This window comes from Natrarchaeobius versutus, assembly GCF_041205745.1.
GTDB lineage: Archaea > Halobacteriota > Halobacteria > Halobacteriales > Natrialbaceae > Natrarchaeobius > Natrarchaeobius versutus.
In genome coordinates this window covers 56,393-114,063 of record NZ_JBGFCC010000013.1, presented here as the reverse complement: position 1 = coordinate 114,063, position 57,671 = coordinate 56,393, and the positions used below count along the sequence as shown (strand labels likewise).

Annotated in this window: 52 protein-coding genes and 1 pseudogene (1 of these 53 cut by a window edge); 22 read left to right on the top strand and 31 right to left on the bottom strand. The window is 63.6% G+C overall.

Features of this window, described 5'->3' with window-relative positions; translation table 11 throughout:
* Positions 1-72: 72 nt before the first annotated feature.
* Complete coding sequence (locus AB7C87_RS23010) at positions 73-1,056, bottom strand: class I SAM-dependent methyltransferase (RefSeq protein WP_369731867.1); 984 nt, start codon at positions 1,054-1,056, stop codon at positions 73-75.
* Positions 1,057-1,199: 143 nt separating this feature from the next.
* On the opposite strand from AB7C87_RS23010, the gene AB7C87_RS23005 reads away from it, so the two are divergent.
* Positions 1,200-1,619: a Rieske (2Fe-2S) protein gene (locus tag AB7C87_RS23005; protein WP_369731866.1), complete on the top strand. Its 420-nt coding sequence runs from the start codon at positions 1,200-1,202 to the stop codon at positions 1,617-1,619.
* Positions 1,620-1,653: 34 nt separating this feature from the next.
* Positions 1,654-2,052, top strand: coding sequence for a RidA family protein (locus AB7C87_RS23000; protein ID WP_369731865.1), 399 nt, complete (start codon positions 1,654-1,656; stop codon positions 2,050-2,052).
* Between the two features lie 603 nt (positions 2,053-2,655).
* On the opposite strand, the gene AB7C87_RS22995 is transcribed toward AB7C87_RS23000, so the two are convergent.
* The 4 genes from AB7C87_RS22995 to AB7C87_RS22980 form a co-directional block, all read right to left on the bottom strand.
* Positions 2,656-3,639, bottom strand: a complete 984-nt coding sequence (locus AB7C87_RS22995; RefSeq protein WP_369731864.1) for a metal ABC transporter permease — start codon at positions 3,637-3,639, stop codon at positions 2,656-2,658.
* A gap of 2 nt (positions 3,640-3,641) precedes the next feature.
* On the bottom strand, positions 3,642-4,394 hold the full coding sequence (locus AB7C87_RS22990) for a metal ABC transporter ATP-binding protein (RefSeq protein ID WP_369731863.1): 753 nt from the start codon (positions 4,392-4,394) through the stop codon (positions 3,642-3,644).
* Between the two features lie 70 nt (positions 4,395-4,464).
* On the bottom strand, positions 4,465-5,460 hold the full coding sequence (locus tag AB7C87_RS22985) for a metal ABC transporter substrate-binding protein (RefSeq protein WP_369731883.1): 996 nt from the start codon (positions 5,458-5,460) through the stop codon (positions 4,465-4,467).
* Positions 5,461-5,523: 63 nt separating this feature from the next.
* Positions 5,524-6,210 (bottom strand): metal-dependent transcriptional regulator, encoded by a 687-nt coding sequence (locus tag AB7C87_RS22980; RefSeq protein WP_369731862.1) that lies wholly within the window; start codon positions 6,208-6,210, stop codon positions 5,524-5,526.
* 204 nt (positions 6,211-6,414) lie between these two features.
* Here AB7C87_RS22980 and dph5 point away from each other — a divergent pair, with 204 nt between their 5' ends.
* Together dph5 and AB7C87_RS22970 are read left to right on the top strand one after the other, a co-directional pair.
* Positions 6,415-7,254 (top strand): diphthine synthase, encoded by an 840-nt coding sequence (dph5, locus tag AB7C87_RS22975; protein WP_369731861.1) that lies wholly within the window; start codon positions 6,415-6,417, stop codon positions 7,252-7,254.
* 241 nt (positions 7,255-7,495) lie between these two features.
* On the top strand, positions 7,496-9,583 hold the full coding sequence (locus tag AB7C87_RS22970; RefSeq protein WP_369731860.1) for a beta-glucosidase family protein: 2,088 nt from the start codon (positions 7,496-7,498) through the stop codon (positions 9,581-9,583).
* Between the two features lie 19 nt (positions 9,584-9,602).
* Here AB7C87_RS22970 and AB7C87_RS22965 read toward each other — a convergent pair whose 3' ends face one another.
* On the bottom strand, positions 9,603-10,685 hold the full coding sequence (locus tag AB7C87_RS22965) for an alpha/beta fold hydrolase (RefSeq protein WP_369731859.1): 1,083 nt from the start codon (positions 10,683-10,685) through the stop codon (positions 9,603-9,605).
* Between the two features lie 157 nt (positions 10,686-10,842).
* Here AB7C87_RS22965 and AB7C87_RS22960 point away from each other — a divergent pair, with 157 nt between their 5' ends.
* Positions 10,843-11,316, top strand: coding sequence for a hypothetical protein (locus tag AB7C87_RS22960; protein WP_369731858.1), 474 nt, complete (start codon positions 10,843-10,845; stop codon positions 11,314-11,316).
* A gap of 54 nt (positions 11,317-11,370) precedes the next feature.
* On the opposite strand, the gene AB7C87_RS22955 is transcribed toward AB7C87_RS22960, so the two are convergent.
* Positions 11,371-11,916: a CDP-2,3-bis-(O-geranylgeranyl)-sn-glycerol synthase gene (locus AB7C87_RS22955; protein WP_369731857.1), complete on the bottom strand. Its 546-nt coding sequence runs from the start codon at positions 11,914-11,916 to the stop codon at positions 11,371-11,373.
* Between the two features lie 183 nt (positions 11,917-12,099).
* Between AB7C87_RS22955 and AB7C87_RS22950 the strand changes: the two genes are divergently transcribed.
* Positions 12,100-13,278, top strand: coding sequence for a M24 family metallopeptidase (locus AB7C87_RS22950; protein ID WP_369731856.1), 1,179 nt, complete (start codon positions 12,100-12,102; stop codon positions 13,276-13,278).
* Between the two features lie 9 nt (positions 13,279-13,287).
* Here AB7C87_RS22950 and AB7C87_RS22945 read toward each other — a convergent pair whose 3' ends face one another.
* Complete coding sequence (locus tag AB7C87_RS22945; RefSeq protein ID WP_369731855.1) at positions 13,288-14,256, bottom strand: D-2-hydroxyacid dehydrogenase; 969 nt, start codon at positions 14,254-14,256, stop codon at positions 13,288-13,290.
* Positions 14,257-14,357: 101 nt separating this feature from the next.
* Between AB7C87_RS22945 and AB7C87_RS22940 the strand changes: the two genes are divergently transcribed.
* The 8 genes from AB7C87_RS22940 (at position 14,358) to AB7C87_RS22905 (ending at position 20,791) form a co-directional block, all read left to right on the top strand.
* Positions 14,358-15,665 carry an amidohydrolase gene (locus tag AB7C87_RS22940; RefSeq protein WP_369731854.1) on the top strand — a complete coding sequence of 436 codons (1,308 nt, stop codon included), beginning with the start codon at positions 14,358-14,360 and terminating at the stop codon, positions 15,663-15,665.
* Between the two features lies 1 nt (position 15,666).
* Positions 15,667-16,911 (top strand): threonine ammonia-lyase, encoded by a 1,245-nt coding sequence (ilvA, locus tag AB7C87_RS22935; RefSeq protein WP_369731853.1) that lies wholly within the window; start codon positions 15,667-15,669, stop codon positions 16,909-16,911.
* 478 nt (positions 16,912-17,389) lie between these two features.
* Positions 17,390-17,608 carry a HalOD1 output domain-containing protein gene (locus AB7C87_RS22930; RefSeq protein ID WP_369731852.1) on the top strand — a complete coding sequence of 73 codons (219 nt, stop codon included), beginning with the start codon at positions 17,390-17,392 and terminating at the stop codon, positions 17,606-17,608.
* A gap of 201 nt (positions 17,609-17,809) precedes the next feature.
* Positions 17,810-18,109 carry a toxin-antitoxin system TumE family protein gene (locus tag AB7C87_RS22925; protein WP_369731851.1) on the top strand — a complete coding sequence of 100 codons (300 nt, stop codon included), beginning with the start codon at positions 17,810-17,812 and terminating at the stop codon, positions 18,107-18,109.
* Between the two features lie 6 nt (positions 18,110-18,115).
* Positions 18,116-18,616 (top strand): HVO_A0114 family putative DNA-binding protein, encoded by a 501-nt coding sequence (locus AB7C87_RS22920; protein WP_369731850.1) that lies wholly within the window; start codon positions 18,116-18,118, stop codon positions 18,614-18,616.
* Between the two features lie 167 nt (positions 18,617-18,783).
* Complete coding sequence (locus AB7C87_RS22915; RefSeq protein ID WP_369731849.1) at positions 18,784-19,812, top strand: LLM class flavin-dependent oxidoreductase; 1,029 nt, start codon at positions 18,784-18,786, stop codon at positions 19,810-19,812.
* Positions 19,813-19,931: 119 nt separating this feature from the next.
* A complete protein-coding gene (locus AB7C87_RS22910) occupies positions 19,932-20,114 on the top strand; it encodes a hypothetical protein (RefSeq protein ID WP_369731848.1) in 183 nt (60 codons plus the stop codon).
* Positions 20,111-20,791 carry a class I SAM-dependent methyltransferase gene (locus tag AB7C87_RS22905; RefSeq protein ID WP_369731847.1) on the top strand — a complete coding sequence of 227 codons (681 nt, stop codon included), beginning with the start codon at positions 20,111-20,113 and terminating at the stop codon, positions 20,789-20,791. Before AB7C87_RS22910 ends, AB7C87_RS22905 begins: the two co-directional genes overlap by 4 nt.
* Positions 20,792-20,936: 145 nt before the next feature.
* On the opposite strand, the gene AB7C87_RS22900 is transcribed toward AB7C87_RS22905, so the two are convergent.
* From AB7C87_RS22900 to AB7C87_RS22875, 6 genes are all read right to left on the bottom strand, one after another.
* The gene (locus tag AB7C87_RS22900) at positions 20,937-22,298 is read right to left on the bottom strand and encodes an aminotransferase class III-fold pyridoxal phosphate-dependent enzyme (RefSeq protein ID WP_369731846.1); all 1,362 of its coding nucleotides are present in this window, start codon (positions 22,296-22,298) and stop codon (positions 20,937-20,939) included.
* A gap of 88 nt (positions 22,299-22,386) precedes the next feature.
* Positions 22,387-24,057, bottom strand: coding sequence for a BCCT family transporter (locus AB7C87_RS22895; RefSeq protein ID WP_369731845.1), 1,671 nt, complete (start codon positions 24,055-24,057; stop codon positions 22,387-22,389).
* A 1,256-nt stretch (positions 24,058-25,313) separates the two neighbouring features.
* The gene (locus AB7C87_RS22890) at positions 25,314-25,961 is read right to left on the bottom strand and encodes a DUF8102 family protein (protein WP_369731844.1); all 648 of its coding nucleotides are present in this window, start codon (positions 25,959-25,961) and stop codon (positions 25,314-25,316) included.
* 156 nt (positions 25,962-26,117) lie between these two features.
* Entirely contained in the window at positions 26,118-27,395 is a 1,278-nt protein-coding gene (locus tag AB7C87_RS22885; RefSeq protein WP_369731843.1) for an amidohydrolase, read from the bottom strand.
* A gap of 143 nt (positions 27,396-27,538) precedes the next feature.
* Positions 27,539-27,928 (bottom strand): Rid family detoxifying hydrolase, encoded by a 390-nt coding sequence (locus tag AB7C87_RS22880; protein WP_369731842.1) that lies wholly within the window; start codon positions 27,926-27,928, stop codon positions 27,539-27,541.
* A gap of 9 nt (positions 27,929-27,937) precedes the next feature.
* Positions 27,938-29,320 carry an aspartate aminotransferase family protein gene (locus tag AB7C87_RS22875; protein WP_369731841.1) on the bottom strand — a complete coding sequence of 461 codons (1,383 nt, stop codon included), beginning with the start codon at positions 29,318-29,320 and terminating at the stop codon, positions 27,938-27,940.
* Between the two features lie 192 nt (positions 29,321-29,512).
* Here AB7C87_RS22875 and AB7C87_RS22870 point away from each other — a divergent pair, with 192 nt between their 5' ends.
* Both AB7C87_RS22870 and AB7C87_RS22865 read left to right on the top strand, forming a co-directional pair.
* The gene (locus AB7C87_RS22870) at positions 29,513-30,376 is read left to right on the top strand and encodes a proline dehydrogenase family protein (RefSeq protein ID WP_369731840.1); all 864 of its coding nucleotides are present in this window, start codon (positions 29,513-29,515) and stop codon (positions 30,374-30,376) included.
* Positions 30,377-30,415: 39 nt separating this feature from the next.
* Positions 30,416-31,126, top strand: coding sequence for a DUF502 domain-containing protein (locus AB7C87_RS22865; protein WP_369731839.1), 711 nt, complete (start codon positions 30,416-30,418; stop codon positions 31,124-31,126).
* Positions 31,127-31,389: 263 nt separating this feature from the next.
* Here the strand turns inward: AB7C87_RS22865 and AB7C87_RS22860 are convergent, their stop codons facing one another.
* Positions 31,390-32,319: a branched-chain amino acid transaminase gene (locus AB7C87_RS22860; RefSeq protein WP_369731838.1), complete on the bottom strand. Its 930-nt coding sequence runs from the start codon at positions 32,317-32,319 to the stop codon at positions 31,390-31,392.
* Positions 32,320-32,659: 340 nt separating this feature from the next.
* On the opposite strand from AB7C87_RS22860, the gene AB7C87_RS22855 reads away from it, so the two are divergent.
* The 4 genes from AB7C87_RS22855 (at position 32,660) to AB7C87_RS22840 (ending at position 38,204) form a co-directional block, all read left to right on the top strand.
* Positions 32,660-33,934 (top strand): beta-propeller fold lactonase family protein, encoded by a 1,275-nt coding sequence (locus AB7C87_RS22855; protein ID WP_369731837.1) that lies wholly within the window; start codon positions 32,660-32,662, stop codon positions 33,932-33,934.
* 99 nt (positions 33,935-34,033) lie between these two features.
* A complete protein-coding gene (locus tag AB7C87_RS22850; RefSeq protein WP_369731836.1) occupies positions 34,034-35,245 on the top strand; it encodes a YncE family protein in 1,212 nt (403 codons plus the stop codon).
* Between the two features lie 19 nt (positions 35,246-35,264).
* Complete coding sequence (locus AB7C87_RS22845) at positions 35,265-37,322, top strand: copper resistance CopC/CopD family protein (protein WP_369731835.1); 2,058 nt, start codon at positions 35,265-35,267, stop codon at positions 37,320-37,322.
* Positions 37,323-37,751: 429 nt separating this feature from the next.
* Positions 37,752-38,204 (top strand): hypothetical protein, encoded by a 453-nt coding sequence (locus AB7C87_RS22840; RefSeq protein WP_369731834.1) that lies wholly within the window; start codon positions 37,752-37,754, stop codon positions 38,202-38,204.
* Between the two features lie 111 nt (positions 38,205-38,315).
* Here AB7C87_RS22840 and AB7C87_RS22835 read toward each other — a convergent pair.
* Positions 38,316-38,743: pseudogene (locus AB7C87_RS22835) on the bottom strand (transposase); the annotation flags it as partial.
* Between the two features lie 93 nt (positions 38,744-38,836).
* The gene (locus tag AB7C87_RS22830) at positions 38,837-39,364 is read right to left on the bottom strand and encodes a winged helix-turn-helix transcriptional regulator (protein ID WP_369731833.1); all 528 of its coding nucleotides are present in this window, start codon (positions 39,362-39,364) and stop codon (positions 38,837-38,839) included.
* A 212-nt stretch (positions 39,365-39,576) separates the two neighbouring features.
* On the opposite strand from AB7C87_RS22830, the gene AB7C87_RS22825 reads away from it, so the two are divergent.
* Entirely contained in the window at positions 39,577-39,924 is a 348-nt protein-coding gene (locus AB7C87_RS22825) for a DUF7471 family protein (RefSeq protein WP_369731832.1), read from the top strand.
* Between the two features lie 176 nt (positions 39,925-40,100).
* Here AB7C87_RS22825 and ribB read toward each other — a convergent pair whose 3' ends face one another.
* The 5 genes from ribB to AB7C87_RS22800 all read right to left on the bottom strand — a co-directional run bounded on the left by ribB (position 40,101) and on the right by AB7C87_RS22800 (position 44,017).
* Entirely contained in the window at positions 40,101-40,814 is a 714-nt protein-coding gene (gene ribB / locus AB7C87_RS22820) for a 3,4-dihydroxy-2-butanone-4-phosphate synthase (RefSeq protein WP_369731831.1), read from the bottom strand.
* A complete protein-coding gene (locus tag AB7C87_RS22815) occupies positions 40,814-41,518 on the bottom strand; it encodes a DUF120 domain-containing protein (RefSeq protein ID WP_369731830.1) in 705 nt (234 codons plus the stop codon). Before AB7C87_RS22815 ends, ribB begins: the two co-directional genes overlap by 1 nt.
* 131 nt (positions 41,519-41,649) lie before the next feature.
* Positions 41,650-42,492, bottom strand: coding sequence for a histidine kinase (locus tag AB7C87_RS22810; RefSeq protein WP_369731829.1), 843 nt, complete (start codon positions 42,490-42,492; stop codon positions 41,650-41,652).
* Between the two features lie 83 nt (positions 42,493-42,575).
* Entirely contained in the window at positions 42,576-43,610 is a 1,035-nt protein-coding gene (gene twy1 / locus AB7C87_RS22805; RefSeq protein WP_369731828.1) for a 4-demethylwyosine synthase TYW1, read from the bottom strand.
* A 77-nt stretch (positions 43,611-43,687) separates the two neighbouring features.
* Positions 43,688-44,017, bottom strand: coding sequence for a hypothetical protein (locus AB7C87_RS22800; RefSeq protein ID WP_369731827.1), 330 nt, complete (start codon positions 44,015-44,017; stop codon positions 43,688-43,690).
* 218 nt (positions 44,018-44,235) lie between these two features.
* Between AB7C87_RS22800 and AB7C87_RS22795 the strand changes: the two genes are divergently transcribed.
* Positions 44,236-45,432 (top strand): iron-containing alcohol dehydrogenase, encoded by a 1,197-nt coding sequence (locus AB7C87_RS22795; protein WP_369731826.1) that lies wholly within the window; start codon positions 44,236-44,238, stop codon positions 45,430-45,432.
* A gap of 6 nt (positions 45,433-45,438) precedes the next feature.
* On the opposite strand, the gene AB7C87_RS22790 is transcribed toward AB7C87_RS22795, so the two are convergent.
* From AB7C87_RS22790 to AB7C87_RS22750, 9 genes are all read right to left on the bottom strand, one after another.
* The gene (locus AB7C87_RS22790; protein WP_369731825.1) at positions 45,439-46,653 is read right to left on the bottom strand and encodes an ArsB/NhaD family transporter; all 1,215 of its coding nucleotides are present in this window, start codon (positions 46,651-46,653) and stop codon (positions 45,439-45,441) included.
* Positions 46,654-46,876: 223 nt separating this feature from the next.
* The gene (locus tag AB7C87_RS22785) at positions 46,877-47,560 is read right to left on the bottom strand and encodes an HAD-IIB family hydrolase (RefSeq protein ID WP_369731824.1); all 684 of its coding nucleotides are present in this window, start codon (positions 47,558-47,560) and stop codon (positions 46,877-46,879) included.
* Between the two features lie 105 nt (positions 47,561-47,665).
* Positions 47,666-48,499 (bottom strand): ABC transporter permease subunit, encoded by an 834-nt coding sequence (locus tag AB7C87_RS22780; protein ID WP_369731823.1) that lies wholly within the window; start codon positions 48,497-48,499, stop codon positions 47,666-47,668.
* 220 nt (positions 48,500-48,719) lie between these two features.
* A complete protein-coding gene (locus AB7C87_RS22775; protein WP_369731822.1) occupies positions 48,720-49,472 on the bottom strand; it encodes a TrmB family transcriptional regulator in 753 nt (250 codons plus the stop codon).
* Positions 49,469-53,011, bottom strand: a complete 3,543-nt coding sequence (locus tag AB7C87_RS22770; protein WP_369731821.1) for an efflux RND transporter permease subunit — start codon at positions 53,009-53,011, stop codon at positions 49,469-49,471. Before AB7C87_RS22770 ends, AB7C87_RS22775 begins: the two co-directional genes overlap by 4 nt.
* 408 nt (positions 53,012-53,419) lie before the next feature.
* Positions 53,420-54,412: an ABC transporter ATP-binding protein gene (locus AB7C87_RS22765; RefSeq protein ID WP_369731820.1), complete on the bottom strand. Its 993-nt coding sequence runs from the start codon at positions 54,410-54,412 to the stop codon at positions 53,420-53,422.
* The gene (locus AB7C87_RS22760; protein WP_369731882.1) at positions 54,409-55,482 is read right to left on the bottom strand and encodes a FecCD family ABC transporter permease; all 1,074 of its coding nucleotides are present in this window, start codon (positions 55,480-55,482) and stop codon (positions 54,409-54,411) included. The genes AB7C87_RS22765 and AB7C87_RS22760 overlap by 4 nt, the downstream gene beginning before the upstream one ends.
* Before the next feature lie 130 nt (positions 55,483-55,612).
* Positions 55,613-56,803 carry an ABC transporter substrate-binding protein gene (locus AB7C87_RS22755; protein WP_369731819.1) on the bottom strand — a complete coding sequence of 397 codons (1,191 nt, stop codon included), beginning with the start codon at positions 56,801-56,803 and terminating at the stop codon, positions 55,613-55,615.
* A gap of 486 nt (positions 56,804-57,289) precedes the next feature.
* Positions 57,290-57,671 carry the 3' end of a threonine synthase gene (locus AB7C87_RS22750; RefSeq protein ID WP_369731818.1) on the bottom strand. It continues 809 nt past the right edge of the window, so the window shows 382 of its 1,191 coding nt (coding positions 810-1,191); its start codon lies beyond the right edge, outside the window; it ends in the stop codon at positions 57,290-57,292.

Below are 57,671 nucleotides of genomic sequence, written 5' to 3'. Positions count from 1 at the left end.
CGATACCGGGCATAAGGGTTGCGAATCGTTCCGGTTGTGAGAGGGAATTGCGCAGCCCGGATAGACAACTGGTCACGTCCGCTCGAGTCGGACATCGAGACAGACGTTGAGTTCGTGAGGAGCGTACGATCGGACCGTTCGTCGGGTCTCGACGGTGACGGCGTACTCCGGTTCGGCCGCTTCGCGGATCGCGCGTTCGCCCGGCCCGAACGGATCGTCTTCGTGCTGGATGTCGTAGTAGTGGACGACGCAGTCGTCGCCCGCGATCGTCACGGCCGACTCGAGAAACTCGTCGGCGCTGTGGGGAAGGTTCATCACGACGCGGTCGGCCCACCCTTCGTACTCGGGTGCAATCGCTCGCACGTCGTCGTGGACCGCGGTCACCCGGTCGGCAACCCCGTTACGGCTCGCGTTCTCGCGGAGGTACTCGATGGCGTCGCCGTTGACGTCGACCCCGACGCAGGTCGCGCCGCGTTTCGCGAACGGAATCACGAACGGGCCGACGCCGGCGAACATGTCGAACGCCCGTTCGTCTTCTCGAACCTGTCCGGCGACGCGGTGGCGCTCCGTCGCGAGTCGCGGGGAGAAATAGACGGCGGCGAGGTCGAGGCCGAACTCACAGCCGTACTCACGGTGGACCACCTCGGTGTTCTCGCCGGCGAGCAGTTCCCAGTCGCGCACACGCGTTTCGCCTTTGATCTTCGAGGCCTTGTTCAACACCGTCTCGACGGGGAGATCCGACTCGAGGACCGCCGCGGCGATCTCGGCCGCACGTTCCTCGTCGTCTTCGTCGACGAGCACCGCCCGGCCCAGCCGTTCGTAGGAGGGATCGAACCCGAGGATGTCGGCGGGCGTCGTCTGCGTCTCGCGCTCGACGGCGCTTCGGATAACCACCTCGAGGTCGTCGGCGACGGCGTTGGGGTCGACGACCGGGATGTAGAGGTCGCCCGACTCGACCTCGATCTCGTAGCCGTCGGCGATCAGGTCCGCCTCCGCGAGCGTTCGACGCGTCGTCTCCCCGCGTTCGCGGGGAACGCGAACGAACGGAACTTCCATACCCGTACTCGCTGGTGGAGTGTCCTAACGCCTGCGTTTTCGTCGGGTCGAATCGACGGCCACCGTCGTGAGGGAAGTTCGTCGACTCGGCCGTGTCTCGAGGCGAGCGAAGCGCTTTCGGCGTTCCGGTGTGAGCCACGGATATGGGCATTCGAATGCGACTGACGGCGGTCGAGACGGTCCACGACGAGGGATCGTGGCTGTTCACGGTTCGCGACCGTCACGGCGAACTCGAGGAGATACTGCTCGTTCCCTGCGAGGACGGCGTCGAAGCGTGGGTCAACCGCTGTACGCACGAATCCCAGCGCTTCGACACCGGCAACGGCGCCGCGATCCGGGAAGGGCGAATCATCTGTCCGAAACACGGCTCGCTGTTCGACTCCTGTACCGGCTACTGTGACAACGGCGACGCGGCGGAGACGACGCTTCCGTCCATCGACGTCACGGTCGACGGCGAGGCAGTCTATCTGACCGACGACGACGTCACGTATCTCCACGACGGGGGCATCGACGAGGACGACGAGGACGACGGTCCCGCCTCCACGTCACACCTCTCGTTTTGAGCGCCTTTTTCTTCGCCCGCTAACTGGTAGCCACATGGAACGACGAACCGTCTCGAGCGGGACCGAGTGGGAACCAAAAGTCGGCTACTCGCGGGCCGTCCGCGCTGGATCGCAAGTCCACGTCGCCGGAACGACCGCGACCGACGACGAGGGGAACGTGGTCGGCGTCGGCGATCCGTACCGCCAGACCGAGCGCGCACTCGAGATCGTTCGCGAGGCACTCGAGGAAGCGGGAGCCACGATCGAAGACGTCGTCAGAACCCGACTCTACGTGACGGATATCGACAATTGGGAGGAGATCGGGCGGGCACACGGGGAGGTCTTCGGGGAGGTACGCCCGGCGGCGAGTATGGTCGAGGTCGAGCGTCTGATCGATCCCGATCATCTGGTCGAACTCGAGGCGGTGGCGATCGTCGACGACGGCAGTGAGTAACGGAGTCGTTCGATTCGTTTGCAACGAGCGGGCGCGATCGGGTCGCGCAACGAGAAGATGACAGCGGACTGCGTTCCTCACACGCCGATTCGTCTCGATGGCTGCGAGTGTCGAAGCCGGCGGGCGTCTGTGGTTGCGCGCCGTCGATGGTGGGGGTCCGATCGACGGTCGTCGCATCCACACTTCGGGATCGACGCCCGACGGCCGGCTCGGTGTGTGTGGACGATCGGTGCTCGCAGTTACCTGGCATGACACGAGAGCGTGGACTGACCACGAACGCTCCCGTTCCGTCTCGCAGGAACTCACCTGGGCTTGCAGTGTTCCGAGGGGGAACACGAACCGATTCCACGTCCCGGTCGCCCCGGGACGCAGTCGATGCTACGACACACCGATACTTAAAATTGTCTAATCTAAACTATACTTTAGACTGATCTAAATATTGTGACCAGAGTGGCGAGAGTGAGCGCTCTCGAGAGAGGTTCAGACCTGATACGGTCTGCTGTAAGTCATTTCCGGTGCGACCGCGACCCGTCCTGCGTCCTGCGGTCGCACCGGTAAATCGTTACAGCAAACCGTATGAGACGTCTCGAGGGGCCGAACGTGTTACGTTCCCGTCAAGATGGCCGAGAGGACGAGTGCCAGGACGTAGAGGGCAATTGCGACGAGGATTATCATCGCGCCGGTCGCGATGTCCCACGAGTAAGAAAGGAAGATACCGCCGAAGACGGCCGCCTGTCCGAGCAGAACCGACAGAATGAGACCGTGATCGAAGCTGTCTGTGAGCAACATCGCGGCCGCCACGGGGATAACGAGCATCCCGGCGACGAGAATCGCCCCGAGGACCTGCATCGCCGCGACGACGACCAGCGCCGTGAGGACGATCAACAACGTATCGTAGAACGCGACGTTGATCCGTGCGAGTCGCGCGGCCTCACGATCGAACGTGATGAACAGTAACTGTTTGTGCGTGAGGGCGACTGTTCCGACAACGACGAGCGTCAGCGCGACCATCAACTGGACGTTCTCGAAGGGCACGAACAGTATGTCACCGAACAGGTAGCTCTCGACGGTCGCGTGAAACGTCACGCCGTAGGAGATGACGGCGATCCCGAGTGCGAAGCCGCCGGTAAGCATGATCGCGATCGGAATGTCGGCGTAGCCGTCGGTCTTGACGGCGACGTACTGCATCGCAAGGGCCGCGAGCGTCGCGACGATCAGGGCGAACACCAGCGGATAGTCGAACTGAGGGGCGGCCGCCCCGACGAACAATCCGATCGCGACGCCACCGAAGGCCGTGTGTGCGAGCGCCTCGCCGATCAGCGCCATCTGGCGGTTGACCAGGTACGCGCCGACGACCGGAGCGGTGATACCGATCAGAATCCCGGCGGTGAACCCTCGTTGCAGAAAGCCGCTACAGACGAGCCACGTATCGACGGCGGAACAGGCACTCCCCCAGAAGGCGTCGTAGATGACCGGAAACGCCGTGAGGATGAATGCGGCAGAGACGGACATCATCACGACGAGACCCCCGAGGACGGCGTACTCCTCGCGTCCGAGCAGACGACGGACGGCGTGCTCGACGGCCATCGTCAATCACCCGTCGCGGGCGCCCACGAACTGGCGACCCGCGCCGAGCTGTACACTTGCTCGAGTACGCCGCTCTCGAGGAACTGTTCGGTCTCGCAGTGTTCGTACAGTTCGCAGTCGAGACACGCCATCGTATCGGCGTGGTCGGCGACGACGCCGATATCGTGTTCGATCAGGACGACCGTGATTCCGTTCGCGTTGAGCTCGTCGAGCAGGTCGTAGAACCGATCGACAGAGTCGGCGTCGACGCCGACGGTCGGTTCGTCGAGCGCGAGCAGATCGGCCTCGGAGGCGAGCGCTCGAGCGATGTACGCGCGTTGTTTTTGCCCACCGGAGAGCTGGCTGATTCGTCGGTCCGCGAGGTGGTCGATATCGACTCGCGCCAGCGAGTCGTCGACGGTGGCGTGGTCGTCGTCGCTCAGCCTGCGCAATCCGGCGTGTGGATACCGCCCCATTTCGACGACCTCCCGAACGGTGATGGGCATCATCGAGTCGGCCTCCGAGGATTGCTGGGAGACGTAGCCGAGACGGGCACCGTCAGAGAACTCCGACGCCGACTCCCCGAAGAGTTCGACTGATCCAGTGTCGGGCGTCCGTAGACCGAGCATAATCTTCAGAAGCGTCGTTTTTCCCGAGCCATTCGGACCGATCAATCCGAGAAACTCCCCCTCCTCGATCGAGATGGAGACGTCACTCACGACGGGTTGGTGGTCGTACGCGAAACTCACGTCTTCGAGAGCGATTGCAGTAGTCATACGTAATCAGTATGGAAGGCACATAGTTTAATCTTTGTTTGGACTACACTCGTTATTTGACTGGGCTAAATCATTCTGTCTGAAGGGCTTCCTCGAGCGTCGGGAAGTTCACCTCGTGGTAGTGTTCGATGTAGCCCCAGTCTTGCTCGTGGTACTCCGGGAGCTGGGTCTCGACGGGCGAGATCGGCAACACCTCGGCGTCTGTTTCGGCGGCGATGGATTCGGCCAGATTGTCGGGTTCGCCGACGTCGTAGAGGACGTGCTCGAGATCGTACTCCTCCATGACGCTCTCGATTTCCTCGACGTCCCGGGCCGACGCCTCGTCGTCGGGCGAGGTGCCGACCGGTGAGTAGATATCGAGGTCGTACCGCCGGTGCCACCACTGGAACGAGTCGTGTGTCCCGATGATTAATTGGTCGACGGTCGCGCGGTCGACGATGTCCTCGAACTCCTCGTGAAGCGTCTGCAGTTCGTCGTTGAACGCCTCGGCGTTTGCCTCGTACTCGTCGGCGTTGTCCGGATCGAACGCCGCGAGTTCGTCGGCGATGTTGTCGACCATATTCTGGCACTCGACGGGATCCATCCAGACGTGCTCGTCGTTGTCCTCCGCCGGGCTATCGAAGAACTCGATTCCGTCCGCGGCCTCGATCACGTGGACGTCGTCGTCGGACTCGAGTTCCGAGGCGGCGTCGTCCTGCCAGCTTGCGAAATCGCGGAGGTAGATGAAGACGTCCGACTCCTCGATGTCCGAGACGACGCTCGGACCGGGGTCGAACTCGTGGCCGTGTTCGCCGACGGGGACGAGGTCGACGACGTCCATCTGATCGCCGGCGACGTTTCGTGTGAGATCCCAGACGGCGAGAAATCCGGTCGAGACGGAGTACGTCGTCTCACCAGTGCTCCCGTCGGTGTCGTCTGTCCCGTCGTCGGCTCCGTTGCCGTTCGAATCGTCCTGTGGATCGTCACCGAGACAGCCGGCGACGCCAGCGACGAGTCCGCTCGCACCGGCCAACGCCTTCCGCCTCGTGATTCCATACCGCTTCGTATTGCTCATTTCGTCTGTCATCATGGCTCCTTTGTCGTAGCTAAATGAAGTACCTTACGGTACAACAAATTAGATTAGATTAGTCTAACTACTTTGTTCGGAGTCAGTCACCGACGTCCCTCGAACGAGTCTGGCGACGTCCTCCGGGAGCGGAACCGACTCGTCGCGGCCGACCGGAGACACCGTCACCATTCCGAACGACGTCACCGATTCGACCGAGACCACGGTCTCGGGGAGGATTCGACGACTCGAGAGGTACTCGAGTACCTCGTCCTCGCGGTCGTCGACCTCGAGTACGACCACCGTCTCGCCTTCGTCGAACGCGGAGAGTCGATTTCCCTGCGGACGTTCGGGAACGTCGAGCGACGACGTCGGGATCGGAGCACCGTGTGGATCGGTCGCGGGGTCGCCGAGCTCTTCGGCCAGACACGCCGCGAGTCGTTCGCTGATGTGGTGTTCCAGTCGATCCGCCTCCTCGTGGACGTCGTGGAGCCGGTAGCCGAACTCGGCGGTGAGGTACGCCTCGAGCAACCGGTGATTCCGGACGAGACGGAGCGCGATCTGTTCGCCGTCCGCCGTCAACACCGCGCCGCTGTACTTCTCGTACTCGACGAACCCGTGTGATTCGAGCGTCGAAAACATACTCGTCGCCGTGGGGGCGGTGACGTCGAGGTAGTCCGCGATCTGTGAGGTGCGAACTCGAGCGCCGTTGTATTCGGTCTGTAGCTCGTAGATCGCCTTGAGATAATCCTCTACGACGGTGCTCACCATGGTATTAGATAGAGCTAATAATTTATATTGTTTTGGCTAACATACGGCTCTGTGAGATTCGGAAACGGCAACGAAACGGTGAGAGTTCCAGCATATCGCGGTACGGAAACGATTTCCGCGGTCGCCGCGGGTCCCGAACAGTGGTCGTTCGAACCGACCGAACCGACACGTAATCTTATAACCGCGCTACCGACTACGGCGAGTATGCTCACGTTCATCGGACTCGGCCTCTACGACGAGCGCTCGATCACCGTCGAAGGTCGGAACGCCCTACGAGATGCGGACCGAGCGTACGCGGAGTTTTACACTAGCAAACTGATCGGGACGTCAGTCTCGGCGCTCGAGGACGCACACGGGATCGAGATCGAAGTGCGCGACCGTGCCGGCGTCGAGCAACATCCGGAAGACGTACTCGAGGCGGCCGAAGACGAGCACGTGGCTTTCCTGACCGCGGGCGATACCATGATCTCGACGACGCACGTCGATCTGCGCCTTCGCGCCCACGACCGCGGGATCGAGACGCGGGTGATCCACGGCGTGACCGCCCAGACCGCGACGAGTTCGCTGACCGGGCTCCAGAACTACCGGTTCGGGAAGGCGACGACGCTCCCGTTTCCCTACGCCCACGGCGCGGACGGACTGCCGGCGAGCGTGACCGACACGATCGACGACAACCGCGCCGACGGCCTCCACACGGTCGTCTACCTCGACATCAAGGTGGGATACGATCCAACCAGCAGTCAGAACGCAAAGCGTTCTGGGGACAACGTGGGACGCGAACGCGCCGAGGGCGACGAGTACATGACCGCCGACGTGGGCGCGGATCTGCTCACGGCGGAGTACCCCGACCTCGTCGGCGTCGTCGTCGCACGCGCAGGTAGTCCCGACCCCCTCGTCGAAGCTGCCACGATGACCGAACTCGCCGAGAGATCGTTCGGCGATCCGCTCCACCTGCTCGTGATCCCCGGCGAGTGTCACCTCCTCGAGGCCGACGCGCTGGTCGAACTCGCCGGCGCCGATCGGGGGACACTGGACGTAGTCTGACCGCCGACATCGTCGCTTCCGATCACGTCCACTTCGTCTCAGACCAGCGACGCGACGTCTGCTGTCCGTCAGTTCCGGCACAATCGCGACCCAGAGGAGTTGTGCCAGTACATCGGGACAGCAACCCGTCTCGAGGCCGACACGAATTCCGAAACGGCAAGTCCGTCCGTCTCACAGAATGATCTATCGCTATGTCGAAGTTCGAGAGCGAACGCGCGAGCACACAGGAGGGTCGGTAGTGATGGGGGCGGACGACGGAGTCGACGAACTCACGCTCCAGGAGAAGATCGAACTCGTCCACGGCGCCGTCGATCCGGATGGCGCGGCGACGGGATACGTCCCTGGAAACGACCGCGTCGGGGTCTCGCCGCTGAAACTGGTCGACGGCCCGCTGGGAGTGCGGGCAGTGGGCGAGCAGGCGACTGCGTTCCCGTCGTCGATCTCGCTCGCCGCGTCGTGGGACTCGAACCTCGCCCGCGAGTTCGGCGTCGCACTCGGCCGTGAGACCGCCGCACACGGCCAAGACGTGTTGCTCGGTCCGGGCGTAAACGTGATCCGGACGCCCCACGGCGGCCGCAACTTCGAGTACTACAGCGAGGACCCACACCTCAACGCCCGGATCGCCGTCGGCACGATCGACGGCATCCAATCGGCGGGCGTCGCGGCGACGGTTAAACACTACGTCGCGAACAATCAAGAGACGAACCGCTATGACGTCAGCGCCGACGTCGACGAGCGGGCACTCCGGGAGATATACCTCCCCGCGTTCAGGGCCGCGGTCGAAGAAGCCGGCGTTCACTCGGTGATGACGGCTTACAATCGAGTCAACGGAACCCACGTGAGCGAACACGAACGACTCCTCACGAACGTCCTCAAAAACGAGTGGGGGTTCGACGGAGTCGTTCTCTCCGACTGGTGGGCTACATACAGCACCGTCGAGGCCGCCGAGGCCGGACTGGATCTCGAGATGCCCGGCGTCGAACTCGCGGAGTTCGTGCCCGAGGACCTCGACGAAGCGGACCTCCCGGACCCGGGTGAGGGCGAACTGCCGCCGCCGCCGGAGGTGCCGGCTTACTTCGGCGAACCGTTGCTCGAGGCCGTCGAGTCTGGGGCGGTCGACGGATCAGTGATCGACGAAAAAATCACCCGCGTGCTGTCCGTGGTGGACGAGATCGGCCGGTTCGGCGACGGCGACCGAGACGGGGAACTCGATACGGCCGAACACCGGAAGCTGGCTCGAGAGATCGCGATCGCGGGGACGGTCATGCTGAAAAACGACGACGTCCTTCCGTTCTCTGCATCAGACTCGATCGCCGTCGTCGGTCCGAACGCGGACGCCGCCAAACTCGGCGGTGGCGGCTCCTCGGAGGTCACGCCGGTTACCGAAACCAGCCCGCTCGAGGGGCTCGAGGCACGAGCCGACGTCACGTTCGAACGGGGTGTCGAACGGATCTCGGAATCGTCGTTTTTCGACCCCGGCGACGACACGGACGGCGCGGACGACACGGACGACGCGCGTATCGACGACGCCACGTCGGTCGCCGCGGACGCCGACTGCGCCGTGATCGTCGTCCAGGACGATGCGACGGAGTTTACGGACCGGGATCACCTCGCACTCCCGGGCGAGCAAAACGAGTTGATCTCGGCGGTGGCCGACGTCGCCGAGAACAGCGTCGTCGCCCTCCGCACCAGCGGTCCAGTCGAGATGCCGTGGCTCGAGTCGGTCGACGCCGTCCTCGAGACGTGGTACCCCGGTCAGGCCGACGGCGAGGCGCTTGCAAACGTCCTGTTCGGCGACGCCGATCCCGGCGGTCGGCTGCCGGTGACGTTCGGCCGGTCCGCGGCGGATTATCCGACGGCGTCCGAGGAGGCGTTCCCGGGAGTCGACGGCGTCGCCGCTTACGACGAGGGCGTCTTCGTCGGCTACCGCTACTTCGACGAGCGTGACGTCGAGGCGCTGTTCCCGTTCGGTCACGGTCTCTCGTACGCGACCGTCGAGTACGACGACGTAGCGGTCGAGGAGACAGACGACGGCGTCGAGGTCGCCGTCGACCTCCACAACGCGAGCGATCGAGCCGGAACCGAGGTCGTCCAGGTCTACGTCGAGAAATCGGCCGCGCCGGTACCCACTCCCGAACGCGAACTCGCCGGATTCGAGTCGGTGACCCTCGAGGCGGGCGAGTCGACGACCGCGACCGTCTCGCTCGAGGCCGACGACTTCGCGTACTACGACGAAGACGACGGCTGGACCGTCGCCGAGGGAACGAACGCCGTCGCCGTCGGTCGCTCGTCGCGGGACCTCGAGTACCGGACCGACGTCGAGGTTTGATCCGCGCCGTCCGATCACGTCATCCGTTCAGAACGCCCTCGAGGCGATTCCGGAACTCGCCGGGGACCTCGAGGTGTGGCGTGTGGCCCGTATTGGGGAAGACGACTTCCTCGAACTCGCCGCCGGCGTCTTCGTACTCCTCGAGGACGGCGCGAGTCTGGTCCACCATCGGCTGGGGCGGGAAGACGTCGTCACCGGGCCAGTCAGTGAGTTGGCCCATCCGGCCGAGCGTTCCGAGGTCGAACAGGGACTCGTTGGAGACGATCTGATCCGAACCCCCGCGGATCCAGGTGATCGGCGGCTTCTCGTCTGGATCGATCGACGTAACGTCGACGAGATCGCAGTACTTCGGCGAGACGGCGTTGTTCACCCCGGTTTCGCCGGGCGCGACGCCGGGCCAGTGTTCGCTTACAGCCGCGTCCCCCGGATAGTTCTCCTGGCCGGTCGCCGTATCGAGCATCCCCGTGAGGTACGACTCCTCGCGTTCCTCGTCGAAGCGGTAAGTCGGCCCGACGTAGTACGTCCGGAGGATCTTCCGCGGCGTGTTCTCGCCGCCCTCACTCCGGTCGCGGTTCGCGAGCCCGGAGACGAACGTCTCGTTCCCCAGGCCGCCGCCGGAGCCCGCGAAGTCCTCGAAACAGGGCGTTCCCTCGAGATCTTTCGTTCCGCCAAAGCCATAGGGCGAGACGGGATTGATCAACACGAGCGAGTCGACGGCCGCGGGGTGGTCGATGGCATAGCGCATCGCGACCCCGCCGCCGTTCGACCAGCCGACGAGCGTCACGGGCTCTGGGGGCTCGAGTGTTGCGAACAACGCCCGAAGATCCCATCGGAACTCGTCGAGACCCGCAGTCGCATCGACCGACTTCGTCTCGGAGTCGCCGTAGCCGCGCATGTCCGGTGCAATCGCGTAGTGATCGTCCGAGAGAGCGGCGATGGTATCCTCGAAAAAGCGCGAGGAGGAGACGTTTCCGTGCAGGAAGACAGCCGTCTCCCCCTCGCCGTTGGGGTCGCCGGATTCGAGGACGTGCGTCTCGAGGCGATCGGTTTCGATCGTTCGCGAGCTGACCCCGGCGAGCGTGTCGTCTCGAGTCTGAGCCATGGCCGGCGCTACCACGTAGTGTGTGATAACAGTCCGGGCGGTCCGGGCCGAGAGGCGCGTCAGTTGGCCCGTCGTTTCCGTGTCCTCATCGCAGATCGATCCATTCTTCGATAAAAATATGTATATAATACCGACCGAAACGGTAGAAAAAGCGATCGTGATCGAATCGTACGAATCGAACGAGGTTCTCGCCTGGACGAACGCGATCGCGACGGGGACCGTGTTACTCTCCTCGGCCGCGTACCCGGTTCCGTCGATCGTCCCGGAGACGCTCGTCGGATACGCCGCCGCCATCGGGATACTCGTCGGCTTTTTGGGATTCTTTGGCTCTTTCCCGCTGCTCGGCGTCGTCGCGATAGCGGCGGCGGTCGCCGGGATCGTCCACGTCCTCACGGACGTCGACGTGTACCGGGTGATCGTCACCTACGTCGACGTCCCCGTCGCGGCAGTGACGGCCGTCTACTACGCCGTTCTGGGCGTGGCGGCGGCGGCGATGCACTGGACGGTACACGGCCCCGAATCCGAGCCATACTTTCCGATCGTCTTCGTGATCCTCGGGTTCTGTTTCGTCGTCTGTTGCGTGATGGCGATGGTCAACGGCCTCGGGTGGCGAAGGGAGTCAAGACGGTGAGACACTCCGAACACGTCCCGGTCGTCGCTGGCGGAGAAATCGATCCGATCGCCGTCACCAGGGTTCGTTCTTCAGCCCGAGTTTGTACGCGATCACGTTCGTCGTCACGTGCAAAATTGGCGTCAGGACGACGACGACGAGGATCACGCCGAGCGTAAAGACCTCGAGGAACCACTCGGTGGCGAGCAGGGCAGTCAGCGGAAGCGAGACGACGACGAAATCCAACTGGTCGAGGCCGGGGAACATCGCACCGCGCTGGCGGCCGGTCCGGCGCTTGAGAAACGACGCGAGGATGTCGCCGAGCATCGCCCCCGCGGCGAGACCGACCGCCGCACCGGGGACGAACCCCGGAACGTCGAACCCGGTAGCGTCACTGACTGCCGGCGCGAAAAACGTCAGGACGGCCGCGAGCGCGACCCCCGCGAGAATCCCCGCCGCCGTTCCGCGCCAGGATTTCCCGTCGCCGAGGACGCGTTTGTCACCCCAGGTCCGGCCGCCGTCGATCGGACGGCCGCCGCCGGCGAGGACGGCGGCGTTGTTGGGAACGTAGGCGGGCAACATCGCCCAGAACGCGATTACGACCGTCTCGAGTACTGCCATGTTCGGCGGGACGAACCGCCGCATCTTAATCGGCGGTGGTTCGAGACGGCGATCGAATCGCCCCACTGGGCCGAGACCGATCCGAGACGTGGCGAGTAGTTCACCATCTTGTACACACAATTTGAAACCACCGTATACGAAAACGTTTTAGAACTACTCGTCGACCGCTCGAGTAGAGCTACCATGTCACGGTATGTCTTCGACGAGGCCGAGTACGATCGTCGGGTGAGCGCGACGAAACAACGGGTGCGCGAAAACGGTCTCGACGCCATCGTCGTCGCCGATCCCGCCAACATGAATTACCTCACCGGCTACGACGGCTGGTCGTTTTACGTCCACCAGGCCGTAGTCATGACGCCGGAACGCGACGAGCCGATCTGGATCGGCCGATCGATGGACGCCGACGGCGCTCGAGCGACGACCCGGCTCTCCGAGTCGAGCATCCGCGCCTACAGCGACGATCACGTCCACTCGCCGTACGACCTCCACCCGATGGACTACGTCGCGGGCGTCCTCGAAGAACTCGAGGTCGCGGACGGCCGGATCGGCCTCGAGATGGACGCGGCCTACTTCACGGCGAAATCCTACACCCGACTCCAGCGGAACCTGCCAGAAGCCGAGTTCGAGGATACGACCCTGCTGGTCAACTGGGTCCGCGTAAAGAAGTCGGAGGCGGAACTCGAGTACATGCGCCAGGCCGCCCGAATCTCGGAGAACGCCATGCAGGCTGGTCTCGAGGCGATCGAGGCGGGCGTGCCGGAGTACGAAGCCGCGGCCGCAATCTACGACGCCTTGATCACCGGCACCGACGACTTCGGCGGGGACTACCCCGCGATCGTGCCGCTGATGCCGTCGGGGGATCACACCGGGACGCCCCACCTCACCTGGACCGACCGCCCGTTCGAGGAAGGCGACCCCGTCATCATCGAACTCTCGGGCTGTCGCCACCGGTATCACTCGCCGCTGGCCCGCACGACGTTCGTCGGCGACCCGCCCGCCGAACTCGAGCGCAACGCCGAGATCGTCGTCGAAGGGATCGAAGCCGCCCTCGACGCCGTCGAACCCGGCGTCACCTGCGAGGACGTCGAGGAAGCCTGGCGGGAAACGATCGCCCAGTACGGCCTCGAAAAGGAGGATCGAATCGGCTACTCGATGGGACTTGGCTACCCGCCGGACTGGGGCGAACACACCGCGAGCATCCGCCCCGGCGACGAGACGGTCCTCGAGGAGGACATGACGTTCCACATGATTCCCGGCATCTGGACGGCGGACATCGGCGTCGAGATCAGCGAGACGTTCCACGTTACGAAAAGCGGGGCGGAGCCGCTTGCGGAGTTCCCGCGGCGGCTGTTCACGGCTTGACCGTCGATCTCACCCCGAGTCAGCCCTGAGCACGACGTTCTCGAGATCCCCGCCGGTCTCGAGCGCCTCGAGGTTGTGCGCGACGATGTCGGCCAGCCGGTCCCAGTGTTTCGGCGTGTGGCCGCCCGTGTGGGGCGTGATGAGACAGTTCTCGAGGTCCCAGAGCTCGTGGCCGGGTGGGAGGGGTTCGGGGTCGGTGACGTCGAGGGCGGCACCGAGGATTCCTTCGGTCTGGAGCGCCGCGACCAGCGCGTCGGTGTCGACGATCCCGCCGCGGGCGGCGTTGACGACGACGGCATTCGGCGGGAGCGTCGCGAGTTCGTCCTCGCTGACCAGCCCGCGGGTGAGGTCGTTCAACGGACACGCGAGCACGACGTAGTCGCTCCGGGCGAAGGCGTCGTGAACGTCGTCCTCGTCGAAGCCGAGCACCTCGTCGGTCGGCCCGCCCTTCGACGGTGTGTACCGGATGCCGATCGTCTCGACCTCGAACCCCTCGAGTCGCTGTGCGACCGCCTGGCCGATCGAGCCGAGGCCGACGATCGTCACCGTGCTGTCAGTGAACTCGAACGACTGGAAGTGACGCCACTCGTCGTTTTGCTTTCGGCGCCATCCCTCGTGGAGCCGACGGGCGAAGACGAGCATGTTGCCGATCGCCTGCTCCGCGATCCCGGGTGCGTGGATCCCGCCCGCGTTCGTCACCGCGACGCCGTGGCGCTCCAAGGCGTCCATCGGAACGTGGTCGGTCCCGGCGAAGGTGCAGGCGAACAGCTCGAGGCGGTCGGCGGACTCGACGAGGTCCTCCTCGATCGTGATCCCCGTCACGACCCGGGCCCGCGGGACGAGTTCGCGCTCGTCGGCGGGCGTGCGCGCCAGCACAACGGTGTGGTCGGGGAGACGTTCCCGGAGCGTTTTGGCGTACGATTCCATCGACAGCCCCTCCGTCCCCTCCCGGAGGACGACGACGTCTGGATCGCTCATGTCTAGGGTTCACTCGTCATCGGCCGACTTATTCTTTTTGTGTAATCAGTGTAAACAGGAATTGTGTACTATTAAGACGGATCGCCGCGTCAGTTATCCACATGCACGAGCCGATACGCGACCGTCTGGTCACGGTTCGGCGCCACCTTCACCGCCACCCGGAGCCGGCCTGGCGGGAGTTCTACACGACCGCCCGACTCGTCGAGGAGATCAGGGCGATCGGCGTCGACGAACTGGCCGTCGGCCCTGATGCGTACGATCCGGCCGACCGGATGGCCGTTCCGGACGACGAGGAGATCGAGCCCTGGCTCGAGCGAGCGCGCGAACGCGGGGCCGACGAGGCACTCTTAGAGCGGATGGCCGGCGGAAACACGGGCGCAATCGCGGTCGTCGACCGCGGCGGGGAGCCGACGATCGGACTCCGTGTGGACGTCGACGGACTGTTCGTCGAGGAGGCGAGCGACGACGATCACGTCCCCGAGGCCGAGGGCTTTCGCTCCGAAATCGAGGGGACGATGCACGCCTGCGGCCACGACGTCCACATGACCTGGGGGCTCGCCGTCCTCGAGCGAATCGTCGAGAGCGACTTCCCGGGCCGACTGGTGGTCTTCTTCCAGCCGGCCGAGGAGGCAAGCGGTGGCGGCTGTCCGATGGCGAAAAGCCGGTTCGCCGACGACCTCGATTACTTGCTCGCGGTCCACGTCGGCCTCGACCATCCAACGGGAGAGGTCGTCGCCGGCATCGAGAAACCGCTGGCGATGTGTCACGTCGACGTCGAAATCGAGGGAACCTCCGCGCACGCGGGGAAGGCACCGAACGAGGGCGACAACGCGATGCAGGCGCTGGGGACGACGATCGAGAACGCGTACGCAATCGCCCGCCACAGCGACGGGATGACCCGCGTCAATATCGGCAGGGCCGAAGCCGGGACGGCGAGCAACGTGATCGCCGAGCGAGCGCACGTCGAAGCCGAGGCCCGGGGAGAGACGACGGAACTGATGGAGTATATGAAGACGAGACTCGAGCACGTGGTCCGCTCCGCGGCGCGAATGCACGGCTGTGCGGCCGCCTTCGACGTCGTCAGCGAGTCGCCGCGGGCCGATAGCGACCCCGCGCTCGTCGACGTGATCGCGGACATCGCGGGCGACCTCCCGGCGACCGAGCGCGTCGTCCCGACCGCAGACTTCGGCGCGAGCGAGGACGCCACCTTCCTGATGGAGCGCGTCCAGAACGACGGCGGACTGGCGTCGTACCTGATCGTCGGCACGGACCACGCGACGAGCCACCACACGCCGACGTTCGACGTCGACGAGGCGAGTCTCGCCCACGGCGTCGACGTCCTCGTCGGGGCGATCCGGGAACTCGAGCATCGCCATCCCATTTCGCGGGGACAGACAGGTGGTGGGTAGGATGGACGAGGGATCGGCTCCCGTCACGCTCGAGGACGTCGAAGCGGCCCACGAGCGTATCGCCGACGTGGTCCACCGGACGCCCCTCGAGACCTCGCGGACCTTCGCCGAGATGAGCGACGCGGCCTCTGTCGGGCTGAAACTCGAGAACTGCCAGCGGACGGGCTCGTTCAAGATCCGCGGCGCGTACAACGCGATGAGTCAGCTGTCAGCCGGAGAGCGCGAGCGTGGTGTGATCGCCTCGAGTGCGGGCAACCACGCTCAGGGCGTCGCGCTGGCCGGCGGCCTGCTGGGGATCGAGACGACCATCGTCGTTCCAAAAATCACGCCTGCGGCGAAGATCGAGGCCACCCGCGGCTACGGCGCCGACGTCGTCGTCGAGGGCGACATCTACGAGCGCTCCTACGAGTACGCCCTCGAGCGAGCGGACGAGACGGGCGAGACGTTCGTCCACCCCTTCGACGACGAGGCGATCGTCGCCGGCCAGGGGACGGTCGGCCTCGAACTGCTCGAGCAGTACCCGGACCTCGACACTGTCCTCGTGGCCATCGGCGGCGGCGGGTTGATCTCGGGGATCGGAACGGCGCTGAAGGCCCACGATCCCGAGATTCGCGTCGTCGGCGTCCAGCCCGAGGGGGCGCTCCACGCGAAGCCGTCGCTCGAGGCCGGCGAGATCCGCGAACTCGCGGACGTCGACACCGTCGCGGAGGGGATCGCCGACACCCGGATGCTCGAGACCACCTTCGCGGTCGCCCGCGAGGTCGTCGACGACGTGGTAGGCGTCTCCGACCGCGAGATCGCCGCCGCCGTGGCCCTGCTCGCGGAACGTGCAAAGACGGTCGTCGAGGCCGCCGGGGCGGCGCCGCTGGCCGCGCTTCTGTCGGACGATTCCGGCCTCGAGGTCGAAGGCGAGCGCGTCGCAGTCGTGCTCTCCGGCGGCAACGTGAATCTCACCCAGCACGCGGAACTGACTCGGACCGGACTGGGCGAACTCGGCCGCTACGTCGAAGCCCGCCTGGCGCTTGCGGGGTGGCCGACGGCCGTCGGAGACGTCGTCGAGACGGTCGCGGAGGAGGGAGCCGAACTCGACGTCCTCGAGCGCGCTCGCCGACAATCGGTCGATCACCCCAACCGCGTTCCGGTGACGGTTGGTCTCGAGGGAAGCGGACCGGAGCATCTGGCAGGGGTGCTCGAAGCAGTGGACGAACTCGAGGGGGTTTCGGTTCTCGAGAGTCAGGTCGATTGACCGCGCTCGACCGATATTCGCACCACTTCCGCATCTCCAACCACCTCTCAGCGGAACACCGATACCAGTCAGTATCCTAACGTTCTTTACGTTGGTTGAATAAGCAATAGACGCGCACGTAAAGTGCGCAGCGAGCCGGAGTGTAAGCTTGCAGGCACACGCTCCGGCTCCTACGACTCCCGCGTAGCGGGAGCAACTCACCATTGACGTCGGCGAAATAAAGACCTGCCGACGTGTCGCCAAACCAGTGACTCTCGTTCGTTCCACCGAGGGTCTCGCGCGGTTCTGGGTTGCCGGCTGGGTTGTGCTCCGCTACGTTGGGCCTCGAGAACGGAGCTACGCATGACGACACAACTCACCATCCACTGCGACTGTGGTACCGACGTACGCACGGGGGGGACCGACGCCACGGTAGTCTGTCCCGACTGCAAATCCGTGTTCGAGACGACGATCATCCGCCTCGAGACCGATCAGGACGATGCATCCAGCACTCGCTACGGTACTCGCTCGTGTCGCGGCCCGTGAGGGCCGTCGCGGGATGGCGCTCCCGCCGCTGTACGAGACGGTGGATACCGACGCGCTGGTCTCGTTGCTCGAGTCGCCCGCCGACGTGACGGTCCGGTTCGAGTACGAGGGCTACCAGATCGTGATCGGCCCCGGGCCGCTCGAGGCGGAGGTGGTCGACGAAAATCGGTGACGGACGTCGGTCGATACCGGTGCAGTTGTCTTTATTTATTGTCGATCACCGATTCCGGAGCTAGCGATCGACAGTAATTGACTACAGCAGACCGTATGAAGGAGGGAGTCGACGACGTACGGACGTTCTTCGTCACCGAGATGTGGTCAACGGAAAGGCTTATCGTATGTTGGTGCGTTACACCAACATAGAGAACGGTAGATGGGATCGACGGTCATCTATAAAGACGAAGATACGTTCGACGACAGCACCCGATACGAGATGATCGCGACCAAGGTCCCAAAAAGCGACGACTATCCCGAGGGCGTCAAGTACCGGTTCCAATACATGGCCGAGGACGGTCGAACCCTCCTGCGGTTCGACAACTTCCCAGACCACCCGAACGTGGACCGACACCACTACCACACGCCTACCAGCGTCGAGGACGACGTCGAATACACCGGCCTCAAAGATCACGTTCAGAAGTTCTACCGCAAAATGGACGACTATCGTGAGAGGTGACCCACCATGCCTGATGAACCCGACACCAACACGCCCGACAACTCCGACGAGGAAATCGGAATGGACGACCACGAAGCCAAAGCGGGCTTTCTCGAGGATCGTGACCCCGAGGACTACCCCTCGGTGCTCCGAATCACGTCCGATACTGATGAGGCACACCGTCAGGATGCACTCGACCGCCTCGAACGGTGGGAAGCCGGTGAGGAGGTCCCACACGTCATCAACTTCCAGAACCCGAGTGATCTTCGCACACTCCTCACCGACCGCCGTGTCGAACTCCTCCGGAGTATTATGACCGAGCGCCCGGACAGTATCCGACAGTTGGCCGAGCGGCTCGAGCGTGACGTCAAGACCGTCCACGATGATCTTCAGGTGCTCGCCGACTACGACGTCGTCTACTTCGAACAAGCTGGTCGGGCAAAGCGACCGTTCGTTCCGTACGACTCGATCGAAGTCTGTCTCGAAATCACGACGGCCTCTCCAGCCGACGACACGGCTCCTGCCTAGACCGACCAGAAGAATCGGAACCCACAGACGCTACAGTAGCCATTGCAAATCATTCGCCTGACCTCCAGGCGGATCGACGATCAGTATGTGAACTGTTTCAGTTATTGCTATACTGAGGACGCTACCGATAGCCGAACCGTTATCCCGCACAATTCCCGAGGGAAGCTATGAAACTCTCCGCCGTCGACCTCTCGCCGGTCCCCCGCGATGGCACCGCGGCCGACGCGTACGCGAACACCGTCGAGGCCGCGAAACAGGCCGAGCGCCTCGGATTCACGCGGTTCTGGGTGGCCGAACACCACGGCATGACGGAATCGGTCGCGGGAACGACCCCCGAGGTGTTGCTCGGAAACCTCGCCGCCGAGACGGAGTCCATCCGGCTCGGCTCGGGGGCCGTGTTGCTCAACCACTACAGCCCGTTCAAGGTCGCGGAGGTCTTCGGCGCGCTGGATGCGCTCGCACCGGGGCGCATCGACGCGGGTCTCGGTCGAGCGAACGGCTCGCCGGCCGCCGACCGCGCCCTCGGAACGAGCCGCCGGGTCCAGAACCCCGACGAGGACCACACGGAGAAGATCGAGGCCGTCGTCAACCACCTCTACGACGACTTTCCGGCCGGCCATGCCTACGCCGACCTCGAGGTTCCGCGCTCGGGGGCCCAGCCCCCCGTGCCGTGGGTGCTCGGCTCGAGCCCCTCGAGTGCCGCAATCGCGGGGAAACTCGGCCTGCGCTACTGTTTCGCGGCGTTCATCCGACCGGAGTTCGCCGTTCGGTCGTTCGAGACCTATCGCGAGCAGTTCCGGGCGTCGGAACTCGCCGGCAGTGTCGAGGAGCCACGGGGGATGGTCGCGGTGAACGCGGTCTGTGCCGAGACAGACGAGGAGGCGGCCCGACAACGAGCGGTCGCCGAAGCGTCGTTCAGGCGACTGCGACGCGGCGTCGTCGGGACGACGCCCACAGTCGAAGAGGCCATCGACGAACTGGGCGGCGTTCCAGAGCCGACGCCCGCCACGCTCGAGTCCGGCACGTGGCCGCGAGCGATCTCCGGGAGTCCCGAGACGCTCACCGGCCTGCTCGAGGGACTGGCCGACCGCGTCGGCGTCGACGAGGTGATGATCCAGTACGTCCTCGCCGACCACGACGACGCGCTCCGATCCCACGAATTACTCGCCGACGGCGTCGGACTATCTCCGCGATGAGCCCTCGAGTTCGAATAGACGACGAAAGCGGGTGATTGCCGCCGATCGATCGGGGAGACGCACAGAAGCCGGTGAACGACGAGAAAAATGTAAGTATAATTAGTGGAAATTCACGAGCGATGCCCAGAATTATCCATCCCCGTTCGGTGACGATGCTCCCGATCGCCAACGTTGCCATCCCCTCCATCCTCATCTTGCTCGTCGTACTCGCGGGCGGACTGATCACCGGGGGGTTACTGTTCGGTCTCGTCTATCTCTTCCGCCGGTACAGTGGCGGATCGGCGGGGCTCACGGGACGGTGACGCGGGAACAGACGCGCCGTCACAACGCACGGAGACGGGAACAAACGCGCCACAGTAAAGCGTGGTACAACGCGCTCAGCCGATACTACGACGTCCTCGTCGATCCCGTCCAGGGTCGGCTTCGGCGACGCGGGATCGATCGCCTCGGCGCGTCACCCGACGACCGCGTTCTCGACGTCGGCTGTGGGACCGGTCGCGGGGTCGTTACGTTGCAGGACGCCGTCGGCTCCGACGGCCGAGTCGTCGGAATCGACGTCGCGGAGCGGATGTGCCGGCTCGCACGCGACCGCCTCGAGGACGAGGCTCCCTCCGAGGTCGTCTGTGGGGATGCGCTGACGTTGCCGTTCGACGCCGACAGCTTCGACGTCGTTCTCGCGAGTTTCACGCTCGAGTTGTTCGAAGCGGATCACCGGAGAGCCGTGCTCGAGGAACTCCGGCGCGTGCTCGTCCCACAGGGTCGGATATGTGTTATCGCACCCTCGACGGCGACGAGTACCACCATTCCGCCGCTCTACGTGCGACTCAACGACGCGTTTCCTCGGCTGGTCGATAGTCGTCCGTTCGACGTCAGCACTACCCTCGCCGAAGCCAATTTCGAAGTCGTCCTGACCCACTTCGAGTGGGTGCTCGTCATCCCGGTCGAACTCGTCGTTGCTCGGTGTGGGTCACGTCCCTGAGGGAGAACTCCGACATCGCCCGAACCGCCGACTCCGGCCGCGTTCGCACGCGAGAGACGCCGCGGTCGGGGAGCCGACACGAGAGACGAACTCGAGTCGACGCCGCGAAACGAGGGGCGAACGCGAGCCGAGAACCGAAAACCGATTACGCGGCTTTCGCGCTCGGGCCGACCGCCTCGATAGCCTCACAGAAGATGCCGATCCCGAGATCGATCTCGCGCTCGCTCGAGTCCAGCGGCGGAAGCAATCGAATGGTTTTCGTCCCACAGCCGAGGGTGAGCAGGCCGCGCTCGAGCGACTCTTTGACGACGGCGTCACGCCGGTCCGGCGTGTCGAACTCGACGGCGAGCATCAACCCCTTCCCGCGGACGTCGACGACGTGGTCGGGTGCGTCGTCCCGGAGCAGTTCCGTGGCCTGCTCGCCGCGGTCGGTCGCGTTGTCGAGCAGGTCGTACTCCTCGATGGCCTCGAGGGTGAACGCGCCCTGCATCGACCCCAGCAGGTCGCCACCGCCGAACGTCGACCCCAGCCGGTTCTTCTCGCTCGGGAAGATCTCCGAGCGCGAGATAGTCGCGCCGACGCGAAGCGCCTTCGCCGCCGAGATGACGTCGGGTTCGATCGGGTAGTGATCGGAAGCCCAGATCTCGCCGGTGCGGCCGATCCCCGCCTGAATCTCGTCGACGACGAGTGGGATGTCGTACTCGTCGGTGACGTCCGCAACCTCCTGCATGAAGGTCTCGCTGGGAAAGCGATAGCCACCCACTCCCTGGATCGGCTCGAGGACGACGAACGCGATCTCGTCGGGGTCGATACGCCCGCCTTCGGGCGCGAGCATCGACCGGAGCTGTGAGCCCTCGCCGGCGAAGAAGCCGCAGTCGCAAGTGCCGGGATCACACCCGCGATCGGCGCAGAACGGAACGGTTTCGATCCCGCTGATCTCGGGGTAGCGTCGGGTGTAGACGTCCTTGGATTTCGTGATGGAAAGCGTCCCGAGGGTGCGGCCGTGGAAGCTCCCCGCGAACGCGACGCCGTATTTCGCGGGCGCGCGGTAGTCGTGGCTGATCTTCATCGCGTTCTCGATCGCCTCCGCGCCGGAGTTCGAGAGGAAGACCGTGTCCATGTCGTACTGACTCGAGACCTCGACGAGTTTCTCCATGAGGTGACTCGAGCCAGGGATCGATGACTCCTCGGGAGAGGGGCCAGCGCCGTAGTACATGTCCTGGCCGGCGATCTTCATCGGCTCGACGAGGTCGAACTCGCGGAGCTTCTCGAGGATCTTCTCGTTGTTGTAGCCGAGCGGGGCGGCGCCGATGTGACACGTGAAATCGAGTAAGACGTTCCCGTCGACGTCCGTGACGAACGGGCCATCGGCCTCGCGGGTGACGTCCCAGACGAACTCGTGGGAGTACTCGCTGGGTGCCGCGTTGGTCCCGTGGAACTCGACCCACTCTCGAGCGTTTGGGCCCGGGAACGCGGTCACATCGGGTTCTACCGTGTCCCTATCCATACACAGATAATGTATACACCATACATTAAAACTTGTTATAGGTTGGCTCACCGGTCCGAACGGGTCGATCCTCGGAGGACGGCTTCGATCAGTCGTCCCCTGGATCGACGCTCGCTGTGGTTTCGTCCCGTCGATCCTTACTCGGGCCGTACAGAACAGTTTTCTCCTGGAGCAACACGCGACCGCGTTCGGTGCTGAAGTCCCTTATAAGGCCGATCATCGCGAGGAAGCAGACGAATGCGAACGGTGCGCCGGTGATAATCGCCGCCTGCTGGAGCGCGCCAACGCCGTGTTCACCGCCGAGAATCATGAGGATCGCGGCGGTCATCCCGAGGACCAGTCCCCAGAAGATTCGGTTGACGTTCGAGGGCTTGGCCTTTCCACCAGTGGTCATCATCGAGACGGCGAGCGTCGAGGAGTCGGCGGACGTGATGAAAAAGGTCGTCACGAGCACCATAAACGCGAAGATCAACACCGCTCCGATCGGAATCGAGAACTCGATGAATCCGAGGTTCGCCGAGAGTTCCAGCACCTCGAACAGGATGAATCCCGAGACCTCGGCGCCCGCATCGCCCGCGATGACCTCGCCGAAGTCCGCGATTCCGTTGTGCTGGGCCCAGACGGCGGTGCCGCCAACGAACGTAAACCACGGGATCGTCGCGGCAGACGTGGCGAAGATGCCTGTAAATGCAACCTCGCGGACCGTTCGTCCCTTCGAGATACGGGCGATGAACAGCCCGGCGAACGGTGACCACGAGAGCGCCCACGCCCAGTAGAAGACGGTCCAGGCATTCACCCATGCGGTTCCGCCTTCGTCGCCGGCGCCCGTATAGAGGCTCATCGAGACGAAATCGCTCACCATCCCGGAAGTCGCCTGCGTGCCTAGGAGGATCAGAAACAGCGTCGGACCGGCGATGAACGTCGCGAGCATGAGCGCGACGAACAGACCCATGTTGAAGTTCGAGAGACGGCGGATTCCCCGGTCGACGCCGAGTACCATCGAGATGGTAAACAACAGGGTCATCGTCGTCACGACGAGGAGGATTCCGGTGTTCCCGAGGTCGATCCCCCACTGGTAGTCCAGACCGGTGACGAACTGACTACCGATGAATCCAAGCGAGGTCGCGACCCCGCCGATCGTCGCGAAGACGGCGAGAATGTCGATCGCCTTGGCTAGCGGCCCGTCGAGATTGTCCTCGCCGATGATCGGCGTCAACGCCGAGGATACCCGCAGTGGAACGTTCTCGTAGTTGTACGCGAAGTAGCCGATCGCGATCCCCATGATCGTGAACACGGCGAGCTGGGGAAGCGCCCAGTGAAACAGCGTCTGCTGGACCGCGATCGACATCGCTCCGGCTGATCCGCCACCGACGTCGAAAAGCGGCGAGGGACTGTCGTAGTAAAACAGCGCCTCGGTCGGTCCCCAGAAGACGACGCCCGCAGCGAACCCGGCCGAGTACAACATAGCGAAAAACGAAAAGAAACTGTACTCCGGATCTTCGTCGCCCATCTTGATCTTGCCCCACGGACCGACGATCAAAAACAACAGGAAGACCACGATCAGAAACACGATGACGAGCAACGCCCAGTTCAGGTAGCCGATCACCGCGTCGTGGATAGTCGCGATCCCGTCGGCGACGAACTCGGGGTTCAAGAAGAAGGCGATGATCACGCCGACGGTCAGCAACGCCCCGAACATGAAGACGATCGGATCGAGTTCCTCGAGAAACCGATCGATCGTCCCTTCCTCGTTACTCATGGCGGTTCACCTCCGCCTTCGAGCGCCGATCTACTGCTCGAGGAGACCGATTTCGCGTCGTGCCACCGGTGATTTGTAATGGCATACCATGGACGTCGTGAGGATTCGGTATAAATATTTCCTTTTCCGTAACCAGTATACACAGATTATGTTTATAGTCCCAGATCATCCCCGTCGTGATCGGGCGGGAGAACGACGGGTATCGGTGACGAAAGGCGAAGTAACCAAACGATTGTCGATTCGATCAACGAGACGTTGACCGTCTCAGTTTTGGGATGGGAACAAACCGATCGAACGGAAATCCGTCGCTGGAAGGCAGTGCCTGTTATAATAACAACTGAAACGATGTACACACCGATCGCCGACCCGTCTGGCGATCGGGTATGCATTGACGTTCAATGGCTACTATAGCAGGTGGCGGTTGATCTGTCGACAGATGACGATCGGCCTCTTCCTCGAGGTGACGTTGTAAGTGAGAACAAGGGTAACAAAAGAGACTTATTTTACGCAGATCCTACCGGAAATATGCCCTCCCGACGAACGTTTCTCGCTACCACAGCTGGTATTTCGCTCACCACTGCTGGTTGTCTTGACCGTCTCCCATCCTCTCGGAGTCTCGTTGGACGTACCCTTCAAGAACCCATCTTTGCGGATGACGAAGAGAGATGGCAGGACTCGCCTTTCGAAGCAGCCGTGTTTTCAACACCAGAAGAAGCTAACGATGCGTTGAATACGGACATCGAACCGTATGAACATCGCCTCGAAGAGACGATCAATTTCGACCCAGATACCGAATTTCTCGCAATATGTGCGTCAACAGTAGAGTTCACGCCGCAAGGAAATCTGAAAGGATGGTGTCCTCGTCGAGAGGTTGATGGAGACACCTTTGTTTTTCGTTTTCCACTCGATGAATGGCCGAGCGAACTCGATGAGCCATACGTAAACAGGGTTATCCTGAACGTGTGGCGGCGGAGGATGACCAGTCCTCCAACTCGTGCGACAGTTGAGTTACAGTTTCTCGACGGTAATGAAGGTATCCGTACTTGTTCTGATTAATTGTTCTATTCAATGCTCTCTATTCGGCAGACAACTGTTGGCATCGTTCGGAGAGATCGATAGCCGCTTCGGTAACTGCTTTGCCTGTCCCTCCCGTTCGTCGGATACTCACAGAGAGGGTGTGCGAACTGTTCGCTGACACCCTCAATGGCGACTGGCCTGTCAGCGGTCGATAAACAGACGAGCGGCGGCGGTGCGTCTCAGTTCGTTAACTCCTCGAGTTTTCGGTCGCGAACGTCGGCGCTCTCGCGGACCCGTTTCGTGTACTCCTCGAGGTGGCCTTCGATCTCGTCGCGACTCGACTCGGGCGAGAAGTCCTCGGACATCGTCAACAGTCGGACGTACGCGCGGAGTTCCTCGTCGGTAAGCTGGGCGAACTCCTCGTTCTCGAGTTTCTCGATCACCTCGTCGACGTCGATCTGGCCGACCGGGTCGACGTTGAACTCGACGGTGACCATTCGATAATCGGAGCCGGCGAGGCGTTGTTCGGCCTTGCCGACGCCCTCCGAGAGCATGTCCTTGAACGGCGTGTGATAGCCCATCGTTCCGAGGTGGAGGAAGGCGAGCATGTCGGTGATTCCCTGCGTGTAGGCCTCACGCTCGTCGTCGTCGGGATCGAAGACGGTGTTCCGGTCTCGCTCTTCTAGGTACTCGAAGAGGATGCTGAAATCCAAGATTGCGTTCCGGACGCGGCGGCGAATCCGGTTGCGCTTTTGTTTTTTCGAGTGATCCGTGTAGTCCGTCTTTCGTCCGAGCAGAAAGTCGCGGTCGGAGGGCGTGAGAATCCCGCGCGGCCGGTCAGCGTCCGCCGCCGTTCGGAGCGACTCCGGCACGTCGTCCTGGCTCATACAGGGAACACGGGTATCCCCCGAATTAACCCTTCTGATCCCACGAATGAGATTTTGAGGCGATAGGTCTCGAGTCCGAGGTCGAAATCGCAGGGACTGGATCGCACCTCGACGCCTCGAGCGAGCGCCCGGGAATCGCTCGACGGTAAGGTGACGTTACGGCTGGCGGCGAGAGCACTCGAGGACGCCACCGACGAGCACCGAAACGCCGTGTTCGAGGCACGTTTCGTCGATATCGAACGTCGGCGTGTGGTGGTTCGTCGGGTAATCGGTGCCGACGAGGACGTAGGAGGCCAATCCGCCGTTTCGCTGGACGCCGTCCATCAGGTAGGTTACGTCCTCACTCACGCCGAGGTCTGCGGATTCGACGACGGTGTCGACACATTCGACTCCGCGAGCGACGTCGGCGATCACCGCTCTGAGATCGGGGTCGCTGTCGACGCTGGGGGATTCACTGATCACTCGCGGCGTGACGTCGCAGTCGTGCATCTCCGCGGCCGCGTATAGCACGCGCTCGAGTTCCGTCCGGGTGTACTCCATCAGTGCGGTCGTCTCGCCGCGAACCTCGCCCTCGAGGGAGATCTGCTCGGCGATGACGTTGCTCGCGGTACCGCCCTCGATGCGCCCGAAGTTGACGCGAGTCATTCCGTCGCTGTGGCGGGCGATTGCGTAGCCGTTTTGAATCGCGGTCGCGACGGCCTGCATCGCGTTCGCACCTTCGTTGGGCGCTTTCCCCGCGTGGGCGTTCGCCCCCTCGAACTCCGCCGTGACGTGGGCCATCGCGAGCGGTTTCTCGACGCCGGCGACGACCGTCCCAGTCGGATTGTCCAGCCCGATGTGGACGGCAAAGAGGTACTCGACGTCCGCGAGGTAGCCGCCCTCTGCCATCGCCTTTCCGCCCCCGGAGATCTCCTCGGCCGGCTGGAAGAAGACCGTAAACGTCCCCGAAAAGTCGCTGTCTTTGACCGCCTCGATCGTTCCCAGTCCCATCGCGACGTGGGCGTCGTGCCCGCAAGCGTGCATGTACCCTTCGTGTTCCGACCGAAATCCCTCCGCGGCGGGTCGGTGATCCGACGCGTCGGACTCGCGAAGCGAGATGCCGTCCATGTCGACGCGGAGGGCGACGTGTGGCCCCTCCCCGCGCTCGAGAACTGCGACGACGCCCGTGTGGCCGCCCGCCGTCCGCTCGAGGACGTCCGACCGCACGCCCGCCTCCCGCGCACGTTCCCGCCAGGGCTCGAGTTCCGCCTCGTCGGGGACGGCCATGCGCTCGTCGGTCGATAGCGCTTCCCGGCCGACTGCGATCTCGTCGACGCCGATCCCCTCGAGTTCCTCGACGATCCGGCCGGTCGTGCGAAACTCGCGCCAGCCGGGTTCCGGATAGCGGTGAAACTCCCGGCGGAGGTCGGCCAACCTGCGTCGTACGTCCGACATTCGACCGACACTAGGATCGGCCCTCACTTAATGGTAATCGATGATCGTATACTGGATACTCACGATCAGTGTACCTTCGTGGGAGTTCGAACGAATCGACGCCACGGCCGAACCGGACGAACGTCGATTCGACCGCCCTGAGGCTACTCGAGAAACGCGATCGCGTCCATCTCGATGCGGACGTCCTCTGGGAGCCTCGAGACCTCGACGCACACCCTCGCCGGTGGTTCGTCGCCGAACTGCGAACCGTAGGCCTCGTTGACCCGATCGTACTCCTCGAGGTCGGTGAGGTAGACCGTCACTTTTACCACGTCGGCGAGACCGTCGCCGCCGGCCTCGGAGACGACCGCTGCGATGTTCTCGAGGACGCGTTCGGTCTGGTCCTGAACGTCGCCCTCGATGGGTTCGCCAGTCTCGGGATCGACGGGGCCGTAGCCGGAGACGTAGAGCGTATCGCCGACACGGACGCCCTGGGAGTAGGGGTTGTCGCTGCTCGGCGCGTCGTCGGTTTCAATCGGTTTCGTGTCGGTCATCGTCACCACTCAGTGCGTTCGGTTGGCGTCGTCGGTTGCGTGTTCGATCGCCTCGCAGACGACGTCCATAGCCGTCTCGGCGAGGTCGTGGGTGAGCACGAGTGGCGGCAGAAACCGGAGGACGTTGCCCTCCCGACCCGCCGTCCAGACGAGCACGCCGCGTTCGAAACAGTACTGTTGAATGTCGTCGACGACATCGCCGTCCGGTACGCCCTCCTCGTCGACGAACTCGGCGCCGATGAACAGCCCCGCGCCGCGAATTTCGGCGAGACGGTCCGTCCCGTCGGCCGCCTCAGCGAGTCGGCCGCGGATGTACTCGCCGACGTCGCGGGCGTGTGCGAGCAGGTCGTGATCCTGGATGTACTCGATCGCTCGCGTGCCGGCGCGCATGCCGACGACGTGTCCGCGGTAGGTTCCGGCGTGGTCGCCCGCCCCCCACGTGTCGAGGTCCTCGTGATAGATCGTCGCCGAGAGGGGGAAGCCGACGCCACCGAGCGCCTTCGCGGAGGTCATCACGTCCGGCGTGACTCCCGCCCAGTCGCTACCCCACCACTCGCCGGTACGTCCGAGCCCGCTCTGGATCTCGTCGAAGACGAGCACGACGTCGTTGTCGTCGGCGATGTCGCGAAGTCCCTCGAGGAAGCCTGCAGGCGGCGTAACGATGCCGCCCTCGCCCTGGATCGGTTCGACGACGATCCCCGCCGGGTTGGCGAGTCCGCCGTAGGGATCCTCGACGATCGCCTGGACCTCCTCTAAGGCGTGATCGACCGCCTCCTCGGGGGACTTGCCCTGGTGGAACGGGTAGGGATAGGGCGCGTGGACGACGTCGGGGAGCAACGGCGTGTAGTGGCCCTTGAACTTCTTGTTGGAAGTAACGCTCATCGCCCCGGTCGTCGCACCGTGGTAGGCGCCACGGAAGGCAACGAGTCCGTCTCCGCCCGTGTTGTACTTCGCGAGTTTGATCGACGCCTCGATCGCATCAGAGCCGGTCGGCCCGCCGAAGACGACCCGGTTGTTGCCCCGCAGACCGTTGGGAGCGATCTCGTCGAGTTTCTCGATCAACTCGAGTCGTGCCTCGGTGGGAAAGTCGACCGTGTGAACGAGTTTGTCGGCCTGCTCGTGGACCGCCTCGAGGACGTAGGGGTTTGCGTGGCCGACGTTCAAGACGCCGATGCCGGCGAACATATCGATGTAGGTGTTGCCGTCGACGTCCCTGACGGTCGCCCCCTTGCCCGCCTCGAAGGCGATCGGAATGTCCTCGGGATAGGCGACCGCGTTGCTGTCGATCTCGCGTTGTTTCTCGAGTAGTGCCTGCGTATCCGGTCCGGGAACGTCGTCGACGTTCGGTGCGTCCTCGTAGTGGAGTTCGTCGATCGGCGGTCCTGCCGTCATACGTAGACACGAGGAGAACCGGTCGTAAATAGTTTATCAACGATATTCATGAATACGGTATACAAAAATTGAATGGTCATCGGATCGGTCCCCGCCAGTTCCGACGAACTCCCGGGTGTGCGCTACGTTGGAACAGTAACCCGTCTGCAGATCTACCAAACCTCCTTATTGTTCGCACCCGAACGTGAGCGCATGATCCCGCCGATCGCGAGCCGGTTCGTCGCGGGGGAATCCCCCGCGGAGGCGCTCGATCACGTCCATCGGGTGAACCAGCGAAACGTCAGGGCGATCATCAACTTACTCGGCGAACACTACGACGAACGACCGGCCGTTCGCTCCGACGCCGCGGAGTATCGCGCGCTCGCCGGCGACATCGCAGGCTCGAATCTCGACGCCAGTATCTCGGTCAAACCCTCACAGCTGGGACTCGACCTCGGCGAGGACGTCTTCCGCGAGGAACTCGAGTCGATCGTCGCGGCGGCGGCGGACCACGACGTCTTCGTCTGGATCGACATGGAAGATCACACGACGACCGACGCGACACTCGACGCCTACGAGGACCTCGCCCGCGAGTACGGAAGCGAGCGGTCCCCGTCGGATCACGGGTTCGGCGTCGGCGTTTGCGTCCAGGCGAATCTGAAGCGAACTCGCGACGACGTCCAACGACTCGCGGACGTCCCCGGCAAAGTTCGATTCGTCAAGGGAGCCTACGACGAGCCCGCGGAGATCGCGTACAAAGAGACGGAGCGGGTCAACCAGGAGTACGAGCACCTGCTCGAGTACGCCTTCGAGGAGTTCGAGGGCGGCATCGCCGTGGGAAGCCACGACCCGCGGATGATCGACCACGCCCGGGCGTTGTACGACGAACACGGCACCGACTTCGAGATTCAGATGCTGATGGGGGTGCGCGACGACGCCCAGTACGAACTCGCCGAGGAGTACGAGGTCTGGCAGTACGTCCCCTACGGCGGCCGGTGGAAGTCGTACTTCTATCGGCGAGCGATGGAGCGGAAAGAAAATCTACGATTCGCCCTCCGAGCGATCCTCGGACGCTAAAGGGAAGGGCTCATTAGTCCCTGGTGAGAGGGTCACAACATGGCTTCGTGGAAGCGGGACTTCGCGAGCGGGCTGATCGTCCTCGGCCCGATTCTCATCACTCTCTACGTCATCTACTGGATCTACGGCCTCGTCGCCGGCGTCACCCCCGGACTCATCCTCGAACAGGAAGCCCTCCTCCCGCTTATTCCGGGTGACAGCGACCAGGCCGTCCAGACCCGCGAACAGCTCGCCCAGTTCCTTCGTGTGATCGTGACGCTGACAGTCTTCATTATCCTCACGCTCTCGGTGGGGTATCTCATGCGAACGACCGTCGGCGGGCTGGTCGAGCGGGTCGTCGACAACGTCGCGAACCGAGTGCCCGTCATGCGCGTCGTCTACAACGCTTCGAAGATGGCCGCCGAGACCGCCTTCGGCGAGCAAGAATCGCTCCAGACGCCGGTCAAACTCGAGGTCTGGGAAGGGCTTCGCATGACCGCGTTCAAGACGGGGAAGGTCACGGAAGACGGGCGGGAAGTGCTGTTCTTGCCAACCTCGCCGAACATCACGACCGGGTTCGTCATCGAGGTGCACTCCGACCGAATCGAAGAGCTCGACGAAGACGTCGAAGACGCACTCACGCGCGTTTTGAGCGCCGGGTTCGGCGACGCCGATCGACAACGTGGCATGGACGCCGGCGTCTCGATCGACGTCGTCGACGAGGCGAAAGCGAACAAGACACCGGAACGATCCGACGCGGACGACGACTGATCCGCTTGGCTGCCGACTCTCGTATGGGTTACTGTCAGTTGTTACCGGAGAGATCCAAGACCGATCGTGGTTTTGCCGGCAAACGGTTACAGCGATGGGTCTCGAGACTCGAGAACCGTTACCGACGTGGCCGCGAGACCGTCGTGCGCTCGAGCGGGTACTGACCGACAGGAAACCGTCTCATACGGTTTGCTGTAACGATTTGCCGGTGTGATTGCAGGACAAGTCGCGGTCGCACCGGAACTGACTGACAGTAGACCGTCTCAGACGTAGGTGAACCACTCGTCGTACTCGTCGGTCTTGCGCTCGACGACGTCGAAAAAGCGCGACTGGACGTCCTCGGTAACGGGGCCCCGCGAGCCGTCGCCGATCACGACGTTGTCGACCTTTCGGATCGGCGTAACCTCGGCCGCCGAACCGGTAAAGAACAGCTCGTCGGCAGTGTTGAGCTCGCCTCGAGAGATCGAGACGTTGTCGTGGACCGTATAGCCCAGGTCCTCGGCGAGCGTGATGACGGTGTCGCGGGTGATGCCATCGAGGATCGACTCCGAGAGGCCGGGCGTGTAGATCTCGCCGTCGCGAACGAGGAAGATGTTCTCGCCGGGACCTTCGGCAACGTGACCCTCCTTGTTGAGGACGATCGCTTCCGCGTAGCCGTTACGACGGGCTTCCTCGCCCGCGAGCATGCTGTTGACGTACAGGCCCGTCGTCTTGGCGTTCGTCGGGATCTGGCTCGAGGAGTGTTTGCGCCACGAGGAGATCATCACGTCGATGCCGTTCTCTAAGGCATCTTCGCCGAGGTAGGCGCCCCACGGCCAGACCGCGATGGCGGTTCGGGTCGGACAGTCCTTGGGGCTGACGCCCAGCGAGTTGTAACCGTAGAACGCGATCGGGCGGATGTAACAGGAGGGCAGTTCCTGGCGTTGGATGAGTTCGATCGTCGCCTCGGTGAGTTCCTCGATCGAGTGGTCGATCTCCATCTCGTAGGGCTTTGCCGACTGGAAGAGCCGTTCTAAGTGTTCCTCCCAGCGGAAGATGGCCGGCCCCTGTTCGGTGTCGTAACAGCGTGCACCCTCGAAGACGCCGCTTCCGTAGTGGAGTCCGTGCGTGAGGACGTGAATCTGCGCCTCGTCCCAGTCGACGTACTCCCCGTCCATCCAGATCGTGTCGACGTCCATCTCGTCGAATCCCATGATCGTAGGTGTTGAACACCACCGTACTAAGTGTTCGCGATTTTATCGACGCGACGAGCCATCAACGGCCGAGCCACCGACGGATCCCCGGTGCTCGATACGGACTACTGTACGTCGGGACAGGCGATACCACGTCCACACGGGACTTCGCCGGTGAACAGTGACAACAATCCGTCTGGGGCATCGTGCTCGGTCGGTTCCGCGCACGTCGATCCCGCGTCGGTCGGCGAACGCTCGAGCACAGACCGGTTAGATTTCCTGAATAGTCCGCGGAAACCGTTCACACACTTTCTACTACTGAACCAGAAACCGAAATATAACGGGTTTCAAAGGGTGGCGTATGGAGACATCGATCGACCGACGACGATTCGTACAGGTTGCGACAGGGAGTTCGGTGATCGCCCTCGCCGGTTGCCTCGGCGGAAACGGCGACGGCCAGGAGGAAAACGGCGACGACGATCACGATGATGACCACGATCACAGCGACGATCACGGTCACGGCGACGACGATACCGACGATTCGAGTTCAGAAGGGAGCGAAGGGTTCGTCTACGCGTTCGCCCCAAACACGATCGCGATCATCGACCCCGAAGACGGCGAGGTCGTCGACGAGATTACCGCCGGGCTCTCCGACGAAGGCTGGGGCGATCCGCGGATTACGGCCGACTACAGCGAAATCTACGTCATCCGGGAATCCCCCTCGCAAGTACTCGTCATCGACACCGAGAGTCGCGAGATCGTCGACGAAGTCGACGTCGGCCCGGGGCCGACGCACATGTACCACCCAAACGACGATGAGATGTGGGCACACAGCGACGACGAGGGAACCTTCTACGTCATCGACACCGACTCCCACGAGGTCACCGAGATCGTCGAGTCAGGCCTCGAGAACGAAGGGCACGGCAAACTGCTCTACCACGAGGACTTCGGCTCGACCGGGTACGCGACGAACGTCAACGATCCCGGCGTGCCGGTGATCGACCTCGAGAGCTACGAGCGAAGCGACTTCATCGAATTCGACGACGTCGACGATCAGGGTACCCACTACAAGGCCTACAGCCCGGAAACGGGACTGGCGTACTTCGAGTTCGGCGACGAGACGGTCGTCGTCGATCCCGAGAACGAGGAGATCGTGGACAGACTGGATTTCGCGGGCGGCATGTACCTCTCTCCGGACGAGCAGGTCATGGGCGTCCTCGACGGCGACAGCATCCGGTTCCTCGATGCGACGAGCGAGGACAGCGACGAACTCGGCGTCGTCGACGTCGGCGAAGGCCCCGACGCCCTGCGCTATCACGAGGGCGACGACGCGCTCTTTGCGATCACCGCACACACGATGACCGACGAGGCTTCGATCATCGACGTCGACGAACTCGAGGTAGTCGAGACGGTCGATATCGGCGATATCGTCCGACCCGATGGGGCGCCGTTCCTCCACCGATCCGGCGTCGCGGGTGGTGGCTACTTCATCTCGCCTGCCGACGCCGACGGGACCGTCGCAATCGTCGACATGGGGGCCCAGGAACTCGTCGATAACGTCGACGTCGAGGAGGGCGTCGACACCGTCCAGTACGTCGGCGACTCCGGCGTCGGCTACAGCAGCAGACTCAGGTGATCGACCGCGGGCTGGCGTACTCCCGCGAGACAGAGACACGAGCGACGTTTTCGACTGGGAAAGCGAAACGGAATAAAACACAGCGCCCAAAGATCAGGTATGGATGACACCGTCAGACGACGATCGGTTATCGGGGCTGTCGGCGGACTCGCAGTCGCTTCTCTCGCTGGCTGTCTCGACGATGGGGCAGACGGGGCCGCAGACGATACTGGCGGTGCTGGAGCCGACGACAGCGACAGCGACGAACCCGAACCCGAGGCTATCGGCAGTGACGAACTCGTCTACGCGTTCTCCCCGGATCAAATCTCGATTCTCGACCCCGCCGCCGGTGACGTCGTCGACGAAATCACCGACGAGTTCGACGACGAGTCGTGGGCGGATCCACAGATCACCCACGATTACGGACTGCTATTCGTCGTCGAGCAGTCGCTCAATCAGGTCCACGTCATCGACACCGAAACGCGCACCCACGAAACCGCGATCGACGTCGGTCCGGGAAGCAACCACATCTTCCACCCGGTCGACGACGAGATCTGGGTCCACGCCGACGACGATGGGGCGTTCTACGTGATCGACGTCGACGCCCTCGAGGTGAGCGAAATCGTCGAGGCCGGCCTCGAGGGAGAAGGCCACGGGAAACTGCTCTATCACGAGGCGATGGGCGACACTGGCTACGCGACGAACGTCAACAATCCCGGGATACCAGTTATCGATCTCGAGGCGTACGAACGGACGGGGTTCGTCGAGTTCGGCGACGGCGGCAGTACCCACTACAAGGCCTACGGCCCGCAAAACGGGCTCGCGTACGTCGAGTACCGTGGCAGGACGACCGTCGTCGACACCGAAACCGATGACGTCGTCGACGAACTCGACTTTACCGGCGGCATGTTCCTCTCGCCCGAGGAGGACCGACTCGCAATCGTCGACGACGAGGTCTATATCGTAGACGTGACCAGTGATAGCAGTGACGTACTCGGTAGCCTCGCGATCGACGGCGATCCCTCGACGGTCCGCTTCGGGCCCGACGGTGAGACCGCCTTCGTCGCGAACGCCGAATCGGGCGACGTCGCCGTCATCGATCTCGCGGAACTCGAGGAAGTCGACCGGCTCGAGGCGGGTGCGTTCGACGGCCGGAATCGGATGGCTGTCTCCGGCGACGAATACTTCGTCACGCCGGCGGACGCCGACGAGTCGGTCGCCGTCGTCGACATGACCGCCCAGGAAGTCCAACTGATCGATGTCGGCGCTCCCGTCGACACCGTCCAGTACGTTGGCAATTCCGGCGTAGGGTACACAGGCCGATACCGATGACTGACAGCTACCGACACCGATGACTGACAGCTACCGACGTCCCCGTTCGAACGCGACGCTTCTCGTAGTCGTCCTCGTCGGGGCGGTACTACTGACGAGTCTCGCGACGCCGGTCGCAGCTCACGCCTACCTGAGCGAGACCGACCCGGCGAACGGCGAGCAAGTCGACTCGCTACCGGACGAAGTGACGCTTTACTTCTCTGGTGACGGCGTCGTCAACGCCGATATCACCGTCGAGGATCCCGACGGCGAGGTCGTCTCCGAAGAGCCCCAGATCGATCCCGACGACACGCAAATCGTTCGCGTGCCGATCGACGACGACGCGGCCGGTGACGATGGAATGTACGCCGTCGAGTGGGAGGTGCTCGCCGACGACGGCCACACCACCTCCGGCTCGTTCTTCTTCGCCGTCGGCGACGAACCGCTCGACCGCGACGCCGTCCTCGAGGCCTACGAGGATGACGAGGCCGACGAGTCGATCCCACCGATCGAAGCCGGAGCGAAAGCGCTGTTGCTCGTCGGCGTCGTCGGCCTACTCGGGATTCCGGCGGTCGCGACGCTCGCGGTCCGCCCGGTTTTCGCTCGAGCGGACGCCCCCGTCCGATCGCGCGTCGACGGACGGATCGGCCGGCTCCTCGTCGGAGCCGCCGGCCTTACGCTCGTGGGCGCGATCGGCCTCGGACTCGCCAGAAGTACCGCACTGGGCCCGCTCTCGCTCGAGACGATCTCCCAGTTCGTCGAGACTCCCCTCGGCGAGGCCTGGATCGTACAGGTCGCACTCGCCGTTTGCCTGACGGGACTCGCCGCGGCCGCCGCTCGAGGGGTCGTCGCGAAACGGGTCTCGTCCGTCGCCGCGTTCGGGGGTGCGCTCGCCGTCGCGGGAACGATCGCCTGGACGAGCCACTCGGCGACGGCGATCGACCGGTTCCAGGGCGCGGCGGTCGACTTCGCACACCTCCTCGGCGCCGGCCTCTGGGCGGGGGGGCTCGCCGTCCTCGCGCTGGTCGTCGTCCCCGCGATTCGAAACGCGAAACCGGACGACCGAGCGGACCTGCTCGCGCGAACGATCGGACGATTTTCCATCCTCGCATTCATCGGCGTCACGCTCGTGGTGGCGTCAGGATTCGTCCTCGCGTCGTGGCACGTCCCGACCGCCGACGGACTCACGGAGACGACCTACGGCCTCACGCTGGTCGCAAAACTCGCCCTCGCCGCCGTGGCGCTCGGGCTCGGCGGCCTGTCGCGATTCGTGCTCCTCCCACGGCTGGCGGCCGACCGGCGACCCGAATCCGCCGACGGCCCCCAGCCCGCGAGTACGGACGGCGGCGTCGAGCGCTCGAACGAAGACCGGTCGGTCTCGACGTTCGCGCGCTCGGTCCGCCTCGAGGTCGCCCTGCTGGTCGTCGTGGTGGTACTCTCGGGCGTACTTACGTCCGCGCCGACGGCCGCGGTCGCCGACGGCGACGACCTCGTCGAGTCGACTATCGAGTACGAGTACGACGACCATCTCGTCGAGGTGACGGCGTTTCCCGCCGCCGAGGAGACGGCGGGCGATACGCTCGTTCTCGAGTCCGACGAGCCGATCGTCTTCGAGGTGGCGTTTCTCGACGACGACGGCGAGACGGTGGCGTCCGACCAGCCGGTCCGTCTGCTCGCGAGTAGCGAGGACGGTACGGAGTTCGAGGTCGAACTCGAGGAGATCGACGACGGCGCGTACGCGGTCGTTCAACCGCTCTCCGACGAGGGGACGTGGGAGATTCGGATCACGGGAGCGCCCGAAGGATCGTACGTAAGCGAGTGGGTCGATGCGGTAGTGGTTCCTGCTGACGACCACGACCACGCCGAGGATCACGATCACGAAGGACACGCCGAAGACCACGACCACACCGAGGACCACGATCACGCCGACCATCCCGAAGATCACGACCACGAAGAGCACGCCGAGGACCGCACAGACGAAGCTGAGGCGACGGTATTCCAGACTCTCCTCCAGTTCGGCGCCGTCGTTACGGTGATCGGCGGAGTCATCGCGGTCGCACTCGAGTCGGTCCGGCTCCGAGACGGGCGATTCGACTGAGGACAATTCGACTGCGGACGATTCGACTGCGGGCGGCCGAAAGGCGAGGGGGATCGGAAGATGTCGGAATCCAGCACCGAGGGCGCCGAACGGGCGTCGTGCGGTCTACCGGAAGTCGTTCCCGCCACACCCGGAAGACCGGGCCGAGTCCGGCGGGAAATGGTTACAACGGATCCGGTGAATCGCCAGACAACGTCGATCGAGACGTCACGCTGGAACGATCATGGAGACCGCCTCGAGAAATTCAGCGATGGCGAACCGATTTGTCGATCCCAGGAAGACAGTGGGGCACTACAACCCGATGCAACGTGGTGATTCACCGGAGCCGTGTGAATCATTTCCGTTGTTACGATATGGAGATTCAAACGCATTGTTATCACACACGATATGGAGAAAATATTCAATCGTGTGTGTTCAACAAAACCATTCATGAATCGAAGAACTGTGTTAGCTTCAACTATAGGAATAATGGGTGGAATAGCAGGATGTCTCACCAGTCCAGAGAACAATCAAGACGGCCAAGGTGGCAGTCAGAATTCAGTTACTGATGAGAGTCACGATTGCCCAGAAATAGCATATTTCCAGGCATATCTCCACCCGGAACACCCTCACGAAAGAGAGGTATATGATGCAGAGGACGATGATTTTATGAGTTATGATAATATATCTGAGCTTCTTTCAAAAGCCGGAGAAGAGTATTCTGAAGAACCACAAGACGAGATAGATGAGAACAGCCCCACACTTCTCGCGCAAGTAAGTGATAATTCAATAAGCAGAGGAGACGAGCTCAATGAAGAACTTAATCAGAAGATTGGAGACGGAGTCTATGTCGAACATGAGGATGTAGTATATTTCATAGAATATCGTCTCGAAGTCTGCTAATATCTGACCGAAGGATCGTAGTGAATCACCATACGGCGTTGGATTTGTCTAGCTCACAGCACGCTTGATATTATAGGCGAAAAACATCGAGAAAACATCACTTAACTCTCAATGGTTGATCAGCGGTCTTACGTCCGCTTCCCGGAGTTTATCACGCAGTCGGTGCCAGGCGAGCTGCGTGTCGTGACGTTTCTCAGGTTTACAGTGAATGTCGAGGATGGCTCGTGCAGCTGTGCCGACAGGCCAACAGCACTCGACAGACTGCCATCTTGATCCGGTCAAACGCTTTTACTAGCGTCGAGTGATCTGGGAAATCGGCCTTGAGAAGGCCGATCTCCGCCAGAATTTGTGGCATTTCGCTCAGGAGGTCGAGCGCCTCGCGGTAGGATTCTCCAGGTGAATCCGCAGACAATGCAGCGAAACGACGGCGTAGTCGGCGAATCCGCCGCCATCCTGCGGGGGGACGGATTCGCCTCGACCACCAACAGCACTTTTAGCCAACGTCACGACCTTCCCTGTGAAGCGAAAATTTTGGACATAGACCATCCGCCGTTTCCCGCTTCGATTCCCTAGTTCTGACGACCAAGTCGACGCTTTCTGGCGATTCACCAGGGCCGTTCCAACAATCCGTATCAGGGAGAATCGACCGGTGGCTCGAGGAGACTATCGACGAGCCGGGTGAACCGATCGACCAGTCGGTCGGGCACCGTCGGCTCGACGGCCGACAGGAGTCGGCCGGTTCGATCGGGGTTCGCGAGCCGAAGCGAGACCCGATTTCGCGCGTCGTAGGACTTCTCGACGATCTCGCGCTCGACGAGCCGGGAGAGATGGTACTCGAGGGTGCTTCTGGCGATGCCGAGCGCGTTGGCGACCGAATCCGGGTCGGCGGGCTCGTGTTCGATCAGGTGAACGACGATTTCGCGGGCGGTCTCGCGACGGAATAACGCGAGGGCCGCTCGCTCCCACTCGTCGTACGACGGCGGGTAGTAGTGAGTTCGACCGTAGAACTCGGCTCTGACGAGGTGGTTGCCCTCGATGAGTCGTCGGACGTGATACTGGATCTGTCCCGGCGCGAACTCGGATTCGCGGACGAGTTCGTTGAAGTGGATACCGGCATTTTCCTGGACGTGCGCTTCGATCTGTCGTCGTGTCTCGTTCATTGGTATCGGTCCCGTTTCCGTCGATCGTGGTGGCCTACTCGAGTCTATAACCTAGACGATGATAACAGGTTTCGATCGTTCCAGGGAACTGAGAACCGTCATATGACCCGTCCGTTTCCGGAAATCGGGCCATTTTCGGGAAGATTCCAGAACCGCCAGCGACGATGACCGAAGCACATACGTGTCTCTCCACCCGACGTAGCGTAGCGGAGATGCACCACACGAGTCCGTTCGAAATCGGGTGGCTCGATCCACAGCTCGCCCCCGTCCTGCTCGCGGTCATCGTTCTTGCGGCCGTCGGAACGACGATCCTGTTCGGCTGTGGCGTCGTCGCCTACTCCCGTCGAGGGTCGACGCGATACCTCCTGATCACGCTCGTCCTCGGCTTGCTCGCCGCACGCTCGTTCGTCGGCCTCGGGACGGTCTTCGGCGTCGTCCCGATGACGGTCCACCACCTCGTCGAACACGGACTCGACTTCACCATCGCCGTCTTGATCCTCTATGCCGTCTACCGGAGCGGTCCCGGTGCGGAACGGAACGCGGCAGGAACCGACGACTGATACGGTCTACTGTCAGTCAGTACCGGTGCGACCACGACCCGCCCTGCGGTCACACCGGTAAATTGTTACAGCAGATCGTATGAGACCGTTTACTGTCCCGGTGTACCGGCACAACCGTCGTTCGGGTCGCAGTTGTGCTGGTGCTAGAACTGACGGACAGCAGGCCGTCTGGGCGGTCACGACAGCTTCGCGAGGACGTCCCGACCCTCCAGATAGGTAAACCCGTGACGCCGGGCGTACGCGCGGGCGTCGACCGGCGAGAGCTCCTCGCCAGTTTCGTCGTCGAGCATCTCACAGACGACGACCGCAGGTGAGAGGTCGGCCGCCCCCGCGAGCGCGATGCCCAGTTCGGTGTGGCCCTCCCGCTGGTCGAGCAGTTCGGGTGCGGCCTTCAACAGGTGGACGTGACCGGGCGCTCGAAACTCTTCGGCGAACGTGACGTCGTCGGGTGAGGCGGCGGCCGCTCCCAGCGCCTGAATCGTCCGCGAACGATCCTTGTCCGTGACGCCCGTGTACGTCTCCCGGTGGTTGACCGTCAGCGAGAACGAGGATCGTTCGTCGTAACCGAGGTCGTGGTCGCTCGCCGCGGGATGGTCGACTTCTTCCGTCAGAAACGGTAGGTCGAACGCCTCGGCCGTCTCGTGGTCGAACGCCGCACAGATGAGCCCCCCGGCGTCGTTTCGCATCCGTGTGACCGCCGCGGGCGTGACCGCGTCGGCGTGGTAGATGAGATCAGTCTCCCCCTCCCGGTCGGCGGCGTCGTGGACGAGGACGGGGTCGCCGGCGCGAAGCGCATCGAGCGCCGCCTCGAGTGGACTGTCGTCGATCGACGCCGGCCCGTCCGTTCGCCCCTCCGCGTTCGGACGTGGTTCCGTCCAGTTGCCCGTCATTAGCGATCACCCAGCGAGACCGTGACGTGATCACCGTCGTCGAGTCCGAGGACGTCGCGAAGTTTCTCCGGGGCGATAACCTCGAGTTGGTCGTCGTCGTGGTGGGTGCGCTCGGGTGCGATAACGTGTGCATTCTCGTAGCGGTCGCCAGCGGCCGTTTCGACGGCCGCAGGCCGACAGACCGCAGGACCGTACGTGCGCTCGTCGTCCTCCCAGCCGTCGATCGGGATCGGCTCGAGCGAGGTGACCGCTCCCCGCCGACGAACGCTCTCCTCGTCGAGGTCGACGTTGAGCGTGCCGGGGAACGGTTCGTACCCCAGTCGCGTCTCGAACTGGCGCTTGTATCCTGGAAGCGAGATGTAGTGGCGTCCTTCGCCCATGCCGCCGGTCACGAATCCGTCGAGATCGACGGTCGAATCGGTCTCGAACACCCGCCGATAGTCCTCGTACTCCGCGTGGAGCGTCCGCTCACCCTCGTCGGTGATCTCGACCCACTGCCCGTCGCTAACCGTATCCCGGACGACGAGATCCGCGCTTTCGAGTCGCTGGAGTCGTCGTGAGGCAGTCTGGTTCGACGCGTCGAGGCGGTCCGCGAGGTCCGAACACGAGATTTTGACGTCACCCTCGAGTCCCCCCTCGAGTGCGAGAAGTTTGAGAACGGCGAGTTCGTCGAAGCCAACGGCCGATCCCGCTGAGACTGACATACCTACTCGTTTGAGATAGGTTCTCAAAAGCGTATCGAATCTGTGGGCCGTAACGATTTTGTGACGGTGGCGGCGGCGAACGGCGGACGGCGGCGGACGATACTCGAGTGTTGGGTGACCGAGAGAAAAAATCATCGGTCTCCGGATTCGCCGAGACGATCGGTGTCAGCGTCGAACGCACGTCTAATCGCGTCGTCGATCCGGGCGACGTGATCGGGGTCGAACGTGAAAAACCCGTCCCACACCCTGGGTTCGGTCTCGACGGAGACGAGTGCGGCTCCATCCGTGGTGGTTCGATCGGGTGGGCGGTACACGACGAACCACGAGTCGCGGTAGGCTGGCCCGGTTCCGGCGTGTACCGTCGACTCGAAGGACGGATGCTCGCCGTCGTCGACGCCGTAGACGTGGACGTCGACGTCGGTTTCGGCGAGGTCCCCGTAGATCCGCTGGGTCCCGATCTCGTCGTCGATCCGCGAGAGTTGCTGGAACGCCGATCGGAGCGTCCCGGCGTTGCCCATCCATGCTAACTGTTCGATGTACCGCGAGACGAGTATCAACAGCAGTTTCTCCTTGTGTGCGAGCGGATACCCCCGCATCCGGAGGCGGCTATCCGCGAGACCGCACAACACGTTCGGAAGCTCGATTTCGCCGAGGCCGCGGGAACCGGTCGTGAACAGATCCGAGTTGATCGCCAGGATCGATTCGTAGAGTGTTTCCATCGGGGACGCGGCGACCGGTGTGCCCTCCTCGAGCAATACGGCGGCCGTCCCACCGGACTCGACGACGGTCGCGACGGCGGGGTCGAGTTCGTCTCCGTCAGCGCTCGAGTCGTCGCCGGTCGTGTCGACGGTGATCCCAGCGTCGGCAAACGCGTCGCCGAGTAGGGCCGCAAGCGCCCCCGGCACGTCATCGCCGACGACCGCGATCGTGTAATCGACGTCGCCGACCTCGTCGACGAGCGAACGCGAAATCACGTACGTCGCTAGTTCGGGACGAAGTATAATTGTTCTCGCCGCCACGTTTCACGTCGGAGAAGTCGGCGGCTCGCCGTCGTCGATCAGTCGCCGGTGACCGCGTCGCGCTCCCAGAACTCGCTGTCTTTTTTGAGCTTCGGGACCCACGTATCACTGGTCTTCGAGAGCAAGGCAACTCGAGAGGCGGGGACCTCCTTGCACTCGGTAAACGCCGGCATGTACTCCTGGATCGATTCCGCGAACTCGACGACCTCGTCGTGGTCGGGCATCGACGACCGATCCAACCGCCCGCGGGAGTGGCCGATGTGCATGTACGCTTTCAGTTCGACGAAGTCGGGGTCGGCCTGCTGGTAGAAGCCCGCATACCAGTCGGGGTGGTGCATGTTCTCGCCTTTGACGAGCGTGGTTCGCAGAACCGTTCTGGTCTCGTCTTTCTCGGCGAGAACGTCCATCGTCTCGAGCAGGCGGTCCCAGGCGTCGTCCTCCATCGCCTTGACGACCCGATCGAAGGTGTGGCGTTCGGGCGCGTCGACGCTGACGTACAACTGCGTCGGATCGCACTCGCGAAGCACTTCCGGGCGGGTGCCGTTGGAGACGAGGAACGTCGTGATGTCCCGGTCGTGGAAGGCGTCGATGAGTTCGGGCAGGTAGGGGTAAAGCGTCGGTTCGCCGTCGAGTGAGATGGCGACGTGACGCGGTTCCATCGACTCCTCGAAGACCTCGCGGGGGACCTCCTCGTTGCCGCCAAAGCCCGACAGTAGTTTCTTCTGGAGGGAGATCGAGGCGTCGACGACGGCTTCGGGGTCGTCCCACTCGACGTCGTCCATCTCGTAGGCGTGGCCGTTGTGGTCGCGCCAGCAGAAGACACAGCGCTCGTTGCACCTGACCACGGGCGTCATCTGGATACACCGATGTGACTCGATGCCGTAGTAGATGTTCTTGTAACACTTTCCCTCCCCGCGCAGGGCGTTTGCGGTCCAGCCACAGGTCTGGGCCGCCGTGTGGTTCTCGCTGTGGTAGTCCGGGCTCGAGACCTGTGCCGGGCCGCCGTCGTCGCCCTCGTCGGCGTTCGTCCCCGCCCCTGTCGGGGAATCGCCGGTGTCGGCGGAGTCGCTCATGATAGCGTCGATTCGAGTGGCGCGGACAAAAGCCGTGTGGTGTCAGTCTCGGAGCCCGGTCGCCCGGCTGGCGGTGATCACTCCTCGGAACCGTCGTCCCCTCGAGTCGATTCGGACGGGGCGTGTGGAAGCTGTCCGGGTTCGGCCGGTTCGTCGCCCTCGGTCACGACCTCGCGCTCGAACGTGTAGAGGACGAGCCCCGTGTTCGCGGTCATGATGACACCCGTCGTCGGGACTGTCGCGAACAGATACAGCGAGACGCCGACCAGAAACGGGATCGCGGCCACGGCGGCCCACAACTGCGGTCGGGCGATCTCCGAGCGGACCGCGTCCCAGCGGATGATCCAGAAGATGGCGGCCGTCGCTACGAGTCCGAGCGCAGCAACCAGTGGCGACTCCACGACCATACCGACGAATCCGGTCGACGACGGCAAAAGGGTTCCGTGAGCGAGCGATACCCTCTCGGAAGTATAGTACACGCTGAAAGTCATTGCACACCCGGTCACGAACATCGGCGGCCAGCCTCGGCTTCGTTGTCGAGGCTGGCCGCTTGGCTGTGACCGGGCGTAAATCGTTTCAACGAGTTCTATAAACACTTTTGTCCCGTATCGGGATCTATTCCAGCATGTTCGATGGCATCGGTTCGATCGGCGACGTCAACGCGGTTCGCAGTCCGAACACGATCCAGTACGGGATGGGGGCGACGGCGAAACTCGAGGACTACGTTACCGACGAGGGAATCGAGTCGGCGCTGGTCGTCACCGACGAGGGCGTACTCGAGGCCGGCGCGACCGACCCCGTCTTCGACGCGCTCGAGGCCGTCGATGTCGACGTCCACACGTACGACGGCGTCACGCCGGAACCGAAACTCGAGCTCGTCGAACACGCGGCCGACGAACTGACGCGGGTCGATGCCGACCTCGTGATCGGCGTCGGCGGCGGCTCCAGCCTCGATACGGCGAAAGCCGCGTCCGCGCTGGCCGAACACGACGTCCCCGTCCGTGAGCTACTCGGGATGGGGAACGTCCCCGGGCCCGGCAGACCGACGGTGCTGTTGCCGACCACTGCCGGAACCGGCAGCGAGGTAACGCACATCGGCGTCTTCGCCGACGGCGACGACGGCGGAAACAAGAAGGTCGTCTACTCCGATCACCTCTTCGCAGAACTGGCGATCGTCGATCCGGAACTGACGCGCTCACAGCCCCCGGGAGTCGCGGCCGCCACCGGGATGGACGCGCTCACCCACGCCGTCGAGGCGTACGTCTCGACGCTTCGAACCCCCTACACCGACGCGCTCGCACGACGGGCGATCGAGTTGGTCGGCGACACCCTCCGGGAGGCGGTCCACCAGGGCGAACACAACGACGAGGCCCGCTACGGGATGAGCCTCGCTGCGATGCTCGGCGGCCAGGCGTTCGTCAACTCCGGGCTCGGGGCCGTCCACGCGCTCACCTACCCGCTCGGCACCGAGTGCGGGCTCGGTCACGGGCTCGCCAACGCCGTCTTGCTCCCACACGTGATGGCGTACAACGTCCCCGCCGAAGCCAACCGATTCGCCGATATCGCAACGCTTCTCGGGGTCCCCGAACGCGACGGAGAAACGACCCTCGAGCACGCCTACCGCGGCGTCGAGGCCGTCGAGGACCTCAACGACGATATCGGGATTCCGAACCAGATCGGCGATCTCGAGGCGGACGTCGACCCGGACGCGTTCGACGCCTTCGCCGACATCGCACTCGAGCACTCTCGGCACAACGTCGATCGGAACCCGCGGCGGATGACGAAAGACGATATCGTGAACGTCTTCGAGACGGCGTACTGACGGCAATCAGCCGAGCGTCAGCGACAGGATCCCGACCGCAAGCGCCGAGGTGACGATCGAGAGCGGAACCCCGAGGAGCAACAGCGTCCGAATCGGGACGCGGACGTCCTCGTCGGAGGCCGCCTCGAGCGCCAGAAGCGTCGCGGCGGAGGCGATCGGCGTCGCGTTTCCTGCGAGCGTGCTCACCGCGGCCAGCAACAACCAATCGGCGGTCGCCTCGGCGGGGAGACCGGCGGCGAGCAAGACCACGGCGGGGACGTTGCTCACGAGATTCGAGAGGGCGAACGTCCCGGCGGCAAGCTGGGGTTCGCCGTCGATCGACTCGACAGCGTCCAGCAGGGCCGTCCCGTCGAGGCCGGCGACGAGTGCGAACAGCCCGGCGAACAGGACGAGTACGCTCCAGTCGACGTCCGCGAAGATCTCGTCGCCGGCGACGCGGCGAAAGCCCTGGAGCCACGCGAGGTGGACGACGGCGGTCGACGCCGCGATCGTTCCGGCGCCGATGTGGGGAAAGATGAGCAACGCGAGGAACGTCACGACGACGAAGCAGATGCTGGTTCCGGCCCAGACGCGGTCGAACTCGACGGGGTCGGCCACGGCGAGCGCACCGTCACTCGGCGTGATCGGGAGGAGAAACAGCGCGGCGACGACCAGGCAGACGGCCGCGACGGGGGTCAACGCCGTGACGAACTCGAGCGTCGTCAGGTCGCTTTCGGCCAGAATAAACGCGTTCTGTGGGTTACCAAGCGGCGTCGCGACGCTGCCGATATTCGCGCCGAAGACGACGGCGAGAACGGGGGCGACCGGGTCCGCGTCCCCTCTGTCGGCCGCGACGATGAGTATCGGCGTGAGCAACAACACCGTCGCGTCGTTGAGCGCGAATGCGCTGAGCACCGCCGAAAGCGCGAGTGCGCCGAGGGTCAGCCGCCGCGGGGTCCGGGCGATCGCGACCAGCCGAGTGGCCGTCCACTCGTAGAACCCCGAGCGGGCGAGAGCAACGACGTGGACCAGCATGCCGAACAACAAGAGCAACGTCTGGACGCTCATCGACTCGAGTGCGCGTGAGGGCGAGACGATCCCGAGTGCGAGTAAGACGACGGTCCCCGTGGCCGCAGTCACCGACCGTGAGAGGGGATAGCGCCCGATCCGCCTCACGAACAGCAAGGCGAAGGTGGCGAGAACGACGAACGTCGCGACGAGACCGCCACCGAACTCGATCACGGTGGATGTACTATCGTCGTCACCGATAGCTGTACTGACTGCTCACGGAATCGATCGCCCCGTCGGTCGACGACTCGAAGTGACGGCCGATCACGTATCCGTCGGTCGGCGACTCGAGGCGACGGCTGATTGCGTCGCCCGCGATCGGCGCTCACTCCTGGTCGCATCCCACTCGAGTCGACAGCGCGTCGGTCTCCCGGCCGCGAACCCGCTCGTGTGGCTGTCACTCCTGGCCGCGAACCCGCTCAAGGACCGCCAACGTCCCGTCCGCGTGGACGTCCTCCAGGACCTCGTCGGCGGCCGCCTTCGCATCCTCGTCGGCGTTCTCGACGGCGAAACTTCGACCGGCGACCGCGAACGTCGAGACGTCGTTGATCGAGTCGCCGACCGCGACGACGTCTGCGAGGTCGAAGCCCACGTGGTCGGCGATTCGCTCGATGCCGTCGCCCTTGTTCGGCGTCGTATCTTTGACGTGGTAGGCGTAGCCGGTGTCGATCACCTCGAGGCCGTAGTCGGCGGCGATCTCCTCGAGTGGCTCTCTGGGCTGTTCGCGGTTGACGGCGATTTCGGTCTCTCGCCAGCGATTCACGGTGTCTTCTCCGCCCCAACCCAGCGAGTAGCCCGCCTCGCGGTAGGCCTCGGCGACGGCTCGAGGGGCCTCGCGATCGGCGGTAACGAAGACGTCGTCGCCGGTGTAGACGACGCCGCCGTTCTCGGCGACGACCAGTTCCGGAATCGCGGCGAAGTGACAGAGCGCGATCGGGTACGGAAACGCCTTCCCGGTGGCGACGACCACGGGGCCATCCCACGCGCGAAGCGGTTCGAAAATACGGGAGTCGATTCCCCAGCCATCGGGGCGGGTCAACGTGCCGTCGATGTCGAGTGCGAGCGGCGGATCGGCGGTCATACACCTCCGTCGGTTACCAGTCGTCTAAAGCGGTCGGATGCCGGCGAATCCTCGAGCGGGCTCGGCGGATCAGCCGAGAGGGGCGATCCAAATCCGTTCCTCGGGTCAGTCAGCTCTCCACGAGACGACCGCAACCGGGAGGACCACCCACGCGAGAAGGACCGCGAGTCCGAAGAGGTTCGGTGCGTGCGGGTGCGTCGCGGACTCGCCGAGAACGAGCGTCTCGAGCAGTCTCGGAAGGTAGTACAACGCGCCGTCGAACGCCTCGTACGGGTTCAACCGGGTCAGATACAGGTACCAGGTCGGCTCCGCGAGACTCGCGAGCAACGCGGGTTGTTCGACGTCCACCGCGGTGTCGCCGGTGAGGGCGTAGGAGACGAACACGACGACCGTCTCCCGCCAGAGAAATGCGAACAGGACGTACAGGCCGACTGCGAGTCCGATCGCCCGTCGTCTCGTCTCGAGGAGCCTCGAGGCGCCGACCGCGATCGCCACCCAGACCAGTCCGAACAACGCCACGGCGGTCAGTCCCCCGACGAAAGAGGACACCAGCACCACGCCGGGTCGCACGGCGACGAGTGCGGCCAGCAGACAGACGACGATCGAGACCGCGACGACGACCACGACGGCTCGGCCGACGAACGACTCGAGAAACCGCTCGGTTGGTCCCGTCAGAGCGCCACAGTCGGACGAATCCGATCCGCGCTCGTCGCGGATCGAGACCCATCCCACGAAGATCGCAAACGGGGGAAGCCACAGTTGCGCCTGCCGGATCGCCAACAGGAGCGGTCTATCCTCGTTCGCGAGAAGCGCCGAGAACATCCAGGGAACCCATCCCAGCAGTACGGCGACCGAAAACAGCGCCGTCGCGATCCAGACGGGCCACGAGCGTACGAGCCCATCGAGGTCGCTCCGTGTTGCCGTGAGGACGTTACGCATCCGAGTCACCGTCCGGTAATCGATTGGGGGAAATCATCTGCGGTGGACCGGTTGTAAAGACCATCACGTTGCCATTAATACTACCGACCCAACCGGTCGGTTCGAGAAACGAGGCGGTGCTCGTCGAGGACGTGGCAAGCGCCGAGTCGCGGTTGTGGCGAGCGAGGGTGTGTCGAGTCACAGTGTGTGGTGAGTCACACCGACGAATCCCGTGATGGAGTCAAGCGGACGTTCGTGTGTTCGCCTCGATCAACTGGATTAGAACGGACGCGAACCGCGATCCCGAACTCCAGATTGCGGTCTCGTCACCGTCGTCGTCGATCACGCTCAACAGGATCCCGTCGTCGTCGACGATGACGATCCGGCCGGAGCGTCGGTCGTCCCCGTGGTGGGCGGGTGGGGGTCTCGCATCGACTCCCTCGAGCGAGCCGAGTCGCTCCCGAATCGACTCGGTCCGACTCACGACGGCTACCGATGCGTCGGCGGCCGCCCGCTCACCGAGCGTCCGCGCGATCTGGTCGGTGACGAGTTCGGGCAGTCGGGTTCCGAAGACGACCCGCTCGTTCGCACTCGAGAGGAGATCGACGACCCGGTCGTCGACCCGATCGCGCCCGCGAACGGTCCAGATGTCTTCCTGGGTCTCCTCGCCGGTCGACTCCTCGCTCACTCGATCGACGTAATCGAACGCCCGGTCGCGCTCGCACTCGAATCGTCTCTCGAGAGTCTCTTCGGCCTCTTCGGCGCTGACCGGTCTGTAGCGGATCGGATTCGACTGCTGGACCTCGAGCAGGCCGCGTTCCTCGAGGCTCTCGGCGACGCTGTAGACCTGCGAGCGGGGGACGTCGGTGATTCGAGCGACGTCTCGTGCGGTCCCCGAGGCGATCCTGTGGAGGGCGATGAACACCTTGGCCTCGTAGCTCGTGAGCCCGAGTCGTTCGAATGCCTCGACGGCTTCGTTCTCGTCGACGTTCACGACTCGTCACCTCCGCTCGAGTCGGTATCGGTCGTCTCGGCCGCGGCCCCATCGTCGCCGCCGTCGGCGTGTTCGGGCATCCCGCCGTCGCTCGCCGTCGGCGTCGGCCGCCGGACCGGCGGAGCGTCGAACGAGACGTCGGGACCGAACAATCGGGTCCAGAGGACGAGCAACGTCGGGAGGACGACGACGCTCGCGAGGAACGCGTACGTGATCGTCAACGCGGTGATGATCCCGAACTGCTCGAGGACCGGGAGGATGGCAAACGCCAGCGTGCCGAAGCCACCGACGGTCGTCGCCGCACTTCCCAGCAACGCACCACCGGTCCCGGTAACCGTCGTTTCGAGGGCCGACCAGACGTTGCCCTGGCGCTCGAGTTCGAGGGTGTACCGGGAGCTAACGTGAATGCTGTAGGCGACCCCGAGGCCGATCGTGAGGCTGGTGATCATCCCCGTCAGGACGTTAAACGGCATCCCGATGAGGTACATCGTCCCGAGGATCCAACTGACGGCGAACGCGACGGGTAACAGCGTCACGACGCCGAGTGTCGCGCTGTTCCCGGTCAGGCGATAGGCGGCCGAGAGGAACGTAAACACCGCGACGAGCGTAATAAGCAGGCTCTGAAGAACGGTGTCGAGCAGATCCTGCTCGACGATGTAGTTGACGATCGGATCGCCGGTCGCGATCGCGCTGACGCCGCCCCCACCGGCGAGAACCGCCGCAGTATCGTCGTTCGTCGACTCGTTGTCCGCCGACTCGTCAGCTATTTCGTCACCGCTCGTCGATCCGCCGTCTCTTTCGTCGCCGTCCGCCGACTCGCCGCCCTCGAGTCCACGGTCGTCGCCGACGCCATCGTCGTCGATCGTCGCCGCGATGGCCCGCATCTCGTCGGTGGTCTGCTCGAACGCCGCATCACCCTCGACGGCGACGATCAGCCGAGCGGCGTCGTACGTCCCGTCGTCGCTCCGGTGGAGGACCTGACTCGCCTCCTCCTCGTTGACCTCGAACAGTTCGTCGTACAGCTCCTCGACGTTCTCGTCGGGGAGGCCGTCGCCCGTGGTGTCGGCGGCCTCGAACGACTCGTTGAACGACTCGTTCTGGGCGGCGGTGTCTTCCATCACCGACAGCGGCCCCTGGACGTCGGCATCGCCACTCGCCAGCGTGTACGCGACGTCGCTGTCCGCGGCCTCCTCCTGGGCCGTCTCAAGGCGTTCCAGAACGTCGCCGTCGGCGACGTCACCCTCGACCAAAATCTGGGCCTGCAGGTCGTCGCGCTGGAAGTTCTCGTTGACGAAATCCAGGTCGGCCGACGCCTGGTACTCGCCGGGTGCCATCCCGCCGGGGAGCGACTCCGTCCACGCCGGCGGGCTCTCCGCGAGGAAGTCCTCCTCGTCGAAGCTGGTGTCGACCTGCGTCGCGCCGTAGACCCCGCCGGCGGTCACGAGCAAGACGACCAACAGGAGAACCAGCGGCGCCCGTCTCGCGGCGACCGCGCCGACGGAGAGGACGTCGCCCAGCCGGCCGCCACCGGTCCCGAACGCGCGCTTACGGCGGTCGAACCCTCGAGCCTCGAGCGCCGAGTCGATCTCGACTTTCGCGGCCGGAATCAGCCCACCGAAAACGATCAGCGCCGCGAGGATGCCGAACGCACTCACGACGCCGAACTCCTGGATCGGACCGATCGGGCTGATCAGGTTCGCGAGAAATCCGATCGCGGTCGTCGCGGTAACCCAGACGAGCGCGATCCCGACTCCCGCGAGCGCGACGGCCATCGATCCGCGGACCGGACTCGAGTCGGTGATGGAACGATCCCCCTGTTCCCGTTTCCCACGGTTCCCTTCGCTCCCCGTTCGCTCGTCCGGGACGCGTGGCGTCTCGCGTTGTTCTCTGTACCGCATGAAGACGTGAATCGCGTAATCGATCGAGAGCCCGATCAGCAAGACGGGGATCGCGATCATCATCTGGTTGAACGCGATCCCCGCCCAGCCCATGAAGCCGAACGTCCAGACCAACACCGTGACGATGCCGACGACCCCGAGGACGATGTCGAGCGGGTCGCGGTAGGCGATCAGGAGCGCGGCGACGACGAACGCGAGCGCGAGCGGCCCGACGATCGCCAAGCTGTCACCCATCGAGCGGTCGATTTCGTCGGTGATGATGCCGACGCCGAAGACGATCTGGTCGTGTTCGTGACCGGCCGCAAGCTCCTGTAAGTCGAGTTGGGTCTCGAGGACGTCCTCGTCGACGGCACCCGTCTCGACGTCGGCGTCGCCGATCTCCTGGGTGACGAACGTCATCCGCGCGTCAGCCTCGGTCGATCCCGGATCGTAGTCCGACGGCATGAACCCGAGAGCCGCCCCCTCGTTCTCGTCGTCGTCCGACAGCGAATCCTCGAGGGCTTCCTCGAACTCGTCGTCGTCGATCTCCTCGAGCGCCTCGATCTGTTCGTCGAGCGTCGGCCCCTCGTCGTCCTCGAGGTCCGCTTGCATCTCTTCGAGTTCCTCGGCGTCCTCACCGAGCTGTTCGTACTCCTCCTCGAGTTGTTCGCTCGCTTCTTCGAGCTGTTCGCTATCCGCCTCGAGTTGCTCGCTCTCTTCTTCGAGTTCCTCGGCGTCTTCCTCGAGTCGTTCGTACTCCTCCTCGAGAACTCCCATCGTCGCGCCGAGGTAGACGTCCTCGAGTCCCTCGGAGAGCTCCTGGTACTCGGGAACCTCCGCTGGCTCGTCGGTCGTCTGTTCGATCGCGAACCGATCGGATTCGATCGCCCGCGCCTGTTGGGCGAGTTCCTCGTACTCGGCCGCCTGCTCGTCATCGAGACCCGCGGTCGCCTCCTCGATCGTCGCGTCGAACTCCGCCTCGAGTTCGGCCGAACCCTCCTGATACTCGGGGTCGGTCTCGTCGGCGGTCGCGGCCAGTTCCTCGTACTCGCGCTGGATACCGATCGACGCGTCGATTCCCTCCTCGAGGCGCTCGCTCGTCTCGTTCAACTCCGCCTCGCGTTGCTCGATCTCGGCGCCGCGCTCTTCGAGTTCCTCGCCGCGCTCTTCGAGTTCGGCGCCGCGTTCTTCGAGCCCTTCGCTCGTCTCGTTCAACTCCGTTTCGCGTTCCTCTACGTCCTCGCCGAGTTCCTCGAGTTCTTCGACCTGCTCGTTCGTGATCGCCGTGATCGCGACGATATTCTCGACGCCGGTGATCGCGTCGTCTTCGACGAGCGTCTCGTCGATCGATTCGTTCGCCCTGATCTCCGCCTGGAACTCGAGGGACTCGAGCAACGACTCCCGCGTGAGGACGTTCTCGCCATCGCCGCGGGTAATCACCTGCACGCTCGTCGTCTCCTCCTCGTCGTCGCCGCCGAAGCGGTCGTCGATCTCCGCCATCGCTTCGCCCTCCGGCGAGTCGCTCTCGAACTGCTCGAGCGAGGAATCGTCGTCGATCATCAACATGCCGGCGCCGACCAGCGCCGTCGTAAGCAAGAGTACAACGAGAACGATGCGCCCGTTGGAGGTGACGAACTTCGCGATCCGATCCGCCGCGCTCATTCGATCTCCTCCATCGACTCGAGGTAGACAGGTTCGAGGACCATGCTGTTGTTACGATCCTAAAAACACGGTCGGATATACGTGTTTGCAATATTACACTATCGTGAACGTCACGACTACTGATACACACTCCTGTCCCTGAAACACTAATTGTGGCCCAATATTGTCCTTCCGCCATACCTGACATACCTCATACCAGTTCAATATTTGACAACGACACTTCATAGGGACTGTTGTAAGTCGTTACCGGCGAAACCACAGGCGGATCGTGGTTTCACCGGTAAATCGTTACAACAATCCCATCGACCCGCTACTGGGTGGCCCGACTCCAGACGTGGGCCGTCCGTCCCATCCAAACGTGAACGGTAGACGGCCGACAATACGAGAGACCAGTCGTGTCGAAAAGGGCTACGAATCAGAAGACGAAATGGGGCAAAGCGGCGTGATCCGCGGACCCTGATCGGCCACATCGACCGCTGCCTCGATTTCGAAAACCGTCGCGAGCAACTCCTCGGTGACGATCTCGGTTGGCGTTCCGTCTCCGTGGATCTCGCCGTCGTCGAGGGCGACGATTCTGTCGGCGTGACGTGCGGCCTGTTCGATGTCGTGGAGTACGACGACGACCGTAATCTCGCTCTCGTCGCGCAACGTCTCGACGATCTCCATCACCTGGAGTTGGTGATGGAGGTCGAGAAACGTCGTCGGCTCGTCCAACAGCAAGACGTCAGTGTCCTGGGCGAGCACCATCGCAATCCACGCAAGTTGTTTCTGACCCCCGCTCAAGCTCCCGAGTTCGCGCTCGCGGAGATGACCACACCCCGCGAGTTCGATCGCACGGTCGACCGCCCGGTGGTCCGACTCGGTGACGTGATCGAAAAACCCGCGATGAGGATATCGCCCGTGATAGACGAGTTCCTCGACGGTGATGCTCTCGGGAGAGGTGCTCTCCTGTGAAAGCAAGCCGAGCCGCCGGGCGAGTTCTTTCGTCTCTAGTTCGTGGACGTCTCGGCCCTCGAGTAGTACCGTCCCGTCTCGAGGAGCGAGTTGATCGGCCAGCCCTTTCAACAGCGTACTCTTTCCCGACCCGTTCGGCCCCACGAGCGCCGTCACGACCCCGGGTTCGACGGCGAGCGATTCGCCGTCGATCACCGGCTCGTCGCTCCCGGGGTACGCCAACGTGAGGTCCTCACCGACGAGAATCGGTTCCGACCGCGGACCCGACCGGGTAGTGCGACTCGTGTCCGACTCCCGGCCGGCGTGACTCGACTCGGACTCGCGGACGGCCTGACGTGCGTCGGCCGTTCCGGTAGCACGACCCGCGTCGTTCTCGCGGTCGACGCGACCCGCATCGTTCTCTCGAGTTGCTCCGCTGGATTCACTCGTCGATTCGTTCGTGGTCATATCTCTCCGAGATTCGATTTCTTACGCATCAGGTATAGGAAGTACGTGCCGCCGACGAGCCCGGTGACGATGCCGACGGGAATCTGGACGGGGTTGAGTGCGAGTCGTGCGCCGACGTCGGCGGCGACCATCAGCGCCGGACCGACGAATACGCAGCCGACGATCAGCTGCTTGTAATCGCTTCCCACCACGTTGCGGACGATGTGGGGAACGATTAGCCCGACGAAGCTGACGATGCCCGCCACCGCGATGCTGGCCGCCGCCGCGAGGACGGCGACGCCGGAAAGCGCAAAGCGGACCTTCTCGATCGACATTCCGAGGGACTTCGCCGTCTCCTCGCCGAGCAAGAGGACGTTACACTGACGCGACCCGACGAGTGCCAGCCCCACGGCGACGACCGTCCACGGCAACGCGAGACGGACCTGTTGCCAGTCGGTGCCGGTGAGCGAGCCGGTCGTCCACGCGATCGCAGACTGGACGATTCCGACATCGTCGGCGAAGAAAAACAGTGCGGTCTGCAACGACCCCAACACCGTTCCGACGATGACGCCCGCGAGCACCAGCCGGACCGGGTTCGTCCCGCCTTTCCAGGCAATCGCGTAGACGATTAGAAAGGCGACCGCGCCGCCCGTCGCGGCGATCAGCGGGAGAAACGCCGTCAGACTGCCGAACACCACGAGCGTGAGCAGGATCATCAGACCCGCCCCGGAGGAGACGCCGAGAATGAACGGACTCGCGAGTTCGTTTCTGGTCACGGCCTGGAAGATCGCCCCCGAAACCGCGAGGTTCATTCCGACAATGATCGCGACGAACACCCGGGGCAAGCGGACGTTCCAGGCGATGAGACTCCGCTCGTGCATGTCGGGCACCTCGCCTCCGAGCAGGAAGGCGTTCCACGCCTGGATGTTGAACACCACGTCGGGATTCAACACCGCTCGCCAGGCCTCGCCAGGGGTCATCGAGTAGGCGCCGAAGCTCACCTGAACCAGCCCTCCGACGACGACGACGAGCGTACTCGCGAGCACGACAGTTACCAGCTTTGGATCGAACAGCCAGCCCAGCCGGCGGATTTCGGTGGTCGACCCTGTCGCTGCCGATCCGGTGACGCCGGGACCCTCGGCACTCACGAGAAATTCACGGCGGCGAAGCCGATCTCATCGACAGGAATATCCGTCGGTGGGGAACCAGCGAATCCCACTCCTAGAACTCCCCATTGATGATGTCCGCAACCCGCTGGCGGTCGAATAATCGTTCGTCCTCGGGCGGTGCTTCCATCCCCGTCGGCTCGCCGAAAACGCCGGGGTAGAGGCTCTTCGCGAGCGCCTCGGTCTGGAACGTGTTGAGGATGGGCCCCTGTTCCATCTCGTGCCAGGGATAGACGCGGCCGTTCCGGACGGCCGTCACCTCGCTCGCGACGGGATCGCTCTCGAGCGGTTCGATCAGGTCGGCCTCCCAGTCGCGTCCGTCCCGACGGATGACGCCGTCGAGCCCGTTGTGGTAGATGATCACCTCAGGGTCGTGCTCGAGCATCAACTCGAGGTCGGCCGTGAGTCGATAGTCGTCGTCGGGGTAGACGCCCGCGAACGCGTCGTGGTCAGGCACACCGAGATCACGCAACGTCTGCGTCTGCGTCCCCGGCAACACCGGATTGAACACGTCGATGCCACTAGCGGCGTCGAAGTCGTCGAAGTTCAGATAGCCCACGGTGGGACGCTCCTCGACGGGTGGGAGTTCGGCCCGAATCTCCTCGAGCATCTCCCCGTGAAGGTTCCGAAACGCCTCGCCTCGCTCCTGGACCTGGAACACCTGGGCCGCCTCGTCGTAGACCTCCCAGAGGTCGTAGTGTGGGTGGTCGTCGGTAAACTGGGGTCGGCGAATCCAGCTTCCGATAAAGGGGGCGACGTTCGCTTCGAGTTCGTCGACGTCGTCCCAGTCGAGCGCGAAGTAGTTCTCCGCCGTGTAGGGATCGATCAGGTGTAAATCGAGGCCGAGTTCGTAGAAGACCTCGACGTCGGCGTCACCGTCTTCCTGGAGAGCGAACGTCCCGTCTCGGTCGAACTCGACGCCCGGCAGCTGCTCGAGATAGCCGACCGGGAACCGTCCGGGGAAAGCGGCCGCGGCCACGCCGTTGGCCTGTCCCAGCGAGATTGCGATATCCACCCAGGACTGGTGGTACACCGCGAACTCCGCGGGCGGTTCGTCGAACTCGACACAGCCCGCAGGCTCCATACAGACTTCGTAGGCGTCGTCCGTCCCGTCGGTTTCGGTACTGGCGTCGCCGGTATCACTGAGACAACCTGCTAGCGCCCCGATCGCTGTCCCCCCACCGAGGCGAGCGAAGGTTCGTCGTGAAACGATCGATGAATCGCGTCGATCCGATTTCGAACTCATCACCCGCCCCTTTCCGGAGCACCGTAATGTATTTTCCTAAGCTAATTTATAGTTTAGACTAGTCTAATTTACCGATCTGTCGCCGGCGAACGGGAGCGAACGGCTGGTGATCACTCAGGACGTGGTCGACGACGAGTGCACCCGGCGTTACAGCGGAACGGTCAGTTTTCGAAGGTTTTGCCCGAGAACGGCAGATTCGAATCAGAATTGAGGTTCCGACAGGCCGATACGAGGACTGCCAGGACGTTCAGCGAACTGGTTGATGGGATCGTCATGGGACCAGTCCAGGACGAGCGCCACCGAATACGTCGGACTCGAGACTGGTGTAGCAAGGGGTAGGCCTCGAGACGGTCGTGATCCGAAGAAGATGTAATCATAACTGGAGTCGACTCGAACCCGACCCGTCAACGAGCGAAATCGGGGGTGATAGCACCCGTGAGTCGGGATATGGGCTCCGATCGCAGTCGAACTCGAGTCCCGGATCGTCTAGACGCCCTGGCTCATCAGGTAACTGCGCAACACGTCCGCCTCCTTGTTCCCGGTCGCGGTGTTGACGAGGACGACCGTCTCGTCGCCGTCGAACGCGCCGCGCTCGGCGAGTTCCCAGGCGCCGGCGGCCGCGGCCGCGGCACTCGGCGTCATCTCGAGACCCTCGTGTTGGGCCACAGTCACGCCGGCCTCGAGGACGTCCTGGTCGTCGGTCGCGACCGCGCCACCGCCGGTCTCGGAGATTGCCTCGAGCACCCACGAGCCCGCCGCCGGATCGGGGACTTCGATCCCGCCACAGATCGTGTCTGGCGTCTCCACCGGCTCGGTGTCCTCTCGTCCGTCCGCGATGGCGTCGACGACGGGCGCACAGCCCTCGGCC

Bases quoted from the DNA above. Each gene is read 5' to 3' on its own strand.
- AB7C87_RS22815 (WP_369731830.1), bottom strand. From the start codon at position 41,518: ATGTCAGTCTCAGCGGGATCGGCCGTTGGCTTCGACGAACTCGCCGTT.
- AB7C87_RS22915 (WP_369731849.1), top strand. From the start codon at position 18,784: ATGAAACTCTCCGCCGTCGACCTCTCGCCGGTCCCCCGCGATGGCACC.
- AB7C87_RS22830 (WP_369731833.1), bottom strand. From the start codon at position 39,364: ATGAACGAGACACGACGACAGATCGAAGCGCACGTCCAGGAAAATGCC.
- dph5 (WP_369731861.1), top strand. From the start codon at position 6,415: ATGCTCACGTTCATCGGACTCGGCCTCTACGACGAGCGCTCGATCACC.
- AB7C87_RS23005 (WP_369731866.1), top strand. From the start codon at position 1,200: ATGGGCATTCGAATGCGACTGACGGCGGTCGAGACGGTCCACGACGAG.
- AB7C87_RS23010 (WP_369731867.1), bottom strand. From the start codon at position 1,056: ATGGAAGTTCCGTTCGTTCGCGTTCCCCGCGAACGCGGGGAGACGACG.
- AB7C87_RS22780 (WP_369731823.1), bottom strand. From the start codon at position 48,499: ATGCGTAACGTCCTCACGGCAACACGGAGCGACCTCGATGGGCTCGTA.
- AB7C87_RS22985 (WP_369731883.1), bottom strand. From the start codon at position 5,460: ATGACAGACGAAATGAGCAATACGAAGCGGTATGGAATCACGAGGCGG.
- AB7C87_RS22970 (WP_369731860.1), top strand. From the start codon at position 7,496: ATGGGGGCGGACGACGGAGTCGACGAACTCACGCTCCAGGAGAAGATC.
- AB7C87_RS22885 (WP_369731843.1), bottom strand. From the start codon at position 27,395: ATGTCGGACGTACGACGCAGGTTGGCCGACCTCCGCCGGGAGTTTCAC.
- AB7C87_RS22895 (WP_369731845.1), bottom strand. From the start codon at position 24,057: ATGAGTAACGAGGAAGGGACGATCGATCGGTTTCTCGAGGAACTCGAT.
- AB7C87_RS22980 (WP_369731862.1), bottom strand. From the start codon at position 6,210: ATGGTGAGCACCGTCGTAGAGGATTATCTCAAGGCGATCTACGAGCTA.
- AB7C87_RS22945 (WP_369731855.1), bottom strand. From the start codon at position 14,256: ATGAGCGATCCAGACGTCGTCGTCCTCCGGGAGGGGACGGAGGGGCTG.
- AB7C87_RS22940 (WP_369731854.1), top strand. From the start codon at position 14,358: ATGCACGAGCCGATACGCGACCGTCTGGTCACGGTTCGGCGCCACCTT.
- AB7C87_RS22785 (WP_369731824.1), bottom strand. From the start codon at position 47,560: ATGACCGCCGATCCGCCGCTCGCACTCGACATCGACGGCACGTTGACC.
- AB7C87_RS22840 (WP_369731834.1), top strand. From the start codon at position 37,752: ATGAATCGAAGAACTGTGTTAGCTTCAACTATAGGAATAATGGGTGGA.
- AB7C87_RS22825 (WP_369731832.1), top strand. From the start codon at position 39,577: ATGCACCACACGAGTCCGTTCGAAATCGGGTGGCTCGATCCACAGCTC.
- AB7C87_RS23000 (WP_369731865.1), top strand. From the start codon at position 1,654: ATGGAACGACGAACCGTCTCGAGCGGGACCGAGTGGGAACCAAAAGTC.
- AB7C87_RS22875 (WP_369731841.1), bottom strand. From the start codon at position 29,320: ATGACGGCAGGACCGCCGATCGACGAACTCCACTACGAGGACGCACCG.
- AB7C87_RS22870 (WP_369731840.1), top strand. From the start codon at position 29,513: ATGATCCCGCCGATCGCGAGCCGGTTCGTCGCGGGGGAATCCCCCGCG.
- AB7C87_RS22910 (WP_369731848.1), top strand. From the start codon at position 19,932: ATGCCCAGAATTATCCATCCCCGTTCGGTGACGATGCTCCCGATCGCC.
- AB7C87_RS22925 (WP_369731851.1), top strand. From the start codon at position 17,810: ATGGGATCGACGGTCATCTATAAAGACGAAGATACGTTCGACGACAGC.
- AB7C87_RS22850 (WP_369731836.1), top strand. From the start codon at position 34,034: ATGGATGACACCGTCAGACGACGATCGGTTATCGGGGCTGTCGGCGGA.
- AB7C87_RS22845 (WP_369731835.1), top strand. From the start codon at position 35,265: ATGACTGACAGCTACCGACGTCCCCGTTCGAACGCGACGCTTCTCGTA.
- AB7C87_RS22955 (WP_369731857.1), bottom strand. From the start codon at position 11,916: ATGGCAGTACTCGAGACGGTCGTAATCGCGTTCTGGGCGATGTTGCCC.
- AB7C87_RS22860 (WP_369731838.1), bottom strand. From the start codon at position 32,319: ATGGGATTCGACGAGATGGACGTCGACACGATCTGGATGGACGGGGAG.
- AB7C87_RS22765 (WP_369731820.1), bottom strand. From the start codon at position 54,412: ATGACCACGAACGAATCGACGAGTGAATCCAGCGGAGCAACTCGAGAG.
- AB7C87_RS22950 (WP_369731856.1), top strand. From the start codon at position 12,100: ATGTCACGGTATGTCTTCGACGAGGCCGAGTACGATCGTCGGGTGAGC.
- AB7C87_RS22880 (WP_369731842.1), bottom strand. From the start codon at position 27,928: ATGACCGACACGAAACCGATTGAAACCGACGACGCGCCGAGCAGCGAC.
- AB7C87_RS22795 (WP_369731826.1), top strand. From the start codon at position 44,236: ATGTTCGATGGCATCGGTTCGATCGGCGACGTCAACGCGGTTCGCAGT.
- AB7C87_RS22995 (WP_369731864.1), bottom strand. From the start codon at position 3,639: ATGGCCGTCGAGCACGCCGTCCGTCGTCTGCTCGGACGCGAGGAGTAC.
- AB7C87_RS22920 (WP_369731850.1), top strand. From the start codon at position 18,116: ATGCCTGATGAACCCGACACCAACACGCCCGACAACTCCGACGAGGAA.
- AB7C87_RS22770 (WP_369731821.1), bottom strand. From the start codon at position 53,011: ATGAGCGCGGCGGATCGGATCGCGAAGTTCGTCACCTCCAACGGGCGC.
- twy1 (WP_369731828.1), bottom strand. From the start codon at position 43,610: ATGAGCGACTCCGCCGACACCGGCGATTCCCCGACAGGGGCGGGGACG.
- AB7C87_RS22930 (WP_369731852.1), top strand. From the start codon at position 17,390: ATGCATCCAGCACTCGCTACGGTACTCGCTCGTGTCGCGGCCCGTGAG.
- AB7C87_RS22890 (WP_369731844.1), bottom strand. From the start codon at position 25,961: ATGAGCCAGGACGACGTGCCGGAGTCGCTCCGAACGGCGGCGGACGCT.
- AB7C87_RS22855 (WP_369731837.1), top strand. From the start codon at position 32,660: ATGGAGACATCGATCGACCGACGACGATTCGTACAGGTTGCGACAGGG.
- AB7C87_RS22900 (WP_369731846.1), bottom strand. From the start codon at position 22,298: ATGGATAGGGACACGGTAGAACCCGATGTGACCGCGTTCCCGGGCCCA.
- AB7C87_RS22965 (WP_369731859.1), bottom strand. From the start codon at position 10,685: ATGGCTCAGACTCGAGACGACACGCTCGCCGGGGTCAGCTCGCGAACG.
- AB7C87_RS22800 (WP_369731827.1), bottom strand. From the start codon at position 44,017: ATGGTCGTGGAGTCGCCACTGGTTGCTGCGCTCGGACTCGTAGCGACG.
- AB7C87_RS22755 (WP_369731819.1), bottom strand. From the start codon at position 56,803: ATGAGTTCGAAATCGGATCGACGCGATTCATCGATCGTTTCACGACGA.
- ilvA (WP_369731853.1), top strand. From the start codon at position 15,667: ATGGACGAGGGATCGGCTCCCGTCACGCTCGAGGACGTCGAAGCGGCC.
- AB7C87_RS22990 (WP_369731863.1), bottom strand. From the start codon at position 4,394: ATGACTACTGCAATCGCTCTCGAAGACGTGAGTTTCGCGTACGACCAC.
- AB7C87_RS22865 (WP_369731839.1), top strand. From the start codon at position 30,416: ATGGCTTCGTGGAAGCGGGACTTCGCGAGCGGGCTGATCGTCCTCGGC.
- ribB (WP_369731831.1), bottom strand. From the start codon at position 40,814: ATGACGGGCAACTGGACGGAACCACGTCCGAACGCGGAGGGGCGAACG.